This is a genomic window from Mucilaginibacter defluvii (assembly GCF_039543225.1).
Lineage (GTDB): Bacteria > Bacteroidota > Bacteroidia > Sphingobacteriales > Sphingobacteriaceae > Mucilaginibacter > Mucilaginibacter defluvii.
Genome location: NZ_BAABJI010000002.1, coordinates 1,670,752 through 1,728,422, shown reverse-complemented (window position 1 = coordinate 1,728,422; position 57,671 = coordinate 1,670,752). Strand labels below are relative to the sequence as shown.

Below are 57,671 nucleotides of genomic sequence, written 5' to 3'. Positions count from 1 at the left end.
GGCCGGGTTGACAAAATTGATATTGATCAAGTTCAACTCGTGGCTTTTGTGTACGCTTTGTTTCCAGTCATAACCGAATGATCCGTTAAAGGAGTTCAAGGTATATAAATTGGTACGGTTAATTAATGTATAACCTAAGGTTAGATTAGTATGCGGAATGTAGGCATTATCTGAACGTATATTGATCGGCGATATGAACCTTGGCCAGGTCAGTTTCATTTCGCCACCTACTTGGTACACGTTAAAGCCGCCACCCTGTCCGGAGAATTGCACATCTGAACTTCCGAATAAGCGGAAGGTAAGTAATTCTGCTCCTTTAAACGCGTTACGGTGCTTCCAGTTGATGTTGATTTGTGTACCGGTAAAGTTGGCTGAGTTGGTACGGCCAAGCACATCAACCTGTATCGATTTTTTTTGATAAGGGGTCAAAAAGTAAAATACATCCAGTTTTGATGAGTCAGATGCTACAGGTTCAAACCTGTTCTTCACAAATTTATAGGGGCCCAGGTTTACAAAGCGGTTAAGCGAGTTGTTATGCGCCGTACGATTATAAACCTCGCCTGGTTGCATCAGCACAGTATTTTTAAATGCGAACGGCCTGATGGATTTCCGCCTGTCAACCACGTTATACCAGCGGTACGGCACCGCCTGATCCAGATGGAGTGCAGTATCGCGCAGCGAATAGCTTGGGTATACATACAGTTTATTGATGGTATAAATACGGCGGTCGCGGTCATTAACCTCAGGTTTTACGGCCACAAAAATATCTACCTGGTGGTTGTTAACCGTGCTGTCTATCCGCATAATGATGTCCTCAGGCGCGAAGTAAAAGAAGCCTCTTTCTTTTAGTTTGGCATCAATGCGCAGGCGCTCAGTTTTGATTACATCCAGATCGTACTTGTCGCCTGGTTTTAATAAAGTTTCTCCGGCGGTTCCGGCAATGGCGGTATCTAAACTTTCATTACCCTTCGGGAACGTTACACTGCGGATCTTATAAGCCGGACCGGTATTAACCGTATATTCTGCTTTGGCTGTTTTCTTTTTACCAATTGTATCACCGCTTACAGTAGCCTGGAAATAGCTTTTATTTTGCAGCCGGTTTTGCAAAATCTGGCTGTTCTTTTCGAGGTTAACCTGACTGGCTAAAACAGGTGGCTCGCCAAATTTGGTGTTTAGCCAGTGTTTAAAACCTTTAGTTTTATTAGTGCGCGTTTTATTGTAGATGTAGAGCTTTACCCGTAAACCCAGAATAGAAGAGTTTGGCTTCGGCCTCAGCAACGGTGTAAGATCGGCCTCTAAAGCCTTGCGGTCGCTTTTCTTTAAGCTGTCTGTGTCCACAATTTTAACCTTGCCGCCGGTATATAGCTTTTGCCCCGGTTGCAGGTATTTGGTATTGCTGCAGGCGCTTAAAAAAATGGTAAGTACTAAAACGTATTTTATATTTTTTATCATGAGTTTAGTTTGTAGGTTGCTCTTTTTTCTGTTGCTCTTCCTGTTGTTGCTGTTGTTCGTCTTTACGCTCAAGAGCTTCGTTACGCTTATCTTCTTCCTCTTCCTTGCGTTTTTGCTCCTCTTTATATTTGCGGCGCAACCTTCTTTCTTCCGGAGTACGCTTACGGAATATCTCGCTGAAGCGGTTATAATCCATGGTCAGTGTAAAGCCCAGGCCGGTTTCGATGATCTGCCCCTGAATAACCACAAACTCATCGCGGCGGTAAGCGCGTAAGGTATATCTACCATCGCGGCTTAGCTTGTAGTTTACCGACACGTTACCGGCAATATTGGTAGCCTTTTGGCCAGCCTGCGCACCCTCAAGGTTGAAGTTATTTCCTACTGATACCGTTAGCCTGTCGTTAAGGAAGCGTTTGGAAACGCCCACGTTCAGGTCGGTCCGGTTAGTTGCCGTGCCCGACGAGTAATCCTCTCCGGATGTCAACCCAAAATCAAGATCAACTCCCTGGATAAGGCCACCTGCCAGATTGTTTAGTTGATCGGTAAGCAAACCGCTTACACTGTTACGTATAGCGCCTTCAACACCCGAACCACCGCCCTGGCTTTGCAGTGGGTTGTCGCCAATAAAGTGGCCGAGTATCAATACGCCCAATACTTGTTTGTTCAACTCATTCGGATCCTGGCGTACCTGTGCGAGCTTGTTTTCAACTATTGTAAGCACCGTTTGCGGCATCGAGTAATTGCTGTCAGGCAAAATAATATCGAAACTGATGTTTGGTTTCAGCAGCTCGTTTTTTAGATTAAGGTTAACGTTGAACGGTAGTTTTTGCTTAGCCATTGTAAGCGTTTGCGGATCATCGTATTGGCTGGCGATAAGATCTATCGGCGGCACATTGGCCACGTATACGGCCGTCAGATCAACATTTGCACTGGTTGGATCGCCTGTCCATTGTATGGTGCTGCCTTGCTTAAAGTCGAAACGGCGTTTAACCGTAGCGAATGACAAGTTGTATGAGCCTTGATTAACGGTATAAGTGCCTGTAAGGTTGATCTTACCACTCGGATCGATACCGCCGTTCAGGCTGGCCTCTCCTCTGATGTTTACCTTATCGCCGCTACGCTCATCAATTATAATGTTGAAGTTGGCATTTTTATGTACGTTGATGTTAGCGGATACATCAAGCCCAGTCACGTCAGATTTGCGTAGCGAATCCAGCTGGCGGGCTAACAATATCGAGTCGAGTTTTGGCGCGTCCTTATCAATAAATTCCACCACTCCTTCGCGGTCTACAACGCTTGGGTCAGAGCTAGGTAGCACAAAGGTCATATCGGTTTTTTCATTTACCGTTAGCGTCGCATCTACTACGGGTGATTTCATATCACCGCGTACCTTAATGTTGGTGTTGATAAAGAGCTTGCCCCAGAATAATTTATTATCTGCCTGGGTAGAGTTAATTACCCTGAAATTATCAGCATTGATATCCATGCCGAAAGCAAAATCGGTATAGGTTTTAGTATATACGCTGCCCGATACCACGGCTTTATTTCCGGTTGAATCTACCAGGGTGAAATCATTGAAACGGATGCCCTCATCATTAAAAGTAATGCTCTCTTGCGGCATCCTGAAGTAAGAGTTAAGCATTGATACATTGAAACCTACCTTATTGAAGTTGATATCACCGCGTACCGCAGGTGCCGATGGTGTTCCGGTAATTTTTAGCGCGCCGGTTATATCACCGCTGGCATTGCGTATGGCACCAAAGCTAAAGCCCTGTATGCTCTTCATATCAAGCTTCACGATGTTCAGGTTCATGTCCATCCGGCTTTCAGGCGCGGTATAATACAAGCCGTTCAAATCAACTTGATTTCCTTTTCCGGTGATGCTTACGTTGGCGGCATAAGCGTTCGCGGTTTGGTTATCAACCTTAATAGCGATGTTACCAACCGTATCACCCTTAAAGTTAAAGTCGCCTACATTGATGGCTGCTGTAAATACAGGCGAAGCTTGCAGGTTGCTCACATTGGCATCACCATTAATAGTACCGCCCACCTGTAACGAGTCTTGCTGAGCAATCTTAGTCAGCGTTTCTATTTTAAAGTTGCGGAATTGCACATCAATAGGAGCGTTGGCCCGCTGCGGATTGCTATTCACGCTCAACACCTGGTTGGCGTTGGTTATGGTAAAGTTGCGGGCCAGTATACCTTTGTTACCAAACTGAAGGGCGTTGTCAGCATTTACCGCCCACGGCATGTAATCGAGCAGTAAACCATCCTGTACAAAGCTAAACTGGTATTGCTGCGGCAATACGCTCAGCGTACCGGCGATGCGGTAGCGTTCCTTGCGCTCACGGTCGCGTACCTGCAGGCTGGTAAACAACTTATCATCCTTCAGGTTGCCTGATATCGAGGTATAGAGTATATCAATAGATGGAGATACCTTCACCTCGTCAACAGATAATTTGTAGTTAAGCGCACTGTCGGTAGTGTTAACATCCAGCGCCATGTTATTTACTACCTGCTCACCGTATACCACTTTAGGTATTGCGCCTTTAACAACAAGCTCTCCTGTGGTGCTGTTAAACCGCCCGTTGATCAGTACCGGGTCAAGCGTTTTCAGATCGGGCGCAAATTGCTCTATCAGCGGGGTTTTTACAAAGCGTATATCAAACGCAAATTGCTGTGGCGGATACTTAACCTTAGGCGCAGGCTTAGCGCCGCTGGCTAATGCGGTGTTAAAATATTTAGCTATTAAATCCTGCATGGCAGGGGCAATGCCGGTAAGGGTATATTTGCCGCCCATGTGTGCGGTAAGCATCGGCGTTTTCAGCCACAGCGTGCTGCTATCCGCATTAGCGGTCGACTTAAGGCTGATGGTATCCAGTTGTATGCGCTGTGCTTTTTGTATCAGCACCATATCGGTCAGCATAATATCGGCATTAAGGTAATCCGGGTCGGCGGTTGGTACATCGGCAATCAGCTTGCCGTGAAAGCGCATCGGATCCTTAGTTAGCTTCAGGTTTTGCATGTTAATGCTGTCAACCAAAAGGGTAGCCGTTACCGATGGATATTTTTTGTTCATGTTGGCCTTGGCATCCAGGTTAAAGTTGATGTTTGGGTCCTTCATAAACGCCTTGGCTACATAGCTGCCATTGCTGGCGCTGCCCTGCATTACCAGGTTGCGGTAGTTATAACCTTTAACATAGGCCTTGTTTACATTGCCATTAAAGTTAAGGCTGGCGTGTTTAGGGTCGAGGCCGGTACCTTTAATAGTAGCAGATAATGTTACCATGCCCACCATTTGTGGTTGTTTGGTAAGCGCCCCCACATTCAGGTTAACCGCCCTTATATTAGCCAAATATTTTTCGCTGCCTTTGCGGCCGCCACTGCGCATACCGGCGGTAAGGTCAACCGCGCCATAGCTTGAGCGGAGGGCCATCTTGGTATCAAAATCCTTCATGCTGCCCTTAAAAGTACCCTTAAGGTTGATATTGGTCGGGATGCTAACGTTAGGCGGTATCATACCTGCTGATGCAAGTTTGTATATATCGGTGCGGGTGGTGTTAAATTCTTTGAGGTTTACGTTGAAGTAAGCCTTGTTCATGTCCGGCAGGCCTCGCATATCTGCGGATGCCCTAATGCGGGTGCTGCCAAAGCCCAGCAGTTCTAGGTCACGGATGTGCAGATCGCTCACGGTACCGTTCACCTTACCATTGATGCGGAACACGGCATTACGCAGGTTACGCATCTGCGGCATATTGGCCATGGCCGGCGTCAGCAGGGTAACATCGCGCATACCTAAACGGCTGCCGTCAAGGTTGGCATTTACACCCAGCGAACCAATGTTTTTGCTGATGGCATCAATAGAGGGATAGCTTACCTCAACCGATTTTTGCAATACCGTGTTAGGCGTTTCAACCAGCAGATCTTTCAGGTAAGCGCTTTTTGGTCCGTAAAAAAAGTCGGTATTGAATTTTTTAAGTGAGAAGCCGCTTTTCTCGTTAAAGGTTACGGCATTGATCCGGCCTGATGAACTATCCGGGTTGTAGGATACATCCTCAATATCAACATTCAGGTTTTTAATATACATGTGCCCGGGATCTAAACCCGCTTTAAGTGGTTTTTGGGCGTTGTTATCAAACCTGATGTTGTTATTATTAATGGTGAATTTTTTAAGCGTAACAGCCCAGGCAGATTTATTTGGCGCCGATACCATGGTGTCTACCGTTTTAACCGCTTTTTCAGCAGCCTTAACAACGGTTTGCGGTTTAGCAAAGGTTACGCTGGCATTGGTTTGGTTGAGGGTGATGTTGGCAATGCCTACCTGCTGTTTTTTCAGGTCTATCTTATCCAGCGCAACCAGCAATTTGCCCAGGTCAACGCTGGCATCCATTTCGCCGCTGCGGTAGTCAACCTTTACTTTTGATATGTCTACCTCATCCAGGTCGAGCTCCATATTTAATGGCTCAGTAGCTGCGGTATCAGTTGCAGCGGTTTGCGCTATTGATGATCCCTTGGGCGTTTGTATAATGGTAGCGTTAACGCCCGACAAGTTGATCTTCGGTATGCCGAACTTCATCTTATCAAGGTCAAACTCCTTAATGCGCGTATCAAAGTGCCCTAGCAGAAATTTGATGTCGTTGCCGGTTGTTTCGTCCTTATATTTTATGTTGATCCGGTCGAGTATAATATCGCCCATGGCGAATTTCATGGTCGAGGTAGTGTCCTCCGGCTTTACTTCCTTTTTTTGCTCTCCGGCGAAAGCCTTCAATATATAATCGAAATTGAAAAGGCTATCCGGCCCGCGGCTGATGTTTGCCGTAATGCCCTGCAGGTTGATCTCATTAATTTCAACGGTGTTGTCAAGCAATTTAAATAGGCTAATGTCGACCTTCAGTTTATCGCCCGCCAATAAAGTGTCTCGCTTTTGGTCTTCAAAGTAAACATCTTCCAAAACAATAAGCTTAGGCAGCCCGAGCGACAAATGGCCTATCTCCACCTTGGTGCCTATTTTATTTTGTAAAAATGTTACTGCTTTATTTTTAGCAAAGTTTTGTACCGATGGCACCTGTATCAAAATAACTACAAGGAGTATTAAAAATATAACACTTGCAATTATCCAAAGGATGGTTTTAAGGGCGATGCGTCCAAATTTTTTCAAAATTGTAATATATTTAAGGTTGAAGTAAATACTTCGTGTGAAATATCAAATAACGTGCAACGTGAATTTTTACCACCAGCAAACAAAGTGGGAAAGGATAAATAAAAAGGGCATTTTGGCACAAAAAACAAGTTTTATTTGCTAATAACTCGGTACTAAGTTTTTCAACACTTGATACGTTAAAGTTGTTTTTTAATAACTTTGTATTTCTGCCTTAAAATTGATTTGGAGTTGTTGTTATGCCTGATTTTTCCCATTTACACGTACATACCCAGTTTTCGTTACTTGATGGTGCTGCCGATATAGGCAAGCTTTACAAAAAAGCCGCTGCCGATGGAATGAAAGCCCTTGCCATTACCGATCACGGCAACATGTTCGGTGTATTCAAGTTTGTGGCCGAGGCAAGCAAGCATAACGTAAAGCCTATTGTGGGTTGTGAATTTTACGTGGTTGAGGACAGGCACATTAAGCAATTTACCAAAGAGAAAAAGGACGTTAGGCGCCACCAGTTACTGCTGGCCAAAAACCCCGAAGGTTACCGTAACCTGGTGAAGCTATGCTCATTAGGTTATATGGAAGGCTTGTACAGTAAATGGCCACGTATTGACAAGGAGCTGATCTTAAAATATCATAAAGGCCTTATTGCTACTAGTTGCTGCATTGGTGCATCGGTGCCGCAAGAGATATTAAAAAATGGCGAAGAGGCCGGCGAGCGCGAGCTGAAATGGTGGCTCGACCTGTTTGGCGAGGATTACTACATCGAGCTACAGCGCCACAACATACCCGAGCAGGAGATAGTGAACAACGCCCTGCTTAAATTCGCTAAAAAGCACAACGTAAAAATAATCTGCTCGAACGATTCGCATTACGTGGATCAGCAGGACTCAAACGCGCACGATATTTTGCTGTGCGTTAATACTGGCGATATGCAAAGCACGCCTATCGCTACGGACGAAGAAGGCGGTAAGGGCTACCGTTTTGGTTTTCCTAATGACCAGTTTTACTTTAAAACGCAGACTGAAATGGGCAAGCTGTTTCATGATCTGCCCGAATCATTAGATAACACCAATGAGATAGTTGACAAGATTGAAACGCTGAAACTAAAGCGTGATATCATGTTGCCCAACTTCATCATCCCCGAAGAATTTAAGATACATAACACGCCTGATGCCGATACGCTAAACCAGTGGGAGTACCTGAAGCACCTCACGTTTATGGGTGCCAAGGAGCGGTATATTGATATTAGTCCGGAAGCCGAGGAGCGCATTAATTTTGAGTTGTTCACCATCCGTACCATGGGTTTCGCGGGTTACTTCCTCATCGTGGCCGACTTTATAAAGGCCGGGCGCGATATGGGCGTGTTCATCGGGCCTGGTCGTGGTTCGGCGGCAGGCTCGGTAGTGGCGTATTGCATCGGTATCACTAATATCGACCCGATAAAATATAATCTCCTGTTTGAGAGGTTTCTGAACCCCGACCGTAAATCAATGCCCGATATTGATACCGACTTTGACGACTCCGGCCGGCAAAAGGTAATTGATTACGTGGTTGATAAATATGGCAAAAACCAGGTAGCCCAGATTATTACCTACGGCTCCATGGCAGCCCGTACCAGTATACAGGACGTGGGCCGTGTGCTGGATATGCCGCTTGCCGAGGTGAACGCGCTGAAAAAGCTGGTACCCGAAACGCTGGGTATTACGCTTAAGCAGGCTATTGAGCAGGTTCCTGAGCTGCAACTGATCTATAAAACCAATGATATAAAAGGTACCGTGCTGCGCGAAGCTGAAAAGCTGGAAGGCTCGGTACGTAACACGGGCGTACATGCCGCGGGTATCATCATAGCGCCTGATGACCTGACTAATATCGTCCCGGTAGCAACCGCCAAGGACTCGGATTTGTTGGTTACCCAGTTTGATGGCCGGGTGATTGAAGATGCCGGTGTTATCAAGATGGACTTTTTGGGGCTTAAAACCTTAACCATTATTAAGGATGCCCTGCGCATGATCAAGCAAAACCATGGTGTTGAAATAGATATTGACTACATACCGCTTACTGATCAAAAAACGTTCGAGCTTTATCAGCGTGGCGATACCAATGGTACATTTCAGTTTGAAAGTGACGGCATGCAAATGTACCTGCGCGACCTTAAGCCCGATAAGTTTGAGGACTTGATAGCCATGAACGCGCTTTACCGCCCAGGGCCGATAGAATATATACCCAACTTTATTAAACGTAAGCATGGGCAAGAGCCAATTACTTACGATTTGCCTGAGATGGAAGAATACCTGGCCGAAACCTATGGTATTACCGTTTACCAGGAGCAGGTGATGCTGCTGTCGCAAAAATTGGGTGGCTTTACCAAAGGTGATGCCGACGTTTTGCGTAAGGCAATGGGTAAAAAGCAGATTGAGGTACTTAATAAAATGGAAGCCCAGTTTATGGATGGCGCGGTGGCCAAAGGTCACCCCAAAGATAAACTGACCAAAATATGGAACGACTGGAAGGCCTTTGCGCAATACGCGTTCAATAAATCGCACTCTACCTGTTACGCTTTCGTGGCCTATCAAACAGCCTATCTCAAAGCACATTACCCGTCAGAATATATGGCGGCGGTATTGAACAACCAGAACAGCATTGATAAGATATCCTTCTTTATGGAAGAATGCCGCCGCATGGGCGTAGTTGTTTTGGGTCCGGATATTAACGAGTCGCAAATGTCGTTTGCTGCCAACCGCAAGGCAGAGATCCGTTTCGGGCTTGCCGGTGTAAAGGGCGTAGGGGAAAAGGCAGTTGAAAGTATAATAGAGGAGCGTAACCTGAACGGGCAATATACCTCTGTTTATGATTTTGCCCGCCGCTCAAACGTGCGCAGTGTAAACCGTAAATCGTACGAAAATTTGGTGTATGGCGGTGGTTTTGACGCCTTTGGATACAACCGTGCACAGTTTTTCGCTAAAACGGAGAACGGTCTTTTAACCGGGGTTGAGCGATTAATTAAGTACGCAAACGATTATCAAAACACCCAAAACAGTTCGCAGGCATCGTTGTTCGGCGGTTCTGTAGCGTCATATATACCCGAGCCGCCAATGCCTGATTGTGACGAGTGGGGTCTGATTGAAAAATTGAAATATGAACGTGATGTGATTGGTATATATCTGACCGGTCACCCGCTGGATAATTATAAACTAGAGCTCGAGAAGTTTTGTAACACTACCGTATCTGATCTTAAACTGATGCAAAAAGCGCGTTCGGGGGAGGGCGGTGATGATGTGGCGGCGGCTTTTGCCCAGCTACGCAAACGCGGCGAAATATGTGTTGGCGGATTGATGAGCAACGTACAGCATAAAACCACCAAAACGGGCAAGCCATTTGGCACCTTTGTGCTGGAAGATTATAACGACTCCTATGAATTCGCGCTGTTTGGTGATGACTATGTGAAGTTCCGTAACTTGTTGGTTGATGGCTTTTTCATCCATATCAAGGGTAATATCGAAGAAAAATTCAGGCAAAAAGATAATTGGGATCTGCGCATAGTGGTGATGAGCCTGCTGTCTGAAATGCGCGATAACCGCAGCAAATCAATTGAAGTGCCTTTAAGCCTGCATGATATCAACGGCCAGATGATCAATGCCCTGCTTGGCATTATTCAGCAGAACAACGAAAAGTATCCGGTAAAAAACTGCGGCCTTCGCATTACGATCAAGGATTTTGAGGATGATCTTACCACGGCCGGTACATCAAAGGTATTCAAGGTGAACCCGAGTGATGATTTAATGGAAGAAATATTTGCCCTAACCCGGGTACAACCGGTTTTGCATACTAAATAAAAGGTGAGGAGAAGGCACGATTTTCTCCTCATTAACGTATCTTACTTATCGTCCGCTAAAGCTAATAAGCCCTTTACATCTAATGCTTTGGTAAACATGGTAAGGTTGCCGTGCTCGTCAAGCGGCCATTGGTCGCGGGGGCGGTCCCAGTAAAGTTCTACACCATTTTTGTCGGGGTCATCCAGGTATATGGCTTCTGAAACGCCATGGTCTGACGCGCCGCTGATCGGATAACCAGCATCAAGCAATCGTTTTAAAATTACCGCCAGATCCTTACGCTCCGGATACAATATCGCGGTATGGAATAAACCGGCAGTGTGTTGCGGTGCAGGGCCGCCATCCTTACTATACCAGGTATTTAAACCGATGTGATGATGATACCCGCCTGCAGAAATAAATGCTGCCTGATCGCCGTACATGGTAACCAGTTCAAAGCCCAGCAAGCCAATATAAAAATCCATAGCGCGCTGCAGGTTGCTCACTTTTAAATGCACATGGCCTATGCGGGTTTGGGCGGGGATGGTGTAATTATCCATAATTATATATGTTTAAACATCAAATTTAAATATAAAGCCAACAGCATTGGTAATCAGTTTGTAAATATACTTAACGCTGTAGATGGCAGCTTGTATTTTAGCGCGGCTTTAGTTGTGTGTAAACACTTATGCCTATCTTTGCAGTTATGATCGTCAAATCAGCGGAATTTATTTGCAGCAATACACAAATATCCAAGCTACCACCACCGGTAAAGCCTGAGTACGCTTTTATCGGGCGTTCAAATGTGGGAAAGTCATCGCTCATTAATATGCTTACAGGCAAAAAGGGTTTGGCGAAAACCTCGCAAACACCGGGTAAAACGCAGCTGATCAATCATTTTCTAATTAATGACGATTGGTACCTGGTTGATTTGCCGGGTTATGGTTACGCCCGCATCTCTAAAAGCAAAAAAGAAGACTGGAATAAATTCATTCGCACCTATCTTGATAAGCGCGAAAGCCTGCAATGCGTTATGGTTTTGATTGACAGCCGTCTGGAACCGCAAAAGATCGATCTGGAATTTTGCAACTGGCTGGGCGAACATGGCCTGGCATTCGTGCTGATATTTACCAAGGCCGACAAACAATCCGCCATAAAAACGGATCAGAATGTAGCCAAGTTCCGCAAGGCTTTGATGGCCACTTTTGAGGAGGTTCCACAACATTTTATTACCTCGTCAGAAAGTCAGATTGGTAAAGACGAGGTTTTGGGCTTTGTTGACCAGATCAACCAAAACTTTGAAATACCGGAGTATAAGCAGTTTTAATTACGCCGCACCATACATGAAAAAATATTTATCCCTCGTTACGTTTACACATACCATATTCGCTATGCCGTTCGCGTTTATTGGCTTTTTTTTGGCGGTAACTACAACCAACCACCCTTTTGAGTGGCCAAAGCTATTGATGATGGTGCTGTGCATGGTGTTCGCCCGTAACTCCGCCATGGCCTTTAACCGTTACCTGGATAGGGATATTGATGCCAAAAACCCACGTACGCTACAGCGCGACATCCCGGCAGGCCGCATCAGCGCCCGAAACGCGCTTATTTTTACACTGGTGAATTGCACGCTATTCATCGGCACAACCTGGTTTATTAATCCACTGTGCTTTTACCTGTCGCCGGTTGCTTTGCTCGTGGTGCTGGGCTACAGTGCCACCAAGCGTTTTACGGCTTTATGCCATATGGTATTGGGCTTAGGCTTGTCTTTAGCACCAATCGGCGCTTACCTGGTAGTTACCGGTGAGTTCGATTTAACGCCGATCTTTTTTTCACTTTCTGTTTTTTGTTGGGTAAGTGGGTTTGATATTATTTACGCTTTACAGGATGAGGATTTTGACCGCAGCCAAAACCTGCATTCCATTCCGGCTTATCTGGGCAAGGTTAGGGCACTTAATCTGTCGACACTGCTGCACGTGTTTTCGGCCGTATTTATTGTAATGCCGGCTTTCGTTACGCATGTAGGTTTTTTATACTACATCGGTATCGCGTTTTTTTGTGCCATGTTGATCTACCAGCACCTGCTGGTAAAACCATCTGATTTAAGCCGTGTTAACTTCGCCTTCATGACCACCAACGGTATAGCCAGCGTGGTGTTTGCTGTGTTATTCTTGTTGGATAGGGTATGGATCAGGTAGATCAGCTTAAAGCATTCAGGCAGCATGTAGAAGGCTTTGTGGCTTTCGGTGATGATGAATGGCAAATTCTGACCGATCATCTAAGTTATATCGACCTGAAAAAGAAAGAATACTTTGTTGAAAAGGGCAAAGTATGTCAGCATTTTGGCTTTATAACTTCCGGCTCGGTTCGTTATTTCAGCGTGCGCGAAGATGGCGAGGAGATAACCAACTACTTTAGCTTTGCAAACGAGCTCACCAGCTCGTACAAAAGCTTTTTACGGCAGGAGCCAAGCTTTGTGTATATACAGGCGCTTGAAGATACCGCGCTGGTTTGCCTTAGCTACAGTAACATACAAAAGCTGCTTGAACACCCGCGCTTAAGCCATAAAATGGATCGTTTTGGGCGCCTGGTTGCGGAGTATTACCTCTGCTGCTATGAGGATAGGGTACAGGCGTTCATCACCCAATCGCCCGAGCAGCGTTACATTAAATTATTGCAGGAAGGGCAGGGGGTAATACAGCGTATCCCGCAGCATTATATTGCTAACTTTTTAGGCGTAACACCCGTATCCTTATCGCGCATCCGCAAGCGCATATTTACCACAACCCGCTGATTTATTATCTTTTGTTAACGATTTAAAATCATTAGCACAGGTAGCTTTGTATATAACAAAACCACAAAGCTATGCATACTATTTTAGGAGCGGGCGGGCCTGTCGCTAATGCGCTCACCCGCCAACTGATCGATCATAATCAAACCGTAAAACTGGTAAGCCGCCGCCCGTCGAAATTCAGCGGCAGTAACGTAAGCTGGCAGAAGGCTGATCTGCTTAACCGTGCCGAAGTATTGAATGCGGTTAAGGGTTCTGCCGTAATTTACTTATGCGCTGGTTTGGTGTACGATAAGGACATTTGGCGCGAGCAATGGCCCATCATTATACAAAATGTAATAGATGCCGTTAAAGAAACTCAGGCCCGCCTGATATTTTTTGATAACGTATACATGTACGGCCTGGTTAACGGCGCCATGACGGAAGATACGCCTTACAACCCAACAAGTGTTAAAGGTGAGGTACGCGCCAAAACAGCAACTACTTTAATGGATGAAGCCAAATCCGGTAATATAAGAGCTTCGATTTTAAGAGGCGCCGATTTTTATGGCGCCGAAAGCATGAACAGCTTTTTTGATATGATGGTGCTTGATAAATTCTCAAAAGGGCAAAAAGCCCAATGGATAGGTGACGCGCGTACCAAGCATACCTTTACTTATGTGCCCGATGCCGGCAAGGCCATGTACGTGTTAGGCCAAACACCCGAAAGTGATAACCAGATATGGCATGCACCATCGGCACCGGCTTTAACCGGTAAGCAGTTTATTGAGCTGGCCGCTGATGTGTTCGCGGTTGCGCCAAAGTTCTCAAGCATTAATAAAATGATGCTGTGGATGGTTGGCTTATTCAACAAAACCGTTATGGGTACGGTAGAAATGTATTACCAGTATGATCATGATTATATATTCGATTCTTCAAAATTTGAAAAGGCATTTAACATAAAGCCAACCGCTTATCGCGATGGCATTATACATTTATCGCAAACGCAATTTAAACGCTGAACCTTTTACGCACACATGATGTTCAATTGTATAACTTAGCATTTTAAAACGTTTACGTTATACCATGATACATAAAAAAACACGGAAATATATTCCCGCTGACCTTGAGATCAAGTGGGAGAACCTGGAACCTGTTTATAACGAATTAGTTGACCGTCCTATAAATTCAGTTGAAGAACTGGAGCAATGGCTGCGCGACCGCAGCGAACTTGAAGCGGCACTGGAAGAAGATTTCGCCTGGCGTTACATCCGCATGACCTGTGATACCACCAGCGAGGAGCTGTTGCAAAACTTTCAGTACTTCGCTACGGAGATAGAGCCTAAAACAGCGCCTTACAGTAATAAGCTGAATGAGAAGCTGGTTAACAGTGAATTTGTGAACGATCTGGACGATGATAAATATTTTATTTACCTGCGCGGCGTTCGTAAGGCGCTTGAATTGTTCAGGGAAGAGAATATTCCGCTGCAAACTGAGATACAGATAGAGCAACAAAAATACCAGGGCATAACCGGCTCCATGAGTGTGCATATCGGCGACAAGGAATTTACTCTGGAGCAGGCATCGGCCTTATTAAAGGGTACCGACCGCGTGCTGCGCCAGGAAGCCTGGGAAAAAATAACCGCCCGCCGTTTGCAGGACAAGGGAAAACTGGACGAGTTGTTTGATCATCTGCGCTCGTTAAGACATAAAGTGGCTTTGAATGCGGGTTTCGAGAATTTCAGGGATTATATGTTCCAGGCATTGGGCAGGTTTGATTACACGCCGCAGGATTGCTATGAGTTTCATGCCGCTATTGAAACCGAGATAGTACCCATTTTGCGTGAGCAGGCCGAAAAACGCAAGGAAGCTTTAGGTTTGGAAACCCTGAAACCATGGGACGTGGACGTAGATACATCGGGCAAAGCGCCGCTTAAACCGTTTAAAGATGGTGATGACCTGATTGAGAAGTCCATTCAGTGTTTCAGCAATATTAACCGCTACCTGGGCGAGCGCCTGGAGATCATGAAAGATAACGGCTTGTTTGATGTGGAAAGCCGTAAAGGCAAGGCTCCGGGCGGATATAACTATCCGCTGGCCGAAACCGGTGCGCCGTTCATCTTCATGAATTCGGCCAACACCTTTCGCGACCTGACGACTATGGTGCATGAGGGTGGCCACGCGGTGCATACCTTCCTGACGGCAGACCTGGAACTGAATGACTTTAAACATTGCCCTTCTGAAGTTGCCGAACTGGCTTCTATGTCCATGGAGCTGATATCCATGGATAACTGGACGGTGTATTTTGATAACGACAAGGACATGAAACGTGCCCGTCGCGATCAGTTGATTGACGTACTGAAAACCCTGCCTTGGGTAGCCGTGGTAGATCAGTTTCAGCATTGGATATATACCAACCCCGACCATACCGCCGAGCAGCGTCGCGAAGCATGGATACAGATATATGAGCCGTTTGGTGCCGGCTTTGTAGACTGGAGCGAGCACCCGGATGCCGAAGCCAACTTGTGGCAAAAACAACTGCATATTTTTGAGGTGCCGTTTTACTATATCGAGTACGGCATGGCCCAACTCGGCGCTATAGCGGTGTGGAAGAATTACAAGGAAAATCCTGAGAAGGGTTTACAGCAATACCTCGACGCTTTAAAATTGGGTTATACTAAAACTATCCGCGAGATATATGAAACGGCCGGTATCAAGTTCGATTTCAGCGCAAGCTACGTTAAAGAACTTGCGGAGTTTGTACGCAGCGAAATGGAAAAACTGTAGCAAATAGCAACAATTTTTAGCAGCCCGTACACAACATGTACGGGCTTTTTATTTGTAAAGATTGCGCAATGTTAAGTGGGTGTTAAATAAATTTTTTAATACGTTTATTTTGTTACTCAACTTATTGTAATACAGTTTTTTATGAATTTGTTCTGTAGCATAATAAACGGAATTTATTCATATAAATGTTACGTTGAAATGAAGTTAACTGTACTATATAATATACGCATTGGCATAGTTATGGCAATGTTTAGTGTATGAAAAAGATAGCATCATTTATACTCGGCATAATGGCTTTTAGCTTTGCAGCAAGTGCGCAGGAGTTAAAGCCGGTAAAAATTGATAGTGTTGTATCTGTCAACCTACCTGTTGAACATGAAGTTAAAGACACGTTAGGACAAAAAATATACTCAGGCAGTGGTTCATTAGGTTACATTGTTGTGATTCGCTCCGCTAACGGTAATGCCAAACCATTGAAAAAAGAAAAGGACCTGAATAACGTTTTTAAGGAATACATGACGAAAGTACAGGGCCAATCATCAGGTAGTGTGTTAAATGCACGCGATACCACTATTGGTAACCTTAAGGCCAAAGTATTCGGCTTGGAGGCGGATAATGGTAACGGTGTCGAAATAAGAGATTTCGCGGTAATTTATACCAAGGACGCTACCTATACTTTTGAGTACATGTATCCCGAAAGCCGTAAAGGTTTAGTAAAGGCCGAAAATCAGGCTTTCTTTAGTTCGATCAAAACATCTAACGAATTACAGCGAACTGACCAGTATGTGAATACCGAACCAAGTGGTGTTTCACAATCCGGAAAGATCGCTATTTACGGCGGTGGCGCGTTACTGTTAGGTATTATCGCTTTCTTTGTCTTCCGCAAACGCGAGCAAACCGCACTGTCATAAATTTTATATTACTCCCAAAGCAAAAGGACATGTTCTTAACGAACATGTCCTTTTTGTTATAGGTAAAGGGCATTTTTTAAATGCCGTCAGACTTTAATTTATTGATCAACTCGTTAAGGTCCATTTCAACAAATGATGTTGAATAATCTGACAAACCATAAGGAATGATCAGCTTATTGTTGTTCACAATTGATCCGCATGAGTAAATAACATTTGGTACATAACCCTCGCGTTCTTCGCTGTTAGGTATAATTAACGGCTCTTTTAAACGGCCAATCTCTACAGATGGATCATCAAGTTTTAACAAGCTGGCGCCTAAAACGTACCGGCGCATCGGGCCAACACCGTGGGTGATCATTATCCAGCCGTGTTCAGTTTCAATTGGTGAACCACAGTTGCCAATCTGTATAAACTCCCACGTAAAACGAGGCTCCTGTAGTAAAACCGGCTTTTCCCAGATGTTTATCTTATCCGAGTACATGATGTAGTTATTGCACCCATCAATACGCGATATCATGGCGTATTTGCCGTTAATCTTACGGGGAAATAATGCCAGGTTTTTGTTTTGCGCACCGTCACCATACAGCGGCATAATCCGGAAGTTGTAAAAATCAGTAGTTTGCAGCAGCTTAGGCATAATCAGCGCACCATCGTAAGCTGTATAGGTAGCGTAATAGGTGGTACTACCGTCGTCATCAGTAAATTTTACAAAACGCGCGTCTTCAATACCCTTGCGTTCATACTCTGATATCGGGAAGATTACCCGGTCAGATATATCTGTATCTAAAGAGAATACAATTTCGTAATATGAATCAGCCAGCCAAAGTATCTTATCATATTCTAATTTGTACGAATCATCTTCCTGTAATTTTTGCGAATCCAGGATGATGCGCCTCAAATTCGAATATTCAAAATGATGATCGAGCTTTGATTCCAGTTCCTTTAATATATCAACATTGATCTGCGTGGCAACGGCTTTGTCGAAAAACAGCTTTTTGTTATATACCGCATTACGTACAATTTCGGCCTCATCAATATAGTTGCCGGCAGGTAGTACCGTAATATTATTATTCTTATCAAACAATGCCCTGCGGAAGGTTATCGACGAGATATGGCCTTCACCAACCGCCCTGAAACTCATAATAACGCGGCGCTCGCCCTCTTCAAGTTCGGTTTGGTCCGGATCGTCAACAATGGATGGATTGAAAAACGCTGCCGACTCAATGGAATATTCATGCGTAAAATATGAACCTATCAACAACTTTCGGTAAACAGACAAGGAGTCGAAATCAATTCCAAGCTCTTCAAACAATGGTTTTAATTTGCTGCAATGGCGATTAAGAACACGTGTTATATTACGGTGACGTTTAGAGTACTCCTGCAATATGGGCGATACAATGCCAAAGGCAGCATCTTCACTAATCACCATCACTTTTTGTATCACCTGCTTGGCTCGCTCGTTGCCATTGAAAAAAAATCGGGCTATTACGCGCTTCGAATCCGGGTTTACTCGTATTGGTTTGCGTACAATAGGAAGTCTCATATATAATAGATAAGTTTTATCACTAACAGCTATACAGGGAATTTGATTGCTCTATTTTCTTTGTTTTTTTATCCTTAAGGCAAAAAAATCACCTAATACCACTAAACACAATTTGTATTGCGATTAGTTTATTTTTTTTAGAAAAAATGGTATAGTGAGCCGTGAGTGGTGAGTTGTGAGCTAATCTTTGTGTGTTGGTTGCCAAACTCTCACTACTCACCTTTTACTACTTACTATCTAGATCATCTTATTTCGTTTGACGAGATAAGCTTTGAGTACTTCATTATAACCGGCACCAATGTTGGCATCAACCAAATCAATGTTGTATTGAGCGCACTTAAGCTGCAATTGATGGCGATAGTGTTGTAAGGATGCACGGTATGCCTCGCGGACGCGATTAGGTTGTACTTTGATTTCATCTCCGCTTTCCATGTCGATAAAATGGTGCGGCCGGTTATCAAAGTCGAAATCGAGCTCGTGCTTTTTATCGGTTACGTTGAAAATAATTACCTCGTGTTTAGCAAATTTGAGATGCTGGATGGCCGCGAAAAGTGAGTTTAATTTTTGCTCATCCATATTATTTTCGAGCATGTCGCTAAATACAATGATTAACGATCGTTGGTGTACTTCGGCTGCTATATGGTGCAGTACGTTTGCGATGTCAGTAGTTGTATTTAAGCGGGTGTTTTGATATGCTGTTTCAAGTTCGGCAAATAAGTAAAACAAGTGCTTTCCTGTAGAACGGGCCGCACTTAAAAAGTCAATCCGGTTTGAAAAGGTGCATAATCCAAAGGCATCGCGTTGTTTTTTAAAAAGATACATGAGCGATGCGACAGCGTATACCGAAAACTGCATTTTGCTCAGTCCCTTTTCCGGATAGTTCATGGATGATGAACCATCAAGCAGCAGATAGGCGCGTAAGTTTGTTTCTTCCTCAAATTGCTTAACAAACAATTTATCGGTACGGGCCAGCAACTTCCAGTCGATATTTTTAACGGATTCGCCATTGTTGTATAAGCGATGCTCGGCAAACTCAACCGAAAAACCATGAAACGGGCTTTGGTGCAAACCGGTAATAAATCCTTCAACCACCTGGCGGGCCAGTAACTCCAGGTTAGCCAGTTGCCTGATGTGCTGATCGTTTTGCAATGTTGCCATAATACTAAAGTAGTTATTTAATTACTAAAACGGCGGCATGTCGCATATCACCCTATATTATGACGCTTACACCGCCTGCAACTTAACGGCCTGATTGTTAAATTTGATATGAAACCAGACGCGACCTATGGAAGTTCATGTTTATAACTTACCTGACGATATAGAATGCTTTTACCTGTCGGCTTGTACCCAGCCCGGTATTCCGGCTACGTTTGCAAAGTTGGAGCAATTATGCGGCGGCTTTACCGGTAGGCGGGTATTCGGAATAAGCGGATGCAATAACGGCGAATTTTACTATTACGCCTGCGCTACCCCTATGTTCGAAAAGGAGCCCATGGTTTTAAACCTGCCAACGTTGGTTATTACGCAAAGCCGGTATTTATGTACTACGCTAAGCAACTGGCAGGTAAATGTTAAGTATATTCCAAAAATAATCGACCGGCTTTTCGAACATCCGCAAGCGTTAAAGGGCGGCGTTTGTGTTGAAGACTACTGCTCGGATATGGATATGCGCATTTTGGTAGAGCACATTTAAAAAGATACGGGCATAAAAAAAGCGGCACATACGCGCCGCTATTTTTATATTAAAACTTCAGGAGGATTATACCTGAGCGTTTAATTTATTAGCTAAAATTGATTTTGGCACAGCGCCGATTTGCTTATCTACAATCTCGCCGTTTTTAAAGAACAGCAGCGCTGGTATATTACGGATGCCGAACTTCATTGAAATACTGGGATTGTTATCAACGTTTACCTTACCTACAACGGCTTTGCCATCGTACTCTTTGGCTAACTCCTCAACTACCGGGCCTACCATGCGACAAGGGCCGCACCACTCTGCCCAAAAATCAACTAATACCGGTTTATCTGATTTTAATACAAGTTCTTCGAAGTTTGCATCGGTTATTTCTAAAGCCATGATTTTTCTTCCTTTTTAATTTTGTTATACAAATATATACTAATCAAATTGCTTGCCACAAGTAGGGTGCTGACATTGTGACAATCAGATTATCTATACCTGCCAGCCTAACTTTAGGGTGACGCTAAAGGTAAAGTTTTATGCCAAAAGGGCGTAAAGTATTTATTAACATGTTGGTTAGTTATAACTATTTGCTTTGTTCGTGTTTGAGATTAAACTTTGTAAGCTTACGATCTGTAACGTAAAAACGCCCTCTCCTCAAGGAGAGGGCCGGGGTTGAGGTTTTTATTACCTTTACTGCATGCCTGAAACATTGGAACTACCTTTATCTATACCCGTACCCGAAACTCAACATGAAACTGAACAATTCCTGAACCGGTTGCTGAGCATACCGGAAAACCACACGTTAATGTGCAATCGCCTGGAGCGCTATCACTGGGGGATGGGTACCAGTCCGGAAGTTAAGGCGTTTACCATTGAATTGGTTAGGCCTGCGGCAAACGGTTTATCCGGCTCATTCAGGTGCCGGTTCAGAGTGAATTATAGTTTTACCTGCTCAGGTATTGAAAGCGGCGAGAACAATACTATCAGTTGGGATTACTACATCGATCAAAACCAGGGTACTATATTTCTGCAAGGCGAAACGCCGCTGACGCGCGACAGTGACGATATCTAAAGCGCTTTTTTCCTTAATAACGCATTTTGCCATTTATGAGAATGTAAAAACTGCTTGCTGTCAATCCAGCTTAGCCACAGTACGGTAACAATCACCCCGGTAACCGAACCAGCCACTACGTCCTCAAAAAAATGTTCGCTGAGATACATGCGGGAATAACCAGCAAACACGGCTAAAAGCAGCAAAGCGATGCCCCAGGCTTTTTGCCTCAGAAAATAGCAAAGCACTACAGCGGTTGAAAAAGCGGTGACCGAATGGCCCGAAGGGAAGCTGTGCAATGTATAAATGTTTACATCCTTTACAAAGTGTATACCCTCTAACCGGGTCGAGAAATAAAGCTTGGGGCGGGGCGCATCAAAGGCGAACTTGAGCACCTGGGCTATGAGCGATGATAACGCATAACTTGTAGCCAATAAAAACGCTTTGCGGTAGCTGAAAAATAATAAAAGCACAATAGCAATCGCGATGGTAAACAAGCCATCGCCTATGTTGGTATAATAGCGAAAAAACAGGTCGGCGGCTTCGTTATAGCGGCTATTTACAGCGAAATATATTTCCTCGCGCGTATAAACGAGTTTAATGGTCAGGCAGATGACCAAAAACAGCAGGTACAGGACGAAGAAAACGTTGATACGGTTAAGCACACTTTTTATTCCTGTATTCATGAGTGCAAATTAAACCTTATACAGCGGCTATGCAAAAAAATGGTTATGTTTGGTGTTGATTGGCCCTTATAAAGCATTTAATAAATGTCGAAAAGTATATTTCGTAAAAAATCCGTTTCAAAAATTTTAGCCGATGTTGAAAGCGGTTTCAGCGACAGTGAACATTCCGGCGGTTCAACCCATCTCACCAAAGCACTTAAAGTAAAAGATCTTACCCTGATGGGTATTGCGGCGGTAATAGGCGCAGGCATATTCAGTACAATCGGTGAAGCATCTTTTCATGGCGGTCCGGGGGTGAGTATACTTTTTGTAATTACGGCCATTACCTGCGGTTTTTCGGCATTATGTTATGCCGAATTTGCCTCGCGCATACCGGTTGCAGGTAGCGCTTATACTTATGCCTATGCTTCGTTTGGCGAACTGATCGCCTGGATAATCGGTTGGGATTTATTGATGGAGTACGCCATCGGTAATATTGCCGTAGCCATATCATGGAGTACCTACTTTGTTAATTTGCTCGAAGGGTTCAATATTCACATTCCATCATACCTCACGATGGATTATTACACCGCCCTCAAAGCGCATGAGGATATTGAAAAACTCACAGCAGGCGGCAACGTTGCCGATATAACGGATAAAATGCGTAATGCTGCTGCTGCATTTGTTAACGCCCCAGGTGCCGGTAACTTTAAGCTGATCGCTAACATTCCGGCATTGCTTATTGTAGTAGCGATAACTTACCTGGTTTACATCGGTATTCGTGAAACCAAAAAGGTTACTAACGGTATGGTGATGCTTAAGATTGCGGTGGTTATATTCGTGATATTGTTAGGCTTTTTCTACGTAACGCCGGCCAACTGGAGCCCCTTTATGCCGAATGGTTTTAGTGGTGTGATGAAGGGTGTTTCGGGCGTGTTTTTCGCTTATATCGGGTTTGATGCTATATCAACAACTGCGGAAGAATGTACCAACCCGCAGCGTGATTTACCTCGCGGGATGATCTATTCACTGATTATTTGTACCGTACTGTACGTGCTGATTGCCCTCGTGCTAACGGGTATGGTAAGCTACAAAGATTTACAGGTTGGCGATCCGCTGGCGTTTGTATTTGCTAAGGTTGGGTTAACTAAAATAAGTTATGTCATATCTGTCAGCGCGGTTATTGCAACGGCAAGCGTATTATTGATATTTCAGTTAGGGCAGCCACGCATATGGATGAGCATGAGCCGCGACGGATTGTTGCCTAAAGCATTCTCACGCATCCATCCTAAATTTAAAACGCCTTCATTCGCTACAATAGTTACCGGCTTTGTAGTGGCTATACCGGCTCTATTTATGAACCTTACCGAGGTGACTGACCTAACCAGTATCGGTACCCTATTTGCCTTCGTGCTGGTGTGCGGTGGTGTATTGCTGTTGCCGCGTGAAGCAGCTGTGCAGGGACGTTTTAAACTACCATACATTAACGGTAAATTTATTGTGCCTGCCTTGTTTATCGGCGCGGTTATCGGTTTTCACCGGCCTGTTTTGGAGCTGCTGTCGGGCGAGAACGTGCATGAGCGTTTCCCGCTTATCCTGTTCATCATTGTAAGCGCCGGTATAGCGGTTGTATCTTTTATTAAAAATCTGTCGCTTATACCGGTGTTAGGTCTGCTAAGCTGTTTATACCTGATGACAGAGCTGGGCTACATCAACTGGCTGCGCTTTTTAGCCTGGCTGGTTATCGGTTTGGTTATCTACTTTACCTACAGCTATAAAAACAGTAAGTTAGGTAAGGATAATGGTATTCAACTGCCGGATAACAAAACGCTTTAAGCACTTAATATTTGCTGATATAGCTTATAGTAATCGCTAACCATCTTATCGCACGAAAATTGAGAGGATGCCCACTGATAGCATTCGTTTCTATTGATTTTCGGTAGCTGTGCTACAGCTTCCATGGCTTCGTCAACATTGTTTACCAGGTAACCGGTTTCCTGATGCTTAATTAATTCCGGCATCGAGCCACGGTTAAAAGCAATAACCGGTGTGCCGCACAGCATAGCCTCTGCTACGCTCATGCCAAACGGTTCGTCAAAATTAATTGGGTGCAATAGGGCCGAAGCTTTGCCTAACAATTCCTTGCGTTTATCCGGGCCCGCATGTCCAACGTATTGTATCTGATCGTTTAAATGCGGCTCCACTTTTTCCTTGTAATAACCTTCATCCTGGATAATGCCCGCTATCAGCAATTTTTTACCGGTACGTTTGGCTATCTCGATGGACTCAGCGGTACCCTTATGATGATGTATACGGCCAAAATAGATCAGGTAATCTTCTGGCTCAATATTGAAAGAAAAATCCTTCACATCCAATCCGTTATACACTGTGGCAAAATATTCCAGTTCTGAGCTCCTGTCCGAGTTGCTGATGGATACGTAATGCCCCCGTGAATTATACTTTTTATATACAGGTATTATCTTTTCAGATGAAAAACCGTGTATAGTAGTGATTAGCGGTGTATCAATTAAGCCCGAATAGGTAAGCGGTAAAAAGTCAAAGTTGTTATGGATCAGGTCAAACTCGCCTGCCTTTTCCATCAGGTTACTAATGTGCAGGCATTCCAGCACCTTGGCATCCTGGCTGCGGTCTTCCTCGTAGCCTTGCTCACAAACAGCTTCGAGCTTACCGGCGGTAATGGAATCGCCGGTAGCAAAAAGTGTAACGTCAACGCCCAGTTTTACCATGCCTTCGGCAATGTTTGATGCCACCTGCTCCCAGGGCCCGTAATGCCTGGGCGGTGTACGCCAGGCTACCGGTGCTAATACGGCTACCTTCATTTAGCAGATCTCGATACTGTGGCCAAACTTGTTGTACTCGTATTCCAGCTCAAAGGCTTTTAATACCGTAAGGTGCGATATCATGTAAGCTAATGTGCTTTCAGCACCCTGGTTACGGTTAATACCGGTTGGCAATAAGCCGTCGCAGCAGCCTTTGGTTTCATAATCATAAAGCGGTGCGCGCAACGTGTTTTCTCCCAGGAACCATTTATAACTCAGGAACATTTTCTCGATATACTCCGGCGTGCGGAATATTTTGTAAGCCTGGAAATGCATCAGCACCATCGCCATGGTTTCAATAGCCTGCTGATCGTAAACCGGGAAAGTACCGCCACGGTAATACCATCCGTCATTACCCACCGGACTTAAGTATCCGTTTGAAAGCGTCAGCTTGTCCAGGAATGCCATTGATTTAAGCGCGATCTGGCGCACTTCTTCGTTTCCTGTAATTTCGCAAGAGTGAAGCAGCGCTAAAGGCAATATGGCATTATCATAGGTCATGCCTTCTTCAAACCATTGCCAGTCGTCGGTTGCGCTGTCGTTAAACGCGTCAACCAGTGGTTGGGTAAGCCGGTTAAGCTCCTGCACCATGCCCTCATCAGTAGGCACAGCCTGCAGGTATAAACTTATACCAATGATGGTATTGGCCATGCCGCGCAAATAACGCAGGTTTTTAAAGTGCGGGAACGATTTTTGGAAAAGCTCCAGTGCAAACTCACGGTATGAATTGCTTGCCGCGCAACCAATTAAATGACCCAAAGCCCAGATGGTACGCCCAAATGAATCCTCAGAGCCTATCTCATCCAGGTAACGCCTGTCAAAGCTCAGGAAGTTGCGGAAGTTGCCATCATCCGTTTGCATGTAGTGAATATAGCTCAGGTAAACAGGCAGCAGGTCAAACGCCTCCTGGCTTTTGTTACGCTGATAAGCCATAATAGCCATAATTAACGCGCGGGCGTTATCATCAAGACAATAACCTTCTTTCAGGTTAGGGATACCATACTTGGCATGTTGCACAATACCTGTATCATCAGTTAAACGCAATATGTGCGCCAGGCTGAAGTTTGGTAATATCTCCGGATCAACAATGCTGTTTTTTAATATTTTATCACTAAAATCGTGGCTAATGCAGGCTTCCTGAGCCACCTTGATAAATTCAGCGCCGATAGCGGGATAACGCAGGTGTAATCCATATTGATAAGCGTTCTGTTTTAATTCGTTAAGAGCGTTGTCGTTATCAAGCAGTTCGATCACGATGTCTGAAAGTGCATCATGATTTTTAAAGTCGAACAAACGGCCCCGATTATGAGCCAGTAGTTCCTGCGCGTGCCAGTAAGGTGTTGATACTACGGCCGCGCCTGAACCAACAGCGTACGATAAAGTACCGCTGGTAATTTGCGCCTCGTTTAAATACGGCGTAACATAAACCTCACAGGCGGTAAGGTAGTTGATCAGTTCCTCTTCGGAAACAAATTTATTAATAAAAGCCAGGTTTTTGGCTACGCCTAATTGTGAAGCAAGGCTTTTTAATGAGTCGCGATACTCTTCCCCTGAATTTTTCAATACTCCTGGATGCGTGTTCCCTAAAATTACATACATCACGTCCGGATGCTTTTCAACTATTTTAGGTAGTGCTTTTATAACGGTTTCTAAACCTTTGTTGCGGCTCAATAGGCCGAATGTAAGTAATACACGGTGGTTTTTAAACGAAGAAAGGCTCTTAACCGGGTTATCTACAGGCGCTTCCAGATCAGGCACACCGTGTTCTATAATTTGTATCTTTTCTTCGGGAATATCATATATCTCTGTCAGAAACTCAACCGCGCGCTGGCTCATCACCACAACTTTTGATGATTGCTCTGCAATTTCACGAATGATGATGCGCTGCACATAACTGGGCTCCTTAAGCACAGTGTGTAATATCGAGATCAGGGGTTTTTCTAACCTGTTGATCAATGGGAGGATGTAGATGCCGCTTTCGCCGCCATATATGCCAAATTCATGTTCGAGGATGCAGGCGTCAACCGTACTGGTATTAATATAATTCGCCGCGCGGATATAATCCTTTTGGTTATTTTGACGTACTACATATTTTACTTCTTCCGGATACTCATATTCTTCAATATCCGACGAGTCGTTCAGGGCTACTACATAACCACCATCCGAGGGTTTTTTCCTTTCCGGGAAATTGGCGTTTATGGCGCGCATCAGATTTTGGTTAAACGTAGCTATACCGCACTCTCTGGGTGGATAGGTAGATATATAGGCGATCTTCATTGATATATATGTTTACTTTTTATTTTTAGTTAAATGTGCTTTTGATACAATGTGTCTGGCAGAACGGCCGAAAAAAAGGACACGAGATCATCAAAAAAGTGCGCTGAAAAGCTTTAAAGCCCATTATGATGTCAGCAAGCACTATGTTGCACAAAGCATACCAAAGGGCATGCATTTAATTAAAATTTAATAGTAAACAAGTTTTTATCAATTAGGTTTATAAAAAACCTGTGAAAAATGAAGTGAATTTAAAAGCTTATGTGTAATGCTCGATCGCTTCATTTATAACGGCACAAGCATCTTTAACTTCATCGTGTGTTATAATCAGCGGCGGCGCTATGCGCATCGAGTTGGAGCAGTGCAGAAACCAGTCGGTTATTATACCGTTTTGTATGCAGCGGTCAATTATTTTTTTAACCAGCTCAAAGCTTTCAAATTCCGCGGCCAGCATTAACCCCTTACCGCGCACTTGTTTTATAGCGGGATGTACCAGCAGTGCTTTAAATAATTGTTCTTTTTCGGCCACTTGCGCGGCTAAATCTTCGTCGAGCAGCACCTCAAGCGCTGCCAACCCGGCGGCGCAGCTTACCGGATGACCGCCAAATGTGGTGATATGCCCAAGGATAGGGTTGTCCTTAAATGCACCCATTGTTTCGCGCGAAGATATAAAGGCACCTATTGGCATACCACCGCCCAGCGCTTTGGCCAGCAATAGTATATCCGGCTCGATGCCGTAATGCTCAAAAGCGAAGAGTTTGCCTGTGCGCCCCATACCGGCCTGTATCTCATCCAGAATCAAAAGCGTGCCTGTTTTATCGCATTGATGGCGCAAAGCTTGCATGTATTGTATCTCTGGCACACGTACACCGGCTTCGCCCTGTAAGGTTTCAACAATAACGCAGGCGGTTTTATCGGTGATTTTTTGCAGATCAGGCAACCTGTCAAACTCAATAAAATTTACATCTGGAAGCAGCGGGCCGTAACCACGTTTAAACTCAGCGCTACCCATAACGCTTAACGCGCCATGTGTACTGCCGTGGTAAGAGTTGTAGCAGGCAATAATTTCTGACCGGCCGGTATAGCGCTTGGCAAGCTTTAGCGCCCCCTCAACCGCTTCGGCACCTGAATTTACAAAGTAAACGCTCTCCAGGCGTTCGGGTAAAACGGATATCAGTTTCTCGGCAAAACGTACCTGTGGCGTTTGAACATATTCGCCGTATACCATTAGGTGCATATATTTATCAACCTGGTTTTTAATAGCTTCCACCACACGCGGGTGACGGTGACCGATGCTGCTTACACCTATGCCCGATATCAGATCCATATAGGCTTTGCCTTCCGCATCGTACATATATACACCCTCGGCACGCTCGAATTCCAACAGCAGCGGGAAGTCGGTAGTTTGAGCATTATGCAAAAGAAATAGCTGGCGAAGCGTAGGCATAGCAGATTGTTTTACTGATTTTGTTTTGCAAAGATATAGATCAACGATGATTTACGTTGTAAGGGAGATGTAAAGTAATCTATCTTGACTTTCTTTTGGTAATTACCTGACGGTATGCAATTACCTATCGTAGATTTAGTAAGAGTATCGTCAACCACGTCATTGCGAGGAACGAAGCAATCCCCTGGCGATTTATCTTATAGATTGTTTTAAAGAGATTGCTTCGTACCTCACAAGGACGCAGCATCAAAACTTACCTCGAACAAATAGCGGAGAGCTGCTTCCTGACGTCTCCAGCGACAGATTTCTCCATCTCCAAAATGACAAGCCTGTTCAATTGTGCAACACAATCAATAAATCAATAATTCAATAAATCAAAGATGATCAATCTCCTGCACGCTCACTGCGCTCACTGAGTTGTTTGAGCACTTCGTCGTTAAACTGCTTTTCGCTTTTGTAGAGTTCGCTAACCTTTTCGGCAGGCATTATTTTCAGGAATTCTTCGTTATAACGTTTGTGAATATTCACCAGTTCGGTTTCGTAATACAGCTCCTTGTTGATCTGTTCCTGGCCGTTAGGCTGTGCGCTTGAATTATTGAGGCGTTTAAGGCGGCGAATATTAACCAACTGCTGCTGATACTGGCGATACAAAGGCCAAAACTTTTTTGATTCGGCAGGGGTAAGGTTAAGCTGCCGCTCAAAGTAATCCTTTTTAGCGTTTGCCAGCTTGGCAAAGCGCGATTGTGTTGCCGCGTTGTTGCTTTTATTTTGCTGATAGCGCAAACCACGCGCGTTATCAGGTACCTGCGCCTTAACAGTTAAGCACAATCCCAGCACAAACAATATGAAAATATATACTTTTCCGGCCAGATTACTCATTATTAAAGTTCAGTATCAATATAGTCCAACAACTCCTTGTCGCTCAGGTTTTCGCTAATGTAAGTTTGCGTTTCACCGGCGTCAAGATTTTGCTCCGCATAACCACGAATCTCATTCAACGGAATATTTGACAAGCGGCTGTGCAGGTATGATTCGCCATGCGGCGTGTTTGCGTTAGCAGCAACCGGCTGCGCGTCTTTCCGTAAAAAGAAGCTAACACCAATGGCAATGGTAACACATGCAGCCGCAGCATACCTGTAAACGCCCGATGTAAGAAACTTACGTACAATACCACGCTGTTTAACAGGTTCCTGTTCAGTCTGCTGCTTATCAGCATCAACGGTTTTGCTTAAAATAGCCGCGTTTAGTTTATCAAAATATCCGGCAGGCACGGCAAAAGGCTCGTCGGCATTTACGGCCTCATCAATAGCAATGCGTGCGGTAATGTTTTGCTGCAGGTTTTCGAAATATCCTTCGGGCACCCCAAATCCTACACTTTCACTGCCGGCCGCTTCTTCAATATTAATACGGCTTTGAATGTTGCCGCTTAATTTATCAAAGTAATTGTCGGGTAAAATAAAACCTGTATTGTCTATATTTACCGCAGCGGCTACGGTAATACGGCTGCTTATATTAGCTTCAAGCTCCTCAAAATAACTTTCGGGAACAGAAAAGCCGGCTTGCCGTAAACTTATATCATCTAAATTTTTAAGGGAAAGAGTGCGTTCGCGAAGGTCATCGAAATAGCCTGCAGGCACTGTAAACGGGTTATTTGCATCAACCTGTTTCAGTGCGGGAAATTCATTCAGCCAATCTCTTGTATCCATATCGCTCTTCATACTCTCATTAGATTAATACTTTAGCAAAAGGTTTAAAGTGATTTTTAAAAAATTATAATTCTGACGATAGGAGGTAAGCTTCTATCTTTTTTACTGCCAGGTGGAAAGACGCTTTAAGCGCTCCAACGCTGGTGCCCAGCACATCAGATATCTCTTCATACTTCATATCGTCAAAATATTTCATGTTAAACACAAGTCTTTGTTTTTCGGGTAAAGTGAGCAAGGCCTGCTGTAATTTCAACTGGGCCTTGTCGCCGTTAAAGTATGTTGAATCGGCCAGTGTATCGGCCAGTTCATAGGCTACATCATCCAGCGGTACATTATTCTTCATTTTCTTTCTGTTCAAAAATGTAATGCACTCGTTGGTGGCAATGCGGTACATCCAGGTGTACAACTGCGCGTCGTTCCTGAAACCCGGTAAGTTCTTCCATATCTTAACGAAAACATCCTGCGTCAGGTCGTCGGCGTCGTCATGGTCAATAACCATACGGCGCACGTGCCAATAAATTTTCTGCTGATACTTTTTAAGTAGCAGATTAAAGGCTTCGTTCCTGGTGCGTTCGTCGCGGAACTTACTTAGTATTTCTTCGTCTTCAGCCTGTGCGGCCATATCAAATCTTTAACCCTAAAATAAAGAACTTAGCTGTTTTGTTTTTTGCGTGCCATTACTTTTTTAGCCGCGGCGATGATGTGCTCAGCATCCAAACCATATTTGGTCATCAGTTGCGCAGGTGTACCGCTTTCGCCAAAGCTGTCATTTACAGCCACATACTCCTGTGGAGTTGGGTTGTTAACAGCCAGTAATTGTGCAATGCTATCGCCTAAGCCACCTAAACGGTTATGCTCTTCGGCAGTTACCACGCAACCTGTTTTTGCTACTGATTTTAAGACAGCCTCAGCATCCAAAGGTTTAATGGTGTGTATGTTGATGATCTCCGCATCAATACCTTCTTCAGCCAGTTTTTCGCCTGCCTGTATGGCTTCCCATACCAGGTGGCCGGTAGCGAAGATTGATACATCAGCGCCCTCGTTAACCATCCATGCTTTACCGATCTCAAATTTCTGATCGGCATCAGTAAAAATAGGCACCACCGGGCGACCGAAACGCAGGTATACCGGGCCATGATGCTCGGCAATAGCGATGGTGGCGGCTTTGGTTTGGTTATAATCGCAAGGATTGATCACCGTCATGCCCGGTAACATTTTCATCAGGCCGATGTCCTCCAGTATCTGATGTGTAGCACCGTCCTCACCAAGGGTTAAACCCGCGTGAGAAGCACAAATTTTAACGTTCTTGTCAGAATAAGCCACCGACTGGCGGATCTGGTCGTAAACGCGGCCGGTTGAAAAGTTAGCGAAGGTACCGGTGAACGGAATTTTACCGCCAATGGTTAAACCTGCTGCCATACCGATCATGTTAGCCTCGGCAATACCTGTTTGGAAAAAGCGCTCAGGGAAAGCTTTTATAAAGTCGGCCATTTTTAATGAGCCTACCAGGTCGGCACAAAGTGCAACCACTTCCGGGTTACGTTTACCGGCTTCAAGCAAACCGTCGCCAAAACCCGAACGCGTATCTTTTTTATCTGTGTAAGTGTATTTTTTCATAACCTCACCTAAACCCTCTCCAAAGGAGAGGACTCTTAATATTTTATTGTGATTGATAATAGATTAAAAACTTATAACTGCAACCGCTACCGCAACTGCACCCCCTTCAGGGGACAGGGGGGCTTAATAATCGCCCAGTGTTTCCTCAAGCTGAGCTAAAGCTGTTGCCAGTTGCTCATCGTTAGGTGCAACACCGTGCCATTTGTGGCTGCCCATCATAAAGTCGACACCGTAACCCATGCCTGTTTTTAGCAGGATGGCGATGGGTTTGCCTTTACCGGTTAAGCTTTTGGCTTTTTCAAGCACGGCAACAACGCTGGCCATATCATTACCATTCGGCTCCTCAAGCACTTCCCAGCCAAAGGCCTCGAATTTTGCTTTCAGGTTACCTAATGACAATACCATTTCGGTAGGGCCGTCAATTTGCTGGCCGTTATAGTCAACAGTAGCAATTAATCTATCTAATTTATTGTGCGGAGCAAACATGGCTGCTTCCCATATTTGGCCTTCCTGTAACTCGCCATCACCGTGCAGGGTGTAAACAATGCTGTCGTCGCCGTTTAAACGTTTAGCCAAAGCAGCGCCGATTGCTACTGAAAGGCCCTGGCCTAATGAACCTGAAGCGATACGTACACCCGGTAAACCCTCGTGGGTAGTTGGGTGGCCCTGCAACCTTGAATTTAGTTTACGGAAGGTGCCTAATTCTGATTTATCAAAGTAACCGGCATGTGCCAGTACGCTATAAAATACCGGTGAAATGTGTCCGTTTGAAAGGAAGAACAGGTCTTCACCCTTAGCATCCATATTGAACGACGGATCGTTATTCATGATGTTAAAATAAAGGGCTACCAAAAAGTCAGTACAGCCCAATGATCCGCCCGGGTGGCCTGACTGGCAGCCATGTACCATGCGCACAATGTCACGACGCACCTGTGATGCGGTTTGTTTTAATTGCTCTATGTTTTGTTTCATTAAATGATAGGTTTTATTGCAATAAATTTAAATTTCGGCTAAAATAAATATTAATCTGATATATAGGTGTTATTTCAACACATCTAATATCTGCTGCGATGAGTTTTTGGTATCTACCTTGTCAATAATCTGATCGATAATACCATCTCCGTTAATTAAAAACGTTTTACGTGCCGTACCCATATATTTTTTGCCGTACATGTTTTTTTCAACCCAAACGCCGTAGGCTTCAACAATCTCCTTGCTTTCATCAGCTATCAGCGTAAAGGGCAGGCTGTATTTGGTTTCAAACTTTTTGTGCGATTTCTCGTCATCCGTGCTCACGCCAATCACCTCAAAGCCCTGGCTAATCAGCGATTGATAGTTATCCCTGAAGCTACAGGCCTCTGCAGTACATCCAGGGGTATCATCTTTCGGATAAAAATAAAGTATCACGTTTTTGCCTTTAAAATCGGCTAATGAAATGGCTTTGCCATTTTGGTCTTTTGCTTCAAAATCAGGCGCTTTGTCGCCAACTGCTAATGTTGCCATATTTTTCTATCGGTAAAAGTTAGCTTTAAATTGCGATGCGTTGTCTTTAGCATCAGTTACTGTCAGTTCAAATGTATGTTTTCCGGGCTTAATATCCTTGTCAAAATAATATCTTAACAATTTGGTCTTGTAGTCGTGCTCAACCAACACCCACTTGCCATCAATTTTGCCGGTGTAGCTTTTAACGCCCGAGAGGTTATCGCTCATGCGCAGGTTAATGCTTTTGACGGCCGATAGGTTGCTGCCCTCGCGAATATTTACCGGCGTAATTACCGGCGGCACCGTATCAATTTTAATATAGTAATCGCCAAAAAAGCGGCATTGGCCTTTAACGTAACCATCCTCAAATTTGCCAATAGCCAGATTACCGGCAGTGTTGATCAGTACGGCTTTATCGGCATTTTGGCCGATGCTGCTGTCGGGTTTTATCCATAAGCTAAAGCTTGAGTGTATAGGCGTAAAGCGGTTATGTATACGATGCGTTTCTGAATAAGTGCCCGGTTTGCGCGGCAAGCGTGCGTAGTTAAAGTCAAGGTTGTCGTACAAATTACCGGGTTCTATAACCACCTTTACTTTATCATTATTAAACTCGTTGGTTTTGTCGTATTGAAACAACGGTCCTTTGGGTACAAAGGGTTTTATCTCGTTTTTTGATGATTTTACATTTACAGTTAGTGTAGATGTATTACCTGCAACATCGCGTACTACGTATTGTACCTCGTGCATGGCATCATCATCAAAATTAATTATACCACGATTCACTGATTGTGGGTATAAAGATATGTTACTGCCCGGCGGCACAAAGCATTTCTGCATCCAGCGGCGCGAGGTTAGGAAGGCCGGGTAATCCAGGTAAGCATTAATGGCCCGGGTTTGATCGAACCCAAAGCGCTCCACCGCAAAGGTGTATACCGTATTGCCATCCAGTTTTAATTCAACCGAGTAGATGCCATTGTGGTTGGGCGATACGCTGTTCATATCATAAGCGGTTAAACCAAAACCGGTTTCGCCGCTTAAGTGTATGGGCTGATTGTTTTTTAAACGGTACTGGCCATTAGCGCCTACCACAGCTAAAAACATATGCGGCGTTTTCTCGCTGAAGGGCGCGCCATCGGCAAAATGGTAAGTGGCAATGGCTTGCAGGGTAGGCGGAACCTTATCAGGTATGGTAAGGCCGAACAACTGCGGATTAATGGTTTCTTCGGTCTTGCTGTCACGCAGTTCAAAGTGCAAGTGCGGCCCGGCTGATGCGCCCGCGTTGCCCGTCCAGGCAAACACTTCACCTTTTTTTAAGGGAAGCTGTAAGGGCAGTAGCTGAAAGTCAACCTCGTAGCTTTGGCGCTGCATTTGGTAATCACGTATCAGTGCCTCGATCTCCGGACTAAACCTTTCCAGGTGCCCGTATACCGAGGTAAAGCCGTTGGGGTGCGTAATATAAACCGCCCGGCCAAAGCCGCCGTATTGTATGCGCAAGCGCGATACAAAGCCATCCAGTATGGCATATATAGGGTAGCCGGTACGCTGGTTGGTTTTAAAATCGAGCCCGGAGTGGAAGTGGTTAGGCCGCAATTCGCCAAAAGACCCTGCAGTACTCGGCGGCAGGTCAAGCGGGTAGCGAAAAATGTCCTTAGGGTAAAAGTTATTTTGTATAATATTTTGTGCAGCGGCGCTGCCGCAAATAAACAGACCGGTTACAAGCAAGCGAAGTTTTTTTAAAGTCATCCGTTATTATTTCACGTAAAAATCAAGCATTTGATCTCCCTCAATAAATCCTTCCAAATGATCGCCTATGGCTACACGGCCCACGCCCTCAGGAGTGCCGGTAAAAATAAGGTCGCCTTTTTTTAGGGTGATGTATTGAGATACAAACGCGATGATACGTTCAAACGAAAAAAGCAGGTTGTTTGTGTTGCCTGCCTGACGATTTTCACCATTTATTTTCAGGCTGAAATTGATGTTGTACAGATCAGCGAACGTATCTTTCGGGAAAAAATTACTGATGGGCGCCGAGCCGTCAAAACTTTTGGCCAGCTCCCAGGGCAAGCCCTTTTCTTTGTGTTTTGATTGAATATCCCGCGCGGTAAAATCAATGCCAAGGCCAATTTCATCGTAATAGTTAGCCGCGAACTTTTCGCTGATGTGTTTGCCTTCCTTGCAGATTTTTAATACCAGTTCGGTTTCATAATGCACATCTTCGCTAAATTCGGGATGGTAAAAGGGTTTGTTATCCTTAAGCAACGCCGTATCAGGCTTCATAAATATAACCGGGGTGGTGGGTACCGGGTTGTTCAGTTCTTTTGCGTGCTCGGCGTAGTTGCGCCCAATGGCAATAATCTTCATAACAGTAAATGTGGTAAAGCGCCAAAGCTAAGTAAATTGTGGTTAATGGTGAGTGGTGAATTGTGAAGATTTGGCGATCAGTTATTGGTGAATACTGATTGTGAAATTTTGAGAGCAGTAAGCAGAATATTAGAAAAAAATGGCTAATGCCCAATGGCTAAAGAACAGAAAGTCTTTTAATAGTCGACTCGGTGCCGGCTATAATTCGAAGGAAGTAAAAGCCGCGGCTAAGTTTGTTGTTGATGATGTAGGTGAATTTCTGATCGCCGGAGCTCACGTGTTGCGAAAAAATAGTAGCAACATCATTACCTAGCATATCCACAATCTTGATGGTTACATTGCTGTTGCGCGATAAGTCATACCTCAAGTTGATCTGATCTGAAACCGGGTTAGGGTAAATCTGTACGTTGCTAAGCAGTTTATCGTCGGGCCGGTTAACGCTAAGCTTTGTTGTTGATACGGTGCCCGGTTTAAGCGGCGGCAGGGTAAAGGGCAAGCCGCTTTTTAAGTACGAAGTTTTGTTCTTTTTTTTAAGGATAAGGCTATCCTGCGAAGCGGAGGTTCCTGCGAAAGCAAAATTCATGGTCACCGCTATTGCGATCACGATAAACCATAAATTATTAAAAGTAAATTTTTGCCTCATACAGTTACACTGCTACAAATGTATAAATTACACCATGCCTATTCAAAAAGTTAGGCTTTATATTTAATATTTAACACTTTTTAACAAAATGCATGTATCATTGTACTGATATATGCATTGACTTATACGGGGTTATTAAGTTTAAGTTTTATGCGTAAAAATTTATAATTTCGCATTTTTTACAAGATAGTGTCAAGTCATAAAGACCTTCAAAAACTCACCATTCCTGGACTGCTTATCAGCCTGGGAATCATCTACGGCGATATCGGTACCTCCCCGCTGTACGTATTTAAAGCCATTGTAGGTGCGCAAGCAATAAACGAGAGTCTTGTATTGGGCGGCGTTTCGTGCATATTCTGGACGCTTACCCTGCAAACCACCGTAAAATATGTATTAATTACCCTGCTGGCCGACAATAAGGGTGAGGGTGGCATATTCTCGCTGTTCTCACTGGTACGCCGTAAAGCAAGGTGGCTCATTGTACCTGCCGTGGTAGGAGGCTGCGCCTTGCTGGCCGATGGTATTATTACCCCGCCTATCACCATATCATCCGCCATTGAGGGGTTGCATACCCGCTTCCCGCAGATGACGCTGCCTACGTATCAAATCGTACTCATCATTATAGCCCTGTTATTTATTATTCAGCAGTTTGGTACCTCACTGGTAGGTAAAGCATTCGGGCCTATTATGTTCCTGTGGTTTACCATGATGGGTGTTTTAGGCATCATGATGGTAGTGCAAATGCCATGGGTGCTTAAAGCGTTAAACCCGTATTACGCCTACGATCTGTTAAGTAATAACCCTAACGCCTTCGTAATCTTAGGCGCGGTTTTCCTGTGTACAACAGGTGCCGAGGCGCTGTATTCCGATCTTGGCCACTGCGGCCGCTCAAACATACGCGTAAGCTGGATATATGTGAAAAGCTGTTTAGTATTAAACTATTTGGGGCAGGCGGTATGGCTTATTAATCATAACGGCGAATATCTGGGTGCTAAAAACCCGTTTTACCTGATCATGCCCGAGGGCTTCCTAATATTCGGTATCGGCCTGGCAACAGTTGCCGCTATTATTGCCAGCCAGGCGCTTATATCCGGCTCATTTACGTTGATAGCCGAGGCTGTGCGGCTCAACCTTTGGCCTAAAGTGCGCATTAACTATCCTACCGATCAAAAAGGGCAGTTATATGTTCCAAGTATCAACTGGATACTTTGTGCGGGCTGTATCATCGTGGTATTGCTGTTTGAAAAATCCGAAAAAATGGAGGCCGCTTACGGTTTAAGTATCACCGTAGCCATGCTGATGACTACCATATTGGTATCCAAATTTTTGCAGCGCCGCAAAGTGCCGGCTTATCTCATCGCTTTATTTTTCGCAGTATACCTGGTAATTGAAGGTACATTTTTGTTAGGTAACCTGGTTAAATTTGTACATGGCGGCTGGTTCACCTTATCCATCGGCTTTATGCTTTTTGTGGTGATGTGGACGTGGCATACTGCTCGTAAGATCAAGAACCGGTATGTTAAATTTATCGAAATAGAGGATTATTTCCAGATCATCAATGAGTTGAGTGACGATGAAACGGTGCCCAAATATGCATCGCAACTTGTTTACCTTACCAGCGCTAACTTTAACTCGGAGGTCGAATCAAAAATTATCTATTCCATACTGCAAAAGCAGCCTAAACGGGCGGATATTTACTGGTTGGTACACGTTGACGTGGTTGATGAGCCGTATACCCGGGAGTATGAGGTTGATTTCCTGGTGCCGGGCAAACTTATCCGTATCGACTTTAAATTAGGTTTCCGTGTGGAGCAGCAGATCAATGTATTGTTTCGCCGGGTGGTTGAGGATCTGGTAAAGAATGGCGAAGTAAATATCACCAGTAAATACAAATCCTTAAGCAAACACAATATCGTTGGTGATTTCCGCTTCGTGGTGATCGAGAAAACATTATCACGCTCGCACAACCTGTCTTTTTATGAGCAGTTGATTATGGATATTTATGTGCAGCTTAAAAAAGCCAGTTTATCCGAAGAACGCGGTTTTGGCCTCGACCTAAGCTTTGTAACGGTTGAAAAAGTACCGCTTATGCTAACCACGCCGGATAATGTGGACATGCGCAGAGTACAATAAACAAAAAGCGGGAGTAATAAGTTACTCCCGCTTTTTGTTTGGACTAAACCAGCTTTAATCTGCTAATTCCATAATCTTGATGTTTTTGAACGCTATTTTACCGCCGTGGGCCTGTAAAGCAATCCTGCCTTTTTTGGCCATACCGTAATCCGGATCGTCTTTCCATTTACCGGTCGTTTTCTTTTTTGTCCACTCCGGCGACCATGCCTCAAACTCCAGTATTTTAGCGCCGTTAAGCCAATGCTCCACGTGCCCTTTGTTAAACACAATTTTGCTGGTATTCCATTCGCCAACCGGTTTTAACTTCTTTTTATCGTTAGGCAAGTGCATAGCGTAATCGCAGCCGGCCTTTTGCCAGTCTTCCAGCTTGCCATCCCAACCCACTTCATCTATTAGCTGGTATTCCGGGCCGGTAGTAAATGTATACGGATATTTGCCATCCTCAACCACGTGGTACATTACGCCGCTGTTGCTGCCTTTGCCTATCTGCCAATCCCAGGTAAGCTCAAAGTTACCGTATTCCTTATCGGTTACAATATCGCCGTTGGTAGCTTCATGTTCGCTGCCAACACAGGTGAGTACGCCGTCTTTGGCTGTCCAGTTGGTGATTGTGCCGGGTTTATTATAGGCATGCCAGCCCTTGAGTGTTTTCCCGTCAAACAGGCTTACCCAATCCTTTTTTGCCGGGGTAACGGTAGTGGGTTTTTCATCGTTGCTTATGGCCACGACAGCTGTACCCAGCAGTCCGGCGGTTAATAACATGGTGATCGATCTTAATTTCATGTTTATGGTGGTTATTGTTTTTTAATGATCTGCATTTTTTCCGGGTTCCAAAGCATTGCACGGTCCTGATGGTAGCTATCGTTACAAAGCAGGGCAGGGGCAGCCGCACGATAACCAAATATAGCATCCTCTACCACCTTTTTGTTCTCGCGTATAGCGGTAAAAAAGTTAACCATGTGGTCATACGGGCCGCCTTTATAGCCCTTCTCGGCGGCGAAGGTCATTTGTTCGGGTGGTAAAATCATCTTACGGCCGGCATTGCCATTGCCTGATTTTCTTAGCTGCTCCAAATAGAAAGGATCGTCAGAGGCGAAGGATTTATTTCTTTTCAGCGTTACGTCATCCCAGGTAACATCCATTGATCCTTCACTACCTACCAGCCTCAGGTAAGTAGTGCCGCTGGTGCCATCCACAAAGTTGCAGCGTAAGGATAGGTTGAAGGCGGGGTGCGCTTCGGCCTTCGGGTAGTCAAAAGTTCCCAATAATACATCGGGTACTTCACGGCCATCGTTCCAATAGCGTAACCCGCCCGAGGCATAAATTTTATTTGGCCCGTAGGAGCCGGTAACAAAGTGCAGGCTACTGAACAGGTGAACAAACAGGTCGCCTGCCATGCCGGTGCCATAATCAGTATAATTTCTCCAGCGGAAAAAGCGTTTCTCGTCAAACGGGCGTTTTTGGGTATTGCTTACATAGGTATCCCAGTCAAGCGTTTGGGCCGACGCATCGGCAGGGAGCGGGTATTGCCACGCCTCGATAGGGTTGCGCCGTGCCCAAAAACCTTCAGCATAATTAAGCTGACCGATAGCGCCGGATGCAAGCAGTTCCTTAGCTTTTTCATTCCCTAATGATGATACGCCCTGGCTGCCTACCATAAACACTTTACCGGTTTCCTTTTGCGCTTTTATAACAGCGGGTCCCTCATCAACCGAGTGCACCATGGGTTTTTCGCAATACACATGCTTGCCCGCATGCATCGCATCTATAGATATTTGCTGGTGCCAATGGTCGGTAGTGCCAATGATCACGGCATCAACATCCTTACGGGTTAATATCTCCTTATAGCTGCGGGTGGTAAACAGGTCGGCACCCCAGCGTGCTTTGGCGTCTTTAAGGCGGGTGTCATACAGGTCACACACGGCAACCAGTTTCACACCCGGTACCTGCAGGGCAACAATGGTATCCTGTGTGCCCATGCCGCCGGCGCCTATCAGGGCTATGTTGATATTATCGTTAGCGCTAAAAAAAGGCTGGCGTTTCAAATAAAAAAACGACTGATTCTTGTCCGCGGCCATGGCAACCGTACCGGCAGCAACAGCGGCGGCGGCAGTACTTAAGGTTTTGATAAATCCCCGGCGGGATGCATGCTTTTTTTCTTCCATATGTAATTTAATTTCAGAATGATCGGCAATAAAATTATAAAGATAAAGCTATTAAAAGTGAACGATAACTATCCATTTTAAGCGGGCAATTAATGCATTTAGGTTAATATATAATAGTGTTCAACCTGTAAACCTGACTATGCCGGTTTTTAAGATAAATTAGGTTTTTTATATTTGATGGCCGGGTTCAATATATAACCGGTAAAATAAATTATCACGATGATGCTAAAAGAACCGGCGGAATTAACAGATCAGGAATTATTGGAGCAGGCTAAAAAAGTGAAAACCACCGCCTTTTTTGATGCCCTTATTTTTGGTATGCTGGCTGGTATAGCCGCTTATGCCTCAGTTAAAAATGGTTTTGGCATATTTACTTTTTTGCCTTTAATATACATACCTATAGCTACGCGAAATAAAGCGAAAGGCCGGGCAATTGAAAACGCGCTGAAAGAAAGAAACCTGAAATAAGCACCGCTAAAGGGAGTTTTCCGGTTGTATGGATATAATATTGTGGCGGCGCAATTAATTTTGTAATGCCTATCTTTACCGCCCACAGGCCATGAGCAAAGTAGTAACTCCATACCAGAACGAGCAGGTTACCAAAAAGGAGCAGGTAGCCGATATGTTTAACAACATATCAAAAACATACGATTTTCTGAACCATTTTATGTCGCTGGGGATTGATATCATCTGGCGTAAAATGGCTATAAATGAGTTAAAGGCAAACAAGCCTAAACATATACTGGATGTGGCTACCGGTACCGGCGATTTCGCTTTCGAGGCGCTATCTATTTTAAAGCCTGAAAAAATTACCGGGGTTGATATTTCAAGGGGTATGCTTGATATCGCGGAGCAGAAAATAGCGAAGCGTAATTTAGGCGATAAATTCTCTGTAAAGCTTGGCGACTCAGAAAAGCTACCTTTTGCCGATAATGAGTTTGATGCCGTAACCGTAGCCTACGGGGTACGCAATTTTGAAAACCTGGAAGCAGGCATGGCCGATATTTTCAGGGTATTGAAACCGGGGGGTAAGGTAGTGGTATTGGAGTTTTCAAAGCCGCGTGCGTTCCCGGTAAAGCAGTTGTACAATTTTTACTTTAAATATATTACACCCGGCATTGGCAAGCTTTTTTCAAAGGATGCGAGGGCTTATTCGTACCTGCCCGAGTCGGTAGCCGCTTTTCCGGACGGAAAGAATTTTACTGCCGTTATGGATAAAGTAGGTTTTAAAAATACCAAAAACCGCGCTTTAACGTTTGGTATAAGTTCAATTTACACGGGCGTTAAATGATAAAAAGCTTATACACATCATTTATATTATTTTTTTGCTTTACCACACTGGCCTTTGGCCAGCGACCGCCCGCATGGGGTGGCGGTGCCGATCTGAACGATTTTAGCTTTGGTTTTTCATTCAGCTATATCAGCAGCTATCTTAAAATAAATAAACAGCCGGATTGGACAACGCCCTTTAATGATCCTGAAACCGGTGCGCCATTAACGGGCAACGCTACCAGCATTAGCTCGCCCAACTCACCGGGCTTTGCCGTGGGTTTTGTAGCGCGCTACAGGCTTACGGATCATCTGGAAGCCCGCGTAACTCCGTCCATCGTATTTGCTGATCGTAAATTGATCTATACGTACAATTCTCCCAATCCGGAAACACAGGTTATCGAGAAGCAGATAAATTCTACCGGGTTTGATGTGCCGCTGCAGCTTAAATTAAAGTCAGACCGTGTTGGCGATCTGCGTGGCTACCTGATAGGCGGCGTTAAATTAAGCCAGATGCTTGGCCGTAAAAACCCGGATGCTGATAAAGGCCTGTTGGAAAAAACGGTAAAAATTGACCGCACCTTTGCCTCGTATGAGGTGGGTCTTGGTTGCGATATCTACTTTGAGTTTTTTAAACTATCTCCCGAAATAAAAATCTCTAACTCGTTCGGCAACATGCTGGTTCCCGAGAATCATCCTGCTTCATACCCGCTTAGCGGCCTGCGCCTGCATACCCTACAGTTTAGCCTTTACTTTGAGTAATAACTAACGGGCATCCTTACGCGCGGGCGACATATTCATCCGCTAAAAAACATAATTTCGCTGCCGATAGTTATATTAATTATGGCAAAAATCGCACTCATAACAGGGGCAACCGCCGGTATCGGCGAGGCCTGCGCCCATGTATTCGCCCGCGAGGGTTACAACCTGATACTTACCGGCCGCCGCCGCGAACGACTGGAAAGCCTGGCATCGGCAATAAACAATCAATATAATGTTGAGGTAGCAATAGCCTCGTTTGATGTACGTAACCGCCAGGCCGTGATTGATAACCTGAACAACCTGCCCGATCAATGGAAAAAGGTGGATGTACTGATTAACAACGCGGGCCTTAGCCAGGGGCTTGACCCCATCCAAAACGGTGATGCAAGCGATTGGGACACCATGATTGATACCAATATAAAAGGTTTGCTATATGCCAGCAGGGTGGTTTCAAACTGGATGATTGAAAATGGTTACGGCCATATCATCAATATCGGCTCAATAGCCGGTAAAGAAGTTTACCCGAACGGTAATGTGTATTGCGCTACCAAACACGCGGTTGATGCGCTTAACAAAGGTATGCGGCTTGACCTGCTGCCGCACGGCATCAAGGTAACGGCGGTACATCCCGGGGCGGTGGAGACCGAGTTTTCTGAAGTGCGTTTTAAAGGTGATAAGGATCGCGCTAAAAAAGTGTACGAAGGTTTTGAGCCGTTGGTAGCACAGGATGTTGCCGAAACCATCTGGTTTGCCGCGTCGCGCCCCGCGCATGTCAACATCAACGAGCTTACCGTAATGCCAACTGCCCAGGCAGGCGCTACGAGTATCTTCAGAAAGAACTTATAAATGTGCAGATATGCTGATGTGCGAACGTGTAGATGATAAATTGTTAATGATAAAATCTATAATTCACTAAATCGTTAATTCAGTAAATCAATATTCATGTGCGTATGGCTGAATTAAAGTTCAATCGATAAATCAATAACTCATTAATTCAATAATTAAGTAATTGCATTAGCTTTGCAGCTTAAATCCCAAACTAAAAATTCGAAATCCGATATAGAAGATGTCATTATCAACCCAAATAGATCAGGATATTAAACAAGCCATGCTGGCCAAGGACGCTGACAAGTTGCGTGGCCTGCGTGCTATAAAATCAGCCTTATTGATAGCTAAAACCGAGAAAGGCGCTGCCGAAGAGGTAAGCGAGGAAGCGGAGATAAAAGTGCTGCAAAAGCTGATCAAGCAGCGAAAGGAGTCGGCTGACATATACAAGGCGCAAAACCGTGAAGACCTTTACCAAATTGAAGCCGCCGAGATGCAGGTGATTGAAGCTTATCTGCCTAAACAAATGGATAGGGCTGAATTGGAAGCTTACCTTAAAGATTTGATAGCCCGCGTTGGCGCAACGTCTGTAAAAGATATGGGCAAGGTGATGGGTACTGCCAATAAGGAACTTGCAGGCAAGGCCGACGGCAAAACCATATCTGAAGTGATAAAGCAGATTTTAGCATAATTGCAGCCCGGTATTGTAACTAAACTGCAATAAACTATTTTTACAGCATAATAACGGCAAGATTAACTAAACTTGCAGCGATACATTTAATTGACCAGGCACTATATATATGAAGTTCGCACTTAAACAGGAAAAGGAATTTAGCTACATTGACGAGGGCGAAGGCGAAGTGCTGCTGATGTTACACGGTTTAATGGGCGCCCTCAGCAACTGGGAAGAAGTTATTGAGGAGTTTAAATCGGAATACCGTGTAATTATACCTGTTTTACCTATTTACGATTTGCCGCTGCTTACTACCGGTGTTAAAACGCTTAGTAAGTATGTACATAAGTTTGTTAAACACAAAGGCCTTACCAACTTTACCATATTGGGTAACTCGCTTGGTGGCCATGTGTCGTTAATATACGTACTATCTCACCCTGAATATGTGAAAGCGATGGTGCTTGCGGGTAGTTCGGGCTTATATGAAAATGCCTTTGGCGGATCATTTCCGCGGCGCGAGAGTTATGATTTTGTGAAAGAAAAAGTAGAATTTACTTTTTATGATCCGAAAACAGCAACAAAGGAACTGGTGGACGATGTTTTTCAAACAATAAATGACCGTAATCGCGTTATCAGAATATTGGCTATGGCAAAATCGGCCATCAGGCATAACATGGCCAAAGATTTGCATAAGATAACCGTACCAGTTGGCTTGCTATGGGGTAAGAATGATAAAATTACCCCACCGGAGGTAGCCGAGGAATTTAACCAGTTGTTGCCCAATGCTGAGCTACACTGGATTGATGAATGCGGCCATGCCCCAATGATGGAGCAGCCCGAGAGATTTAACATACTGCTAAGGCAGTTTTTGGATAAACTAAAAAAGTAACCCATGTTCGCGATTGACCTGATCGGAAATGCCATACCACCTCTACACACGTCTGACACGGTGCAGAAAGTGATCGAACGTATGGCCGAGTTTAAGGTCAGTCACATGCCTATAGTTAACGAGGAGCAGTTTCTGGGTCTTATTTCTGAGGATGACCTTATCGAGGAGCCCGATTATGATACCGAGATAGGAGCCTTGGCGCTCGCGCTGGTTAACCCTTATGTTTTTAGCGATCAGCATATTTACGATGTTATCCGCATGTTTCGTGAATTACAGTTGAGCGTTGTACCCGTTCTGGATAAAAAAAACAATTACCTCGGGGTGGTGTCTATCAACAGTATGAATGAGTACTTTGCCGAGCTTACGTCGGTATCAGTACCTGGTGGTATAATTGTGCTGGAGATAAGCAACCGCAATAATTCGCTGGCGCACATGGCGCAGATCGTCGAGTCAGACAATGCGCAGATACTAAGCTCGTACGTCCGTACTTTCCCTGACTCAACCCGCATGGAGATCACCCTTAAAATTAATAAGCTGGATATATCAAACATAGCGGCTACCTTTTTAAGGTACAACTATGATATTAAGGCTACCTTTAATCACTATAACGAAAGGGATAATTCAATGGAGCGTTATGATTCGCTGATGAATTACCTCAACCTATAATCCCGCCTGATGAAAATAGCAGTATACGGCAGACCATTTACCGACAGCGAGGTTTTGCCCTTTATACAACAGGTTTTTGATAATCTGCAACAACACGGCGTCGAAATTTATGTACACAGCCGCCTGCATGGCTATCTGCAGGATAAAATAACCAACGTTAATTACACCGTGCTTGAAGAAGGCCAACCGTTTAAAGGCCTGATCGATCTGTTTTTAAGTCTTGGTGGCGATGGTACTATGTTAGATACCGTTACCCTGATACGCGATAGCGGCATCCCGGTTATCGGTATTAACTTTGGCCGGCTGGGTTTTTTGGCAAGTATTAACAAAAGCGATATAGCGGCCGCCATACATGCGGTAGTAAATCAGCAATATACGCTCGATAAAAGAGCTATGCTGCACATTGATTCAGAAGCAAAACTATTTGGTGATGATAATTTCGCGCTGAACGAGATCACGATACATAAGCGCGATGATTCAGCGATGATCACTACACACGCTTTTTTGGATGGTGCCTTCCTTAACTCTTACTGGAGCGATGGTATCATCGTGTCAACCGCTACCGGCTCAACGGCTTACTCGCTAAGCTGCGGCGGTCCTATTATCTTTCCGGAATCAAACACGGTAGTACTTACACCAATTTCGCCGCATAACCTTAACGTGAGGCCGGCGGTATTGCCTGATTGCTGTACGCTATCATTCGATGTGGAAACGCGCAGTGCCAATTACTTGATCTCGTGCGATTCGCGTACCGTGGTGCTCGATCAGCCGGTGCGTATCAATGTGCGTAAGGCCGACTTTCAGCTTAATTTAATCAGGCTAAATAATGAAAACTACTTATCAACGTTAAGACATAAATTATTGTGGGGACTTGATACCCGTAATTATTAGCCTTACCGGATGCGAAAATATCTACTTACCATACTCATACTATTTACAGCCATAACGCTTAAAGCCCAAACCTGGGAAGTTGGGGCGGGTATAGGCGGCGCCGGTTATATGGGCGATTTAAACCAGCACAACCCCTTGCAAATTAGCGGGCTGGATGGTAACGTATTTGTTAAGCGTAATTTTAACGGTTACCTCTCGGCCAAATTTCAGTTCACATACGGTAAAATAGGCGCTGCGGATAGTACTTCAAACAACCAGCAACAGCGCGACCGTAACCTGAGTTTTACCAATCGCATTATGGAAACCAGCCTTACCGGCGAGTTTAACTTTATGCATTATATACCCGATGCCGGTAAAAATGTGTTCACCCCGTTTGTGTTTGCGGGTATTGGTGTGGCCGCTCATGCGCCGCGTACCGAGCTGAACGGCAATCAGGTAGGCTTGCGCAGGCTGCGTACCGAGGGGCAGCAAAAGCAATATGCCGGTACCATACTATCAGTGCCTTACGGTGCGGGCGTAAAATACAACATAGGCGGTAAGTGGACATTGATAGCCGATTTAGGTTATCACTGGACAAATACCGACTACCTTGATGATGTAAGCGGTTTATATGCTGATAAATCCACGTTGCCATCGCCAACCTCGGTGCGGCTGTCAGACCGTACGGGTGAGCGAACCGGCGTATATACAGGCACCGCCGGTACCCAACGCGGCGACCTGCGTAAACGCGACAGTTACCTTTTTTTAAACCTTTCGCTATCGTTTACATTCGTAACCGAAAAATGTTATTATGAAAATTGATTTTATAAAATAAAATTTTATAAAATATGTATAATAAAAAATTTAATTTGGCGTAATAATTATATTACTTATCTAAACTATTATTGTTATGGCCGAATTAAACACACCTGCCGCCGGATCAGGCAGAAAAGGAACCCGCAAACGCGCCTCAACCCGCGTAGATCTGACAGCTATGGTTGACCTTGCATTTCTGTTGATTACCTTTTTTATCATGACCACCACCTTAAGCAAGCCTAAGATAATGCCGGTTGTGATGCCTGATAATGAGGGTCCTGATGAACCTGTTTCAGAAAACCGCACACTCACCGTTTGCCTGGGTAAAGACAACAAGGCCCTTTGGTATTTAGGCCGGGCCGAGCAGCCCATACTTAAGCCAACAGTGGCAGGTTACGGTAAAAACGGCGTTCGCAAAGCTTTGTTGGATGCAGCGGCTTATGTAAAAAAGAATTATGGTAAAACCCTGATGGTAATTGTTAAACCTGCCGACAGTTCAAAATATGAAAACCTGGTGAATACCATTGACGAATTGGATATAACCCAGGTACCTGCATATGCCATTGCCGACATCGCACCTCAGGATATAACGCTTTTAAAGCAGAAAGGTATCTACTAAAAATATAAACGTATAAGTGCAGCCGGGCCAAACAGCCCGGCTTTTTTGTTAAAAAAAAGCTTGTTTTTTCTTTTACGCTGTCATACTAAAAAAATACAAAGTAAGTTTTACCTTTGTAGCCTGAAAAAACAGGCTTATTTTAAATAATTTAAATAGCTGAGCGCTTACTTATTACAATTGCGGCGCAATTAATCAAGGCTATTTAACACGGCAGTAATGAAAGACCAGATCGATTTGTTGAAATTGCCCGCGCACATTGCCATTATAATGGATGGTAACGGCCGCTGGGCAAAAACCAAAGGAAAGCTAAGGGTATTTGGCCATCATAACGGTGTGCTTGCCGTACGCGATGTTGTTGAGGGCGCATGCGAACTGGGCCTTAAATATTTAACCCTCTATGCCTTTTCGGCCGAGAACTGGAACCGGCCCAAGCTTGAGGTAATGGCACTGATGGAATTGATGGTTAGTACCATTAATAAGGAGATAAGCACGTTTATGAACAATAATGTGCGCCTTAATGCCATCGGTGATCTGAGTATGCTGCCGGCCCGCAATCACCGTGAACTTACCAAAGCTATGCAAACTACTGCCGGCAATACCGGTTTGGTGTTAACCTTAGCCTTGAGCTATAGCTCACGTAACGAGATCGTTCATGCTGTTAAAAGTATTGCCGAAAAGGTAAAGGCCGGCGAACTAAACCCGGCCGATATAACGGAGCAAACTATTGCTGATAATCTCTATACATATAACATGCCTGATCCTGAACTCATGATCAGGACGAGCGGCGAACACCGCATCAGTAACTACCTGCTTTGGCAAATAGCGTATACCGAGCTGTATTTTACCAATAAATTATGGCCCGATTTCAGGCGAGAAGATTTATTTGAGGCTATACTTGACTACCAGCAGCGCGAGCGCCGCTTTGGTATGACAAGCGAGCAGCTTAACTAAATTTTTACTTTTAACACTATTTAACAACTGTTTAAATTATTTTTAGCCCACTAAAATATCCGAATGTATAAATATATAGTTGCTGTATTTTCTTTGCTGTTAAGTGCAATTACTGCCATGGCGCAGGTTCCGGCCGGCTCGGCAGATAGCCTGAACTACCTTAGTCCTAAAGAGTATATTGTTGGTGGCGTAACCATTAGCGGAGCTAAAAACCTGGACAAGGAAATTCTGATCACCATATCAAAATTAAATAAAGGCGACAGGCTGATATTACCAGGCGAGGCTAACGCACGTGTTATCAAGGACCTGTTTTCGCAGGGATTGTTTGATGATGTACAGCTTAACATCACCAAAGTAAATATGGATACCGTATACCTGGAGATAGCAGTGGTTGAAAGGCCGCGTTTATCAAGGTTAAAAATAACCGGTATTAAAAAAGGCGAAATTGAGGATGTAACTAAAAAGCTGAATGATAAAACAGGTAAAATAGTTAACCAGAACCTGATCAATACGACAACCGGAATTATTAAGCGCCACTTTAACGAGAAAGGCTACTTATTTACCGAGGTTAAAATGAATCCGGTGCCTGACCCGGGCGACTCAAGTTCTGTGATACTGAATGTACAGGTTGATAAAAAGAACAAGGTTAAAATTAACAGTGTTGAGTTTGACGGCAATACCGCCTTTACCGATAAAAAATTACGCAAGTTTTTAAAGAATACACGTACCAAGAAGTGGTACAATATCTTCGGCTCAAAGAAGTTTAAAGAAGATAAATTTTTAGAGGATAAGCAAACGCTTATTGAAAAAATGCAGGCCGAAGGTTATCGTGACGCGCAGGTGTTAGACGATACCGTTACCCGCCACGATGAGCGCACGGTTGACGTGAAGATCAAAGTTTACGAAGGTCCTAAGTATTACTTTGGTAACATTAAATGGTCGGGCAATGCCAAGTACACTACCGAGTTTTTAAATCGTGTACTGCGTATTAAGAAAGGTGATATATTTAGCGAAGAGGAGCTGACCAAGAGGTTATCAGGCCCTACGCCGAGTAATGACGATGTATCAACCCTTTATCTGGATGATGGATACCTGACCTACAACGCCGACCCGGTACAAACGCGCATTTATGGCGACACTATCGATCTGGACATACGTATTTACGAAGGACCACAATACACCATTAACCGTGTAACCGTTAAAGGTAATGATGTTACTAACGATAAGGTGGTAATGCGCGAGATCCGTACCAAACCGGGGCAAAGGTTTAACAAAACGTTATTGATCCGTAGTACGCGCGAACTTTCGCAGTTGGGTAGTTTTGACGAGCAAAAAACAGAACCACGCCCAACTAATATTAATCCATCGGAGGGTACGGTTGACATTATTTACAACGTAGTTGAAAAACCTTCTGACCAGATTGAGCTTTCGGGTGGTTTTGGTGGTGGCCAGTTGGTTGGTACATTAGGTTTATCGTTCAACAACTTTTCGCTGCGTAATATATTTAATCTGAAAGCTTACAGGCCGCTGCCAAAAGGCGACGGGCAAAGGCTAAGCATACGTGGCCAGTCAAGCGGGCGTACGTATCAAAACTTCTCGTTCACGTTCTCTGAGCCATGGCTGGGTGGTAAGAAACCTATTTTCTTCAGCTTATCGGCTTATACACAGGGTAGCTCAACAGGGCAGTATTATCCAAAATCAAGCCCTTATTACAATAAGTTACGTATTAATGGTATCGGTGTAACGCTGGGTAAACGTTTAAACTGGCCCGATAACTACTTCCAGTTAAACTACTCACTTAACTTTGACCACTACTTCCTGGATAACTATTCAGCATACCTGTTCAGAAACGGTACATCATACAACATTAAAATTACACAAGAGTTAAGCCGTAACTCGCTGGATGCGCCTATTTATCCAACTGGGGGTTCAAACATCAGGTTTACGGTTCAGGTAACACCGCCGTACTCATTATTTAATAACACCAACTACGCAATTGCTACGCCGGAAGAGCGTTATAAATTTGTGGAGTATCACAAATGGAAGTTTGACGCGCAATGGTTCCAGCGTATTACCGGTAAACTTGTGCTGATGTCTCAGGCAAGGTTTGGTTTCCTGGGTTCATATAATTCCCAGGTAGGCCCTTCACCGTTCGAGCGTTTCAAACTGGGTGGTGACGGTATGCAAACTTACCAGTTCCTGCAGGGTAGCGAGATCATCGGTTTACGTGGATATCAAAACTTCTCGATCGTACCAACCGGCTCAAACTATACGGCTAACGATAACCCAGGCAGTGCTATCTATAACAAGTTTACGCTTGAGCTGCGTCACCCGGTAATTGCAAGCCAGTCGGCCACTATATTCCTGTTGGCTTTTGCCGAAGGCGGTAACGCATGGGATAGCTTCAGCCGCTACAATCCGTTTAACGTAAGGCGCTCGGTAGGTATGGGTGCCCGGATATTTTTGCCTATATTTGGTTTGCTCGGGCTTGATTACGGTTACGGTTTTGACCGCATACCGGGCCAGCCGGATGCGGGAAGAGGACAGTTCCACTTCTCAATTGCACAAAGTTTACAAGGCGGATTTAATTAATTGTATAATTAATTTATGAAAAGGATAATTTTAACAGCTTTATTAGCGTTTACTGCATATTTAGGAGCATTTGCACAACGGTTTGCTTATGTTGACTCGGAATACATACTGAAGCACATGCCGGATTATACATCGGCACAAAAGCAATTGAGCGCGCAATCGCAGCAATGGCAAAAAGAGGCTGACGCTAAATTTCAGGAAATTGACAGGTTATATAAAGCTTACCAGGCCGACCAGGTGTTAATGACGCCTGAAATGAAAAAGCGCCGCGAAGCGGAGATTGTAGGTAAGGAGAAAGCAGCGAAGGATTTTCAACGGTTGAAATTCGGTCCTGACGGTGAGCTGACACAAAAAAGCACTGCCTTGATTAAACCAATTCAGGATCGCGTGTCAAAAGCGGTACAGGTAGTTGCCGAAAGCGAAAATCTGGATATGATATTTGACAAGAACAGCGAGGTAATGATGCTTTACGCTAACCCAAGGTATGATAAGAGTGCCGCGGTGATAACGCGTTTAGGATTAAAACCAGGAACATTTGCCCAATAAATTTATATTTTATAAAATAGCGGACTATTATATTAAACACACAGAAACAAAAATGAAAAGATTATTTAAGGTTGCTTTAGTAGCGGTATGCATGGTATTTGTGGGGACGTATGCAAAAGCACAAAAGATCGCGCACATCAATTTTAATCAACTGGTGGAGTTGATGCCCGAAACTAAAACGATAAGGACACAAATGGAAGCTTATCAAAAAACTTTTGTTGATACTTACACCACTATGGGTAACGAGTTTCAAACAAAAGCCCAGGCTTACGAAAAAGATAAAGCTACCATGAACGATGCAACCCGTACTGCTAAAGAAACAGAATTACAGGATCTGCAAAAACGTATTCAGGATTTCCAAAAAGACGCGCAAGGTAAAGTTGAACAAAAAAGCAATGAGTTGACCAGGCCGCTATTTACTAAAGCCCGTGCTTCAATAAGCAAAGTTGCTAAAGCTAAAGGTTACACTTATGTGCTTGATTCATCACAAACCGAATTATTAGTATCGCCAGAGGCTGACGATTTGTTAGCATCAGTTAAAGCTGACCTGGGTTTAAAATAATTAATAACAGGATATCAGATAAAAAAAGCGCCCGTATTACCGGGCGCTTTTTTTATTTTTGCAAAGGTGTCAGCAACAAAACCCATCGGTATATTTGATTCCGGCTATGGCGGGTTAACCGTGTTCCGGTCTATCGCCAATCAACTGCCCCGGTACGATTATGTTTACCTGGGCGATAACGGCCGCTCGCCTTATGGTAACCGCTCGTTTAAAACCATACATGAGTATACTTGGGAATGCGTGCAGTGGTTGTTTAAGCAAGGCTGTCCGCTGATTATTTTGGCCTGTAATACCGCCTCGGCCAAAGCATTGCGCACCATACAGCAGCAGGATATGCCCGGCAAGTTTGATGATAAACGTGTGTTAGGCGTCATCCGCCCCACAGCAGAGGTAATTGGCAATTACACCCAAACCGGTGAGATTGGGGTGTTGGGTACCAAGGGTACCGTACAATCGCAGTCGTATTTATTAGAGATAGAGAAGTTTTTCCCGAAGTTAAATGTACATCAGCAAGCCTGCCCCATGTGGGTACCGTTGATTGAAACAGGTGAGCATGATAAACCGGGCGCCGATTATTTTATTAAAGAGTATTTGGACGCCATACAGGCGCAGTCAGCTAATATTGATACCCTGTTGCTGGCGTGTACCCATTATCCGCTATTGCAGGATAAGATTGAAGCGCGGTTGCCACCCAATATTAAAGTTGTTGCGCAGGGTGATATTGTAGCAACCAGTTTAGCCGATTACCTGCAACGCCACCTGGAAATTAAGCAGCAGCTTACTCAAGGAGCAGGCAAACGATTTTTCACCACATCAGATGATACCACGGATTTTGACCACCATGCATCAGCCTTTTTTGGCGAGCCTGTTGTGGCGGAGTATGTGTCGGTAAAGTGATTTATAAGTCACTTTGATCCTATTGACTCACCCCCGACATCGCTCCGCTTGTTAACCTCTGCGCAAACGCAAGAGGGGAGTAGTAAACAGATTCTTTCTTGTTATTTTACCTTCTTTGCCCAAAGGGCAGAGAGGGTGGTCCAGCGCAGCGAAGACCGGGTGAGTTAAATGGCGAGTTTCCACAACGTTTTCCAGAGGGAAAGTAAATAATTTATAATCAGGTCAGGCAACTTCGCAATCAAACTTCTGAAATTCGAAACCAAAACCGCTCTCCCGATTTCATAAATCAAAATCCTGCTATAATCTACCAAATACATAGAATATTTAGCGGGCATTTGCTAAGTTTGCAGCCAAAGTAATTTTGTGCATTGAGTAATTACCTGATATATTTTCTTGTAGCTGCCGGGCTGTTCGCGTTTGCGGCGTTGTTCGCGCTTTTTGGCGTGTATGCCGAGCGAAAGATATCCGCCTACATACAGGACAGGCTCGGCCCCACCGAAACAGGAAAATTTGGTACACTGCAAACTTTTGCCGATATTCTTAAAATGATCCAAAAGGAGCTGATCATCCCGGCCAAGGCCGATAAGTGGCTGTTTATACTGGCGCCGGTAATCATATTTGTGGCTGTTTACATGGGCTTTGCCGCAATGCCTTGGGGGCCAGGCTTAGCGCCTTCAAAAATAAATATCGGCCTGTATTATGTGTTCGCCATTATCTCTATCGAGACATTGGGCATACTCATGGCGGGCTGGGGCTCCAATAATAAATACTCTATTTTAGGCGCTATGCGTTCGGCCGCGCAGATCATTTCGTACGAGATACCAGCAGGTTTTGCCATTATATCTGCAGTGATGATCGCTCAGTCATTGGATTTGCAGGTGATCTCTGCACAGCAAGGCGTAGCATCAACCGAAACCGTTAAGTTTTTTGGTTTTTGGGACGTAACCAATATTGGCGGATTGCTGAGCTGGAACATATTCAGGGCGCCGCATTTAATTATAGCATTTGTTATTTACTTTATATCATCATTAGCCGAAGCTAACCGTGCGCCTTTTGATATACCCGAGGCGGAATCAGAACTGGTGGCCGGTTTCCATACCGAATATTCCGGATTAGGCTTTGCCTTTGTGTTTTTGGCCGAGTACTCGATGATGTTCCTGGTATCTATGATAGGGGTGATCCTGTTTTTAGGCGCCTGGAATACACCGCTGCCTAATATGGGCGCGTTAAAATTGGCCGACTGGACAACCAACATCTGGTGGGGGATATTTTGGGTGGCGATTAAAAGCCTGGCCCTGGTTGGTGTACAAATGTGGATCAGGTGGACATTACCCCGCCTGCGTGTTGACCAACTGATGAACCTATGCTGGAAAGTATTAACCCCGCTGGCCTTTGCCTGTATATTAATATCCGGCGTATGGCGGTTATGGTTGATGTAGGGAGGTGAATGGATAGTAGTGAGTGGTGAGTTTGGTGGTTAGAGATCAGTGTTTAGAGAATAGTAATTAGAATTTAGTATTTAGATTTTAGAGTTTATAACAGTATGTTTAAAAACGCGATAAATGGCTTAACTACTGCATGGAAGGGGATGACCCTTACCATCGGCCACTTGTTTGCGTCGAAAAAAACACGTGAGATCAACAAAGTAAGCGACGATAATTACTTTAAACGCCTTGAAGGAACCAATACCATACAATACCCCAAACAGCAATTGCCTGTACCTGAGGTTGGGCGCTACCAGTTGGATGTGGAGATGGATGATTGCATTGTGTGCGATCTGTGCGCCAAGATTTGTCCGGTTGATTGTATCGATATAGAATCCATTAAAGCCACGGAGGCCATCGGCCAAACGTCTGACGGGACAACCAAGCGCCTGTATGCCGCCAAGTTTGATATCGATATGGCCAAGTGTATGTATTGCGGCCTGTGTACGGTTGTTTGTCCAACGGAGTGTATTACCATGACTAACACGTACGACCGTACGGTGTTTGAACTGAGCGACCTGATCTACGAATTTTCGGACATGACCAAGAAGGAAGCCGACGAAAAACGTGCGCTGCTCGAAAAGCAAAATGCCGAAAAGCAAGCCGCCAAGCTTGCCGCCATGAAGAAGAAGGAGGAAGGGCAATGATGCTGGTGAAGGTGATGTTTTACGTATTGGCTGCCATCGCTTTAGGATCTGCCTTATATGTGGCCGCTTCAAAAAACCTGGTGCGGTCGGTATTTATGTTTTTTGTTACCCTGTTTGCGTTGGCGGGTTTGTATGTGCTTGCCCTGGCAGATTTTGTGGCCATTACCCAGATCGTGATCTATGTAGGCGGTATTTTGGTGTTGATACTTTTCGCCTTTATGCTATCCGGCCGTGAAACACTGGATGCTATCCAAAAGCAAAAAGGAAAATTCATCAGCCTGAGTAAACTGCCTGCTGTATTACTTGCCGCGTTATTTTTTGTGGTCATGTTTATAACGTTAAGGCAAGTAAGGGTTGACGAGTTAGACTGGGTGCGAACTGCTGTAGCCGATGGAAATGTGATTAAGCCGGACACGATATTGATTGAGAATATCGGTGTAAATTTAATGACGCTCTATCTTTTGCCATTTGAAGCGATCTCCATACTGCTGATGTTTGCGCTGATAGGGGCGGCACATTTATCCAGAAAGGAGCCGCAGGCATGATCGCTTTAAGTGATTTTCTGCTGTTGAGCGCGGCACTGTTTTGCATTGGCCTGTACATGGTAGTAGCCAAGCGCAACGCCATACAAATACTGATAGGTATTGAGCTGATGCTGAATGCCGCTATATTAAACCTGGTGGCTTTTGGTAAGTATGATAAAGTTAATAATGGCGGGCAAGTGTTCGCCCTGTTTGCCATTGTGCTTGCCGCGGCGGTAACCGCAGTAGCGCTGGCTATTATACTCAACGTATACCGGCAGTTTAAAACTATCGATCCGTCTAAAATAAATAACTTGGGAGATTGAGTATGACGAGGATATTTTATATCGTTTTTACGCTGGTGATGGTTTTTGCGGTTGAGGCAATAGCCCAAAGCGACTCAATGCCTGCTAAAAATGACCGGGAGCCATTGGCTATTCTTGATGGCAAAATTACTACGCCTGCAAAGGTTAAGCAATTAGGCTTATCAGACATTAAAGGCATGTGGGTAATTAAGGACAACAATTTTCCAGTTAAATATGGTGAGGCTGGACGTAATGGAGTTGTATTTATCAGCACACAGAATACCGAATTACGGGCAGCAGATACTGCGACGAACACACAGCCCCTGATATTGCTTGACAGCGTTGAGATAGATATTGAGTCAATGAAAAGGCTGCCACCTGCTAATATAGATAATGTACAGGTTTTTAAAGATAAGCAAGCCACCGACCGCTATGGAATTAAAGCCGCTAAAGGATTAGTATTAGTCACCAGTAAAAAGCCTGTACGCTTAGTATCATTCGCTACCGTGGGGCCAAACAACCCGTTATTGCTGATTGATGGCGTTGAAAAGGATATCAAAGAACTGGAAAACATCAAGCCTGAAAGCATAGAGAAACTACAGGTACTTAAAGATGTTGGGGCGACCGCATTATACGGCATAAAAGGTGCTCATGGCGTTATCCTCGTCACAACAAAAAATAACAAGAAAACAAAGAAATAAACATTGGTACCCGATCAGGCACATATCGCTCATATACAAACGTTCCACACGGTGGTGGCGGTGATATTGCCATTGCTTGCCGCTATCGTTAATAATTTTATCCCCAACAGGGTAAAGGTTACCGGGTGGATATCAACCATCGCTATACTATTAAGTGCCGCCTTTGCCATAAGTGTTTTTGCCGCGGTTTGGAATACTACAACTGTGCACACACAGCAGCTATGGTTTAGCATTGGCGCTACTAAAGTTTATGCTGGGGTATGGCTCAATAATTTATCGGTTATGATGCTGGTATTGGTGCCTGTTATCGCATTGCCGGTGCACATATACTCCATGGCTTATATGAGGGAGGATGAGCGCTTTAACCGTTATTTTACTTACCTCAGCTTCTTTTGTTTTAGTATGTTGGCGTTGGTTGTGGTGGATAGCACCATACTGCTTTACGCTTTTTGGGAGTTGGTAGGCTTTTCGTCATACCTGCTCATCGGTTTTTGGTTTACGCGAGATAAGGCGGTGCAAGCCAACAAAAAGGCCTTTATCATGAATAGGATAGGCGATATAGGTTTGCTCTCCGCTATCATTAT

General features: G+C 44.5%; 53 protein-coding genes (2 of these 53 only partly in view). 32 read left to right on the top strand and 21 right to left on the bottom strand.

The window, feature by feature from the left end; translation table 11 throughout:
* On the bottom strand, positions 1-1,452 hold the 5' portion of the coding sequence (gene tamL, locus ABD960_RS13830; protein ID WP_345331747.1) for a translocation and assembly module lipoprotein TamL. The gene continues 840 nt to the left of window position 1, outside the view; 1,452 of the gene's 2,292 nt are visible here — the first part of the coding sequence; it begins with the start codon at positions 1,450-1,452; its stop codon lies beyond the left edge, outside the window.
* Positions 1,453-1,456: 4 nt separating this feature from the next.
* On the bottom strand, positions 1,457-6,610 hold the full coding sequence (locus ABD960_RS13825; protein WP_345331746.1) for a translocation/assembly module TamB domain-containing protein: 5,154 nt from the start codon (positions 6,608-6,610) through the stop codon (positions 1,457-1,459).
* Positions 6,611-6,849: 239 nt separating this feature from the next.
* Here ABD960_RS13825 and dnaE point away from each other — a divergent pair, with 239 nt between their 5' ends.
* Positions 6,850-10,440, top strand: coding sequence for a DNA polymerase III subunit alpha (dnaE, locus tag ABD960_RS13820; RefSeq protein WP_345331745.1), 3,591 nt, complete (start codon positions 6,850-6,852; stop codon positions 10,438-10,440).
* 41 nt (positions 10,441-10,481) lie between these two features.
* Here the strand turns inward: dnaE and ABD960_RS13815 are convergent, their stop codons facing one another.
* A complete protein-coding gene (locus ABD960_RS13815) occupies positions 10,482-10,976 on the bottom strand; it encodes a VOC family protein (protein ID WP_345331744.1) in 495 nt (164 codons plus the stop codon).
* Between the two features lie 146 nt (positions 10,977-11,122).
* Between ABD960_RS13815 and yihA the strand changes: the two genes are divergently transcribed.
* From yihA to ABD960_RS13785, 6 genes are all read left to right on the top strand, one after another.
* Entirely contained in the window at positions 11,123-11,743 is a 621-nt protein-coding gene (gene yihA / locus ABD960_RS13810; RefSeq protein ID WP_345331743.1) for a ribosome biogenesis GTP-binding protein YihA/YsxC, read from the top strand.
* Positions 11,744-11,759: 16 nt separating this feature from the next.
* The gene (locus tag ABD960_RS13805; protein ID WP_345331742.1) at positions 11,760-12,614 is read left to right on the top strand and encodes a UbiA-like polyprenyltransferase; all 855 of its coding nucleotides are present in this window, start codon (positions 11,760-11,762) and stop codon (positions 12,612-12,614) included.
* A complete protein-coding gene (locus ABD960_RS13800; RefSeq protein WP_345331741.1) occupies positions 12,602-13,210 on the top strand; it encodes a Crp/Fnr family transcriptional regulator in 609 nt (202 codons plus the stop codon). Before ABD960_RS13805 ends, ABD960_RS13800 begins: the two co-directional genes overlap by 13 nt.
* Before the next feature lie 71 nt (positions 13,211-13,281).
* Complete coding sequence (locus tag ABD960_RS13795) at positions 13,282-14,208, top strand: NAD-dependent epimerase/dehydratase family protein (protein WP_345331740.1); 927 nt, start codon at positions 13,282-13,284, stop codon at positions 14,206-14,208.
* Between the two features lie 64 nt (positions 14,209-14,272).
* Entirely contained in the window at positions 14,273-15,973 is a 1,701-nt protein-coding gene (locus ABD960_RS13790; protein WP_345331739.1) for a M3 family oligoendopeptidase, read from the top strand.
* 257 nt (positions 15,974-16,230) lie between these two features.
* Positions 16,231-16,884 carry a hypothetical protein gene (locus ABD960_RS13785; RefSeq protein ID WP_345331738.1) on the top strand — a complete coding sequence of 218 codons (654 nt, stop codon included), beginning with the start codon at positions 16,231-16,233 and terminating at the stop codon, positions 16,882-16,884.
* Between the two features lie 76 nt (positions 16,885-16,960).
* On the opposite strand, the gene ABD960_RS13780 is transcribed toward ABD960_RS13785, so the two are convergent.
* Positions 16,961-18,427 carry a glycoside hydrolase family 130 protein gene (locus ABD960_RS13780; RefSeq protein ID WP_345331737.1) on the bottom strand — a complete coding sequence of 489 codons (1,467 nt, stop codon included), beginning with the start codon at positions 18,425-18,427 and terminating at the stop codon, positions 16,961-16,963.
* 237 nt (positions 18,428-18,664) lie between these two features.
* On the bottom strand, positions 18,665-19,585 hold the full coding sequence (locus ABD960_RS13775; protein ID WP_345331736.1) for a DUF58 domain-containing protein: 921 nt from the start codon (positions 19,583-19,585) through the stop codon (positions 18,665-18,667).
* Positions 19,586-19,712: 127 nt separating this feature from the next.
* On the opposite strand from ABD960_RS13775, the gene ABD960_RS13770 reads away from it, so the two are divergent.
* A complete protein-coding gene (locus ABD960_RS13770; protein WP_345331735.1) occupies positions 19,713-20,120 on the top strand; it encodes a hypothetical protein in 408 nt (135 codons plus the stop codon).
* A gap of 66 nt (positions 20,121-20,186) precedes the next feature.
* On the opposite strand, the gene trxA is transcribed toward ABD960_RS13770, so the two are convergent.
* Positions 20,187-20,504 carry a thioredoxin gene (trxA, locus tag ABD960_RS13765; RefSeq protein ID WP_345331734.1) on the bottom strand — a complete coding sequence of 106 codons (318 nt, stop codon included), beginning with the start codon at positions 20,502-20,504 and terminating at the stop codon, positions 20,187-20,189.
* A 301-nt stretch (positions 20,505-20,805) separates the two neighbouring features.
* Between trxA and ABD960_RS13760 the strand changes: the two genes are divergently transcribed.
* A complete protein-coding gene (locus tag ABD960_RS13760; RefSeq protein WP_345331733.1) occupies positions 20,806-21,180 on the top strand; it encodes a hypothetical protein in 375 nt (124 codons plus the stop codon).
* On the opposite strand, the gene ABD960_RS13755 is transcribed toward ABD960_RS13760, so the two are convergent.
* A complete protein-coding gene (locus ABD960_RS13755) occupies positions 21,177-21,845 on the bottom strand; it encodes a phosphatase PAP2 family protein (RefSeq protein WP_345331732.1) in 669 nt (222 codons plus the stop codon). The two genes, ABD960_RS13760 and ABD960_RS13755, sit on opposite strands and share 4 nt — an antisense overlap.
* Positions 21,846-21,929: 84 nt before the next feature.
* Here ABD960_RS13755 and ABD960_RS13750 point away from each other — a divergent pair, with 84 nt between their 5' ends.
* On the top strand, positions 21,930-23,660 hold the full coding sequence (locus ABD960_RS13750) for an amino acid permease (RefSeq protein ID WP_345331731.1): 1,731 nt from the start codon (positions 21,930-21,932) through the stop codon (positions 23,658-23,660).
* Here ABD960_RS13750 and ABD960_RS13745 read toward each other — a convergent pair.
* From ABD960_RS13745 to ABD960_RS13690, 12 genes are all read right to left on the bottom strand, one after another.
* The gene (locus ABD960_RS13745) at positions 23,657-24,664 is read right to left on the bottom strand and encodes a glycosyltransferase family 4 protein (protein ID WP_345331730.1); all 1,008 of its coding nucleotides are present in this window, start codon (positions 24,662-24,664) and stop codon (positions 23,657-23,659) included. The genes ABD960_RS13750 and ABD960_RS13745 overlap by 4 nt on opposite strands.
* Positions 24,665-26,941, bottom strand: a complete 2,277-nt coding sequence (locus ABD960_RS13740) for a glycosyltransferase family 4 protein (RefSeq protein ID WP_345331729.1) — start codon at positions 26,939-26,941, stop codon at positions 24,665-24,667.
* Positions 26,942-27,197: 256 nt separating this feature from the next.
* The gene (locus ABD960_RS13735; protein WP_345331728.1) at positions 27,198-28,385 is read right to left on the bottom strand and encodes an aspartate aminotransferase family protein; all 1,188 of its coding nucleotides are present in this window, start codon (positions 28,383-28,385) and stop codon (positions 27,198-27,200) included.
* A 384-nt stretch (positions 28,386-28,769) separates the two neighbouring features.
* Entirely contained in the window at positions 28,770-29,264 is a 495-nt protein-coding gene (locus tag ABD960_RS13730) for a hypothetical protein (protein ID WP_345331727.1), read from the bottom strand.
* A gap of 2 nt (positions 29,265-29,266) precedes the next feature.
* Positions 29,267-30,091 carry a hypothetical protein gene (locus ABD960_RS13725; protein ID WP_345331726.1) on the bottom strand — a complete coding sequence of 275 codons (825 nt, stop codon included), beginning with the start codon at positions 30,089-30,091 and terminating at the stop codon, positions 29,267-29,269.
* A 64-nt stretch (positions 30,092-30,155) separates the two neighbouring features.
* Positions 30,156-30,713 (bottom strand): RNA polymerase sigma factor, encoded by a 558-nt coding sequence (locus ABD960_RS13720; protein ID WP_345331725.1) that lies wholly within the window; start codon positions 30,711-30,713, stop codon positions 30,156-30,158.
* A 29-nt stretch (positions 30,714-30,742) separates the two neighbouring features.
* Positions 30,743-31,708, bottom strand: a complete 966-nt coding sequence (locus ABD960_RS13715) for a transketolase family protein (protein WP_345331724.1) — start codon at positions 31,706-31,708, stop codon at positions 30,743-30,745.
* A gap of 123 nt (positions 31,709-31,831) precedes the next feature.
* Complete coding sequence (locus ABD960_RS13710; protein WP_345332825.1) at positions 31,832-32,707, bottom strand: transketolase; 876 nt, start codon at positions 32,705-32,707, stop codon at positions 31,832-31,834.
* A gap of 42 nt (positions 32,708-32,749) precedes the next feature.
* On the bottom strand, positions 32,750-33,211 hold the full coding sequence (gene bcp / locus ABD960_RS13705) for a thioredoxin-dependent thiol peroxidase (RefSeq protein ID WP_345331723.1): 462 nt from the start codon (positions 33,209-33,211) through the stop codon (positions 32,750-32,752).
* 6 nt (positions 33,212-33,217) lie between these two features.
* Complete coding sequence (locus ABD960_RS13700) at positions 33,218-34,933, bottom strand: M23 family metallopeptidase (protein WP_345331722.1); 1,716 nt, start codon at positions 34,931-34,933, stop codon at positions 33,218-33,220.
* A gap of 6 nt (positions 34,934-34,939) precedes the next feature.
* Positions 34,940-35,551: a fumarylacetoacetate hydrolase family protein gene (locus ABD960_RS13695; RefSeq protein WP_345331721.1), complete on the bottom strand. Its 612-nt coding sequence runs from the start codon at positions 35,549-35,551 to the stop codon at positions 34,940-34,942.
* Positions 35,552-35,708: 157 nt separating this feature from the next.
* A complete protein-coding gene (locus ABD960_RS13690; protein WP_345331720.1) occupies positions 35,709-36,194 on the bottom strand; it encodes a T9SS type A sorting domain-containing protein in 486 nt (161 codons plus the stop codon).
* A gap of 189 nt (positions 36,195-36,383) precedes the next feature.
* Between ABD960_RS13690 and ABD960_RS13685 the strand changes: the two genes are divergently transcribed.
* Positions 36,384-38,327 (top strand): KUP/HAK/KT family potassium transporter, encoded by a 1,944-nt coding sequence (locus ABD960_RS13685; RefSeq protein WP_345331719.1) that lies wholly within the window; start codon positions 36,384-36,386, stop codon positions 38,325-38,327.
* Positions 38,328-38,381: 54 nt separating this feature from the next.
* Here ABD960_RS13685 and ABD960_RS13680 read toward each other — a convergent pair whose 3' ends face one another.
* Complete coding sequence (locus tag ABD960_RS13680) at positions 38,382-39,110, bottom strand: 3-keto-disaccharide hydrolase (RefSeq protein WP_345331718.1); 729 nt, start codon at positions 39,108-39,110, stop codon at positions 38,382-38,384.
* An 11-nt stretch (positions 39,111-39,121) separates the two neighbouring features.
* Positions 39,122-40,492 carry a Gfo/Idh/MocA family protein gene (locus ABD960_RS13675; protein WP_345331717.1) on the bottom strand — a complete coding sequence of 457 codons (1,371 nt, stop codon included), beginning with the start codon at positions 40,490-40,492 and terminating at the stop codon, positions 39,122-39,124.
* Positions 40,493-40,711: 219 nt separating this feature from the next.
* On the opposite strand from ABD960_RS13675, the gene ABD960_RS13670 reads away from it, so the two are divergent.
* The 21 genes from ABD960_RS13670 to ABD960_RS13570 all read left to right on the top strand — a co-directional run.
* A complete protein-coding gene (locus ABD960_RS13670; protein ID WP_345331716.1) occupies positions 40,712-40,960 on the top strand; it encodes a hypothetical protein in 249 nt (82 codons plus the stop codon).
* A gap of 91 nt (positions 40,961-41,051) precedes the next feature.
* Positions 41,052-41,783, top strand: a complete 732-nt coding sequence (gene ubiE / locus ABD960_RS13665) for a bifunctional demethylmenaquinone methyltransferase/2-methoxy-6-polyprenyl-1,4-benzoquinol methylase UbiE (protein WP_345331715.1) — start codon at positions 41,052-41,054, stop codon at positions 41,781-41,783.
* Positions 41,780-42,523, top strand: a complete 744-nt coding sequence (gene porT, locus ABD960_RS13660; protein ID WP_345331714.1) for a type IX secretion/gliding motility protein PorT/SprT — start codon at positions 41,780-41,782, stop codon at positions 42,521-42,523. Before ubiE ends, porT begins: the two co-directional genes overlap by 4 nt.
* A gap of 81 nt (positions 42,524-42,604) precedes the next feature.
* Complete coding sequence (locus ABD960_RS13655) at positions 42,605-43,369, top strand: SDR family oxidoreductase (RefSeq protein ID WP_345331713.1); 765 nt, start codon at positions 42,605-42,607, stop codon at positions 43,367-43,369.
* Between the two features lie 220 nt (positions 43,370-43,589).
* Positions 43,590-44,039 carry a GatB/YqeY domain-containing protein gene (locus ABD960_RS13650; RefSeq protein ID WP_345331712.1) on the top strand — a complete coding sequence of 150 codons (450 nt, stop codon included), beginning with the start codon at positions 43,590-43,592 and terminating at the stop codon, positions 44,037-44,039.
* 109 nt (positions 44,040-44,148) lie between these two features.
* A complete protein-coding gene (locus ABD960_RS13645) occupies positions 44,149-44,910 on the top strand; it encodes an alpha/beta fold hydrolase (RefSeq protein WP_345331711.1) in 762 nt (253 codons plus the stop codon).
* A gap of 3 nt (positions 44,911-44,913) precedes the next feature.
* Positions 44,914-45,576: a CBS domain-containing protein gene (locus ABD960_RS13640; protein ID WP_345331710.1), complete on the top strand. Its 663-nt coding sequence runs from the start codon at positions 44,914-44,916 to the stop codon at positions 45,574-45,576.
* 9 nt (positions 45,577-45,585) lie between these two features.
* Entirely contained in the window at positions 45,586-46,467 is an 882-nt protein-coding gene (locus ABD960_RS13635) for an NAD kinase (RefSeq protein WP_345331709.1), read from the top strand.
* Between the two features lie 9 nt (positions 46,468-46,476).
* On the top strand, positions 46,477-47,268 hold the full coding sequence (porG, locus tag ABD960_RS13630; protein ID WP_345331708.1) for a type IX secretion system protein PorG: 792 nt from the start codon (positions 46,477-46,479) through the stop codon (positions 47,266-47,268).
* A gap of 88 nt (positions 47,269-47,356) precedes the next feature.
* On the top strand, positions 47,357-47,881 hold the full coding sequence (locus ABD960_RS13625; RefSeq protein ID WP_345331707.1) for an ExbD/TolR family protein: 525 nt from the start codon (positions 47,357-47,359) through the stop codon (positions 47,879-47,881).
* A 216-nt stretch (positions 47,882-48,097) separates the two neighbouring features.
* Complete coding sequence (gene uppS, locus ABD960_RS13620) at positions 48,098-48,832, top strand: undecaprenyl pyrophosphate synthase (protein WP_345331706.1); 735 nt, start codon at positions 48,098-48,100, stop codon at positions 48,830-48,832.
* Positions 48,833-48,895: 63 nt separating this feature from the next.
* Positions 48,896-51,424 (top strand): outer membrane protein assembly factor BamA, encoded by a 2,529-nt coding sequence (gene bamA / locus ABD960_RS13615; protein WP_345331705.1) that lies wholly within the window; start codon positions 48,896-48,898, stop codon positions 51,422-51,424.
* A 15-nt stretch (positions 51,425-51,439) separates the two neighbouring features.
* Positions 51,440-51,970 carry an OmpH/Skp family outer membrane protein gene (locus tag ABD960_RS13610; protein WP_345331704.1) on the top strand — a complete coding sequence of 177 codons (531 nt, stop codon included), beginning with the start codon at positions 51,440-51,442 and terminating at the stop codon, positions 51,968-51,970.
* A 52-nt stretch (positions 51,971-52,022) separates the two neighbouring features.
* Positions 52,023-52,532, top strand: a complete 510-nt coding sequence (locus tag ABD960_RS13605) for an OmpH/Skp family outer membrane protein (protein WP_345331703.1) — start codon at positions 52,023-52,025, stop codon at positions 52,530-52,532.
* A 66-nt stretch (positions 52,533-52,598) separates the two neighbouring features.
* A complete protein-coding gene (murI, locus tag ABD960_RS13600) occupies positions 52,599-53,429 on the top strand; it encodes a glutamate racemase (RefSeq protein ID WP_345331702.1) in 831 nt (276 codons plus the stop codon).
* A 368-nt stretch (positions 53,430-53,797) separates the two neighbouring features.
* The gene (gene nuoH / locus ABD960_RS13595; protein WP_345331701.1) at positions 53,798-54,868 is read left to right on the top strand and encodes an NADH-quinone oxidoreductase subunit NuoH; all 1,071 of its coding nucleotides are present in this window, start codon (positions 53,798-53,800) and stop codon (positions 54,866-54,868) included.
* Positions 54,869-54,972: 104 nt separating this feature from the next.
* Positions 54,973-55,560, top strand: coding sequence for a 4Fe-4S binding protein (locus tag ABD960_RS13590; protein WP_345331700.1), 588 nt, complete (start codon positions 54,973-54,975; stop codon positions 55,558-55,560).
* Positions 55,557-56,105, top strand: coding sequence for an NADH-quinone oxidoreductase subunit J family protein (locus ABD960_RS13585; protein WP_345331699.1), 549 nt, complete (start codon positions 55,557-55,559; stop codon positions 56,103-56,105). Before ABD960_RS13590 ends, ABD960_RS13585 begins: the two co-directional genes overlap by 4 nt.
* The gene (gene nuoK / locus ABD960_RS13580) at positions 56,102-56,407 is read left to right on the top strand and encodes an NADH-quinone oxidoreductase subunit NuoK (RefSeq protein ID WP_345331698.1); all 306 of its coding nucleotides are present in this window, start codon (positions 56,102-56,104) and stop codon (positions 56,405-56,407) included. Before ABD960_RS13585 ends, nuoK begins: the two co-directional genes overlap by 4 nt.
* Positions 56,408-56,409: 2 nt before the next feature.
* Positions 56,410-57,087 carry a TonB-dependent receptor plug domain-containing protein gene (locus ABD960_RS13575; protein ID WP_345331697.1) on the top strand — a complete coding sequence of 226 codons (678 nt, stop codon included), beginning with the start codon at positions 56,410-56,412 and terminating at the stop codon, positions 57,085-57,087.
* 3 nt (positions 57,088-57,090) lie between these two features.
* Positions 57,091-57,671 carry the beginning of an NADH-quinone oxidoreductase subunit 5 family protein gene (locus tag ABD960_RS13570; RefSeq protein ID WP_345331696.1) on the top strand. The gene runs 1,477 nt beyond the window's last position, so only the first 581 of its 2,058 coding nucleotides appear in the window; the start codon lies at positions 57,091-57,093; the stop codon falls past the right edge of the window.

Coding starts and splice junctions, on each gene's coding strand:
- dnaE (WP_345331745.1), top strand. CDS start 6,850: ATGCCTGATTTTTCCCATTTACACGTACATACCCAGTTTTCGTTACTT.
- ABD960_RS13815 (WP_345331744.1), bottom strand. CDS start 10,976: ATGGATAATTACACCATCCCCGCCCAAACCCGCATAGGCCATGTGCAT.
- yihA (WP_345331743.1), top strand. CDS start 11,123: ATGATCGTCAAATCAGCGGAATTTATTTGCAGCAATACACAAATATCC.
- ABD960_RS13805 (WP_345331742.1), top strand. CDS start 11,760: ATGAAAAAATATTTATCCCTCGTTACGTTTACACATACCATATTCGCT.
- ABD960_RS13800 (WP_345331741.1), top strand. CDS start 12,602: ATGGATCAGGTAGATCAGCTTAAAGCATTCAGGCAGCATGTAGAAGGC.
- ABD960_RS13795 (WP_345331740.1), top strand. CDS start 13,282: ATGCATACTATTTTAGGAGCGGGCGGGCCTGTCGCTAATGCGCTCACC.
- ABD960_RS13790 (WP_345331739.1), top strand. CDS start 14,273: ATGATACATAAAAAAACACGGAAATATATTCCCGCTGACCTTGAGATC.
- ABD960_RS13785 (WP_345331738.1), top strand. CDS start 16,231: ATGAAAAAGATAGCATCATTTATACTCGGCATAATGGCTTTTAGCTTT.
- ABD960_RS13780 (WP_345331737.1), bottom strand. CDS start 18,427: ATGAGACTTCCTATTGTACGCAAACCAATACGAGTAAACCCGGATTCG.
- ABD960_RS13775 (WP_345331736.1), bottom strand. CDS start 19,585: ATGGCAACATTGCAAAACGATCAGCACATCAGGCAACTGGCTAACCTG.
- ABD960_RS13770 (WP_345331735.1), top strand. CDS start 19,713: ATGGAAGTTCATGTTTATAACTTACCTGACGATATAGAATGCTTTTAC.
- trxA (WP_345331734.1), bottom strand. CDS start 20,504: ATGGCTTTAGAAATAACCGATGCAAACTTCGAAGAACTTGTATTAAAA.
- ABD960_RS13760 (WP_345331733.1), top strand. CDS start 20,806: ATGCCTGAAACATTGGAACTACCTTTATCTATACCCGTACCCGAAACT.
- ABD960_RS13755 (WP_345331732.1), bottom strand. CDS start 21,845: ATGAATACAGGAATAAAAAGTGTGCTTAACCGTATCAACGTTTTCTTC.
- ABD960_RS13750 (WP_345331731.1), top strand. CDS start 21,930: ATGTCGAAAAGTATATTTCGTAAAAAATCCGTTTCAAAAATTTTAGCC.
- ABD960_RS13745 (WP_345331730.1), bottom strand. CDS start 24,664: ATGAAGGTAGCCGTATTAGCACCGGTAGCCTGGCGTACACCGCCCAGG.
- ABD960_RS13740 (WP_345331729.1), bottom strand. CDS start 26,941: ATGAAGATCGCCTATATATCTACCTATCCACCCAGAGAGTGCGGTATA.
- ABD960_RS13735 (WP_345331728.1), bottom strand. CDS start 28,385: ATGCCTACGCTTCGCCAGCTATTTCTTTTGCATAATGCTCAAACTACC.
- ABD960_RS13730 (WP_345331727.1), bottom strand. CDS start 29,264: ATGAGTAATCTGGCCGGAAAAGTATATATTTTCATATTGTTTGTGCTG.
- ABD960_RS13725 (WP_345331726.1), bottom strand. CDS start 30,091: ATGGATACAAGAGATTGGCTGAATGAATTTCCCGCACTGAAACAGGTT.
- ABD960_RS13720 (WP_345331725.1), bottom strand. CDS start 30,713: ATGGCCGCACAGGCTGAAGACGAAGAAATACTAAGTAAGTTCCGCGAC.
- ABD960_RS13715 (WP_345331724.1), bottom strand. CDS start 31,708: ATGAAAAAATACACTTACACAGATAAAAAAGATACGCGTTCGGGTTTT.
- bcp (WP_345331723.1), bottom strand. CDS start 33,211: ATGGCAACATTAGCAGTTGGCGACAAAGCGCCTGATTTTGAAGCAAAA.
- ABD960_RS13700 (WP_345331722.1), bottom strand. CDS start 34,933: ATGACTTTAAAAAAACTTCGCTTGCTTGTAACCGGTCTGTTTATTTGC.
- ABD960_RS13695 (WP_345331721.1), bottom strand. CDS start 35,551: ATGAAGATTATTGCCATTGGGCGCAACTACGCCGAGCACGCAAAAGAA.
- ABD960_RS13690 (WP_345331720.1), bottom strand. CDS start 36,194: ATGAGGCAAAAATTTACTTTTAATAATTTATGGTTTATCGTGATCGCA.
- ABD960_RS13680 (WP_345331718.1), bottom strand. CDS start 39,110: ATGAAATTAAGATCGATCACCATGTTATTAACCGCCGGACTGCTGGGT.
- ABD960_RS13675 (WP_345331717.1), bottom strand. CDS start 40,492: ATGGAAGAAAAAAAGCATGCATCCCGCCGGGGATTTATCAAAACCTTA.
- ABD960_RS13670 (WP_345331716.1), top strand. CDS start 40,712: ATGATGCTAAAAGAACCGGCGGAATTAACAGATCAGGAATTATTGGAG.
- ubiE (WP_345331715.1), top strand. CDS start 41,052: ATGAGCAAAGTAGTAACTCCATACCAGAACGAGCAGGTTACCAAAAAG.
- porT (WP_345331714.1), top strand. CDS start 41,780: ATGATAAAAAGCTTATACACATCATTTATATTATTTTTTTGCTTTACC.
- ABD960_RS13655 (WP_345331713.1), top strand. CDS start 42,605: ATGGCAAAAATCGCACTCATAACAGGGGCAACCGCCGGTATCGGCGAG.
- ABD960_RS13650 (WP_345331712.1), top strand. CDS start 43,590: ATGTCATTATCAACCCAAATAGATCAGGATATTAAACAAGCCATGCTG.
- ABD960_RS13645 (WP_345331711.1), top strand. CDS start 44,149: ATGAAGTTCGCACTTAAACAGGAAAAGGAATTTAGCTACATTGACGAG.
- ABD960_RS13640 (WP_345331710.1), top strand. CDS start 44,914: ATGTTCGCGATTGACCTGATCGGAAATGCCATACCACCTCTACACACG.
- ABD960_RS13635 (WP_345331709.1), top strand. CDS start 45,586: ATGAAAATAGCAGTATACGGCAGACCATTTACCGACAGCGAGGTTTTG.
- porG (WP_345331708.1), top strand. CDS start 46,477: ATGCGAAAATATCTACTTACCATACTCATACTATTTACAGCCATAACG.
- ABD960_RS13625 (WP_345331707.1), top strand. CDS start 47,357: ATGGCCGAATTAAACACACCTGCCGCCGGATCAGGCAGAAAAGGAACC.
- uppS (WP_345331706.1), top strand. CDS start 48,098: ATGAAAGACCAGATCGATTTGTTGAAATTGCCCGCGCACATTGCCATT.
- bamA (WP_345331705.1), top strand. CDS start 48,896: ATGTATAAATATATAGTTGCTGTATTTTCTTTGCTGTTAAGTGCAATT.
- ABD960_RS13610 (WP_345331704.1), top strand. CDS start 51,440: ATGAAAAGGATAATTTTAACAGCTTTATTAGCGTTTACTGCATATTTA.
- ABD960_RS13605 (WP_345331703.1), top strand. CDS start 52,023: ATGAAAAGATTATTTAAGGTTGCTTTAGTAGCGGTATGCATGGTATTT.
- ABD960_RS13590 (WP_345331700.1), top strand. CDS start 54,973: ATGTTTAAAAACGCGATAAATGGCTTAACTACTGCATGGAAGGGGATG.
- ABD960_RS13585 (WP_345331699.1), top strand. CDS start 55,557: ATGATGCTGGTGAAGGTGATGTTTTACGTATTGGCTGCCATCGCTTTA.
- nuoK (WP_345331698.1), top strand. CDS start 56,102: ATGATCGCTTTAAGTGATTTTCTGCTGTTGAGCGCGGCACTGTTTTGC.
- ABD960_RS13575 (WP_345331697.1), top strand. CDS start 56,410: ATGACGAGGATATTTTATATCGTTTTTACGCTGGTGATGGTTTTTGCG.